The following is a 55,943-nucleotide window of genomic DNA, read 5'->3' on the forward strand; positions in this document are numbered from 1 at the left end:
GCCAGCGTTCGTCCTGAGCCAGGATCAAACTCTCCAACAAAATCTGTTGAAAAACTCATCCCGGCAACAAAAATGTTGCCAAAGGAATCTCCCACCCATCCCTGAAAGAGATAGGCCGGGGTATTGCCATAATTGGCACTGGCTTATCAAGCACCCTGTTGAGTTCTCAAAGAACAACCGCACACCTTAGTTCGTACCGCTTTCGCGGCCCGCCCTCCGGGGCACTCGCTCTACTTTACCCGCCGTTTCCGCTCTGTCAAATCCGCGTTTCGCAACCGAATTCAACAACCACAGAAACTGCACAGGCACCCCGAAACACACACGATGCTAGATCGTGTGATCTTGTGAGGGTTTCCGTCAGGACGGCCGGCCGGGCCCCAACTTCAGGTCCCGCTCGCTCGCCCGTCTCCCTGGCGGCTCGGTAAACATTACTCGCCCCTTCCAGCAACTCCAAATCGGGGTCAGGCGACGCCGATCACACCGAAAAATCCCCCTATTTCCTCAAGTCGAGCGACCCGGCAAACGACCCCGACCAGGCCAGCCGTCGCTGAGCATCCGAATAGCGTGCCGATAACCACCGCCAGCGACGGCTGGCGGTCCGGACCGGGACCGTCGACAACCCGGAACACACGCGGGCGGCCAACGCGCCGCCACGCGGCTGAACCCGTAGGCCCGCAGATGAGTCCCGACGGACGCGCAGCTGAGGCGGCTGGAGGCATGGGCGGACCTTGACCGCTGAGGATCGGACGGTCACCGACCGCACAATCGCGGGCCGGGCCGGGCCGGGCCGGGCCGGGCGGGCAGGCCGGGCGGGCAGGCCGGGCGGGCAGGCCGGGCGGGCAGGCCGGGCGGGCAGACGGGAGAGGACGGGAGAGGACGGTGGCTGGGTGGTGTGGGAGAGGGCGGTGGCTGGGTGGGGGATGTGGGGAGGAAAGGGGGCGCCCCGGATCGGGGATCCGGGGCGCTAGGTGGGTGGGTGGGTGGGGTGGTCAGGGGAGGAGTTCGACTCCGGCGAACGTGCGCTTGCCCCGGCGCAGGACCAGGAAACGACCGTGCAGCAGGGCGGACGCCGGGATCACGGCCTCCCCGTCGGTGATTCGCTCGTTGTTGAGGTAGGCGCCGCCCTCGGTGATCGTGCGCCGGGCCTCGTTGGCCGACGCCACGAGACCGGTGTCCTTGAGCAGGGCTCCCACGGACGGGAGCTCACCCCGTACCGAAAGAAGGCCGGCCTCGGACAACGCGGCGCGCAACGTGTCCGCGGACAGCTCGTCGAGCGAACCTCGCCCGAATAGGGCCTGGCTGGCGGCGATAGCCTGCCGGGCCTCCTCGGGACCGTGCACCAGGGCGGTGAGCTCCTCGGCGAGGGCTCGTTGCGCGAGCCGGGCCTGCGGCCGGTCGGCGGTTGCCTTCTCCAGCTCCTCCAGCTCCTCGCGGGACTTGAAGCTGAAGTAACGCAGGTACTGGTTGACGTCGCGGTCGTCGCTGTTGATCCAGAACTGGTAGAAGCTGTACGGCGTGGTCATCGCCGGGTCGAGCCAGACGGCGCCGCCCTCGGTCTTGCCGAACTTGGTGCCGTCGGACTTGAGCACGAGCGGGGTGACGAAGGCGCTGACCGGGCCGGCGCCGCGACGCCTGACGAAGTCGACGCCGGCGGTGATGTTGCCCCACTGGTCGGAGCCGCCGAACTGGAGCTCGCAGCCGTGCTGGACGTGCAGCTGGTAGAAGTCGTTGGACTGGAGCAGCTGGTAGCTGAACTCGGTGAAGCTGATGCCGCTCTCGAGCCGGTTGCGGACCACGTCGCGGGCCAGCATCTTGTTGACCGGGAAGTGTTTGCCAACGTCGCGCAGGAAGTCGACGACCGACATCGGGCCGGTCCAGTCGAGGTTGTTGACCAGCGTCGCGCCGTTCGCACCCTGGTAGGTGACGAACGGGCTGAGCTGCTCACGGATCCGCTGGACCCAGCCCTCGACCACTTCGGGCGGGTTGAGGCTGCGCTCGCTGGACTCGCGCGGGTCGCCGATCTGGCCGGTGGCGCCGCCGACGAGCAGCAGCGGGCGGTGGCCGGCGAGCTGGAGACGACGTGCGGTGCACACCTGCATCAGGTGGCCGACGTGCAGCGAGGCGGCGGTGGGGTCGAAGCCCACATAGAACGTGATCGAGCCGCCGTCGAGCTTCTTGCGGAGCTCGTCGGGGTCGGTCGAGTCCTGGATCAGTCCGCGCCACAGCAGGTCGTCTACGAAAGTCACACCCGGATTCTCTCGCACCGGCTGCTGCGGATCACAACTGGATTAGGGATGCTGGGCGGATGGGTCATCTGGGTAGCGCCACTCCCCCGTTCGAGATCTCCAAGAAGAAGGCCGAGGCGCGGCTGGAGGCGGCGCAGCAGCGGCTGTTGCGTCTGCGGCTGCTGCTGGGCGGTCAGATCGGGGAGAAGAAGATCGGGCCGCCGCTGTGCGTGGTCTTCGAGGGCTGGGACGCGTCGGGCAAGGGCGGTGCGATCAAGCGCCTGGTGGCGCCGCTGGACCCCCGGCATGTACGGGTGGCGCAGTTCGCCGCTCCGACCTATGACGAGAAGCGGCACCATTTCCTGCAGCGGTTCTGGACCGTGTTGCCGGGCTGGGGCGGGATGGCGGTGCTGGACCGGTCCTGGTACGGCCGGGTGCTGGTGGAGCGGGTCGAGGGTTTCGCGACCGGCGAGCAGTGGAAGCGGGCGTACGACGAGATCGTGGAGTTCGAGCGGACGCTGACCGCGGAGGGCATGATCCTGATCAAGTTCTGGATGCACGTGTCGGATGAGGAGCAGCTGAAGCGGTTCGAGAGCCGTCGTGTCGATCCGTTGCGGCAGTGGAAGCTGACCGACGAGGACTGGCGTAACCGGGAGAAGCGGGGGCCGTACGAGGCGGCGGTCGAGGAGATGATCGACAGGACCGACCGTCCGAAGGCGCGCTGGCACGTGATCGCGGGTGATGACAAGCCGTATGCCCGGCTAGCGGTGGTGGAGCAGGTGTGTCACGTGCTGGAGTCGAAACTGGCGAAGCGGGGCTACGATTTGACCGCGTTTTGATCGGTTGAAATGGTACATTGCGGATAAAGTGGCCACATGATCATCTCGCGCGGCGTGGCCGTGCTGCTGGGTCTCGCCACGATCACCGCGCATCCGTCCGCCGCCGGCGCCGCACGGGGCCACCAGGCCGTCGAGGTGTCGGTCCAGCGCACCCGCGGTGAGCAGAACCTGTCGATCTTCCAGGTGTCCGGCGGCATCCGGGAGGCGGGCGAGGTGCTGCGCATGGTCTCCAGCCCGGCCTTCCGCGGCCTGCGGTCACGCTACGTGCCGTCCGACAGGTCCGGCCGGTACCGGTACGAGGTGACCGTCACCTACCGCCACGGCGGGCACAAACGGATCGTCACCTACTCGCACACTCCCGGCGCGCCACGGCTGCTCTTCGAGGTGATCCGCCGGGTCGAGACGTTTCCGACGCCGGTGTTCCCGCCCGGTTTCCCGTTCGACTGACGACGAGGGCCTCCCCAGGGGAGGCCCTCTCTCACATCGCCAGCTTGCGGGCCTCGGACGCATCCGAGGCGGCCACGGCCGATTCGGCCAGACGACGACAATCAGCTTCGGTACGCCCGGCGAGCGCCGCCCGGACCGGACCGATCGCCCGTGGGGACATCGACAGGCTGGTCACCCCGAGCCCGACGAGCACCGGCGCGAGCAGTGGATCGGCGGCCGCCTCCCCGCACACGCCGACGGGTTTGCCGGCCGCCCGTCCGGCCTCCCCGCACACCCCGATGAGCTGCAGCAGCGCCGGCTGCCACGGGTCCAGCAGGTCGGCCAGCTCGCCGCACATCCGGTCGGCGGCGAACGTGTACTGGCTCAGGTCGTTCGTGCCGATGCTCAGGAAGTCGACCACCCGCAGCAGGTCGGCGGCCCGCAGGGCGGCGGCCGGCACCTCGATCATCACGCCGGCCTTGGGCAGGCCCGCGTCGCGGACGGCGGCGGCGAACCCGGTCGCCTCGGCCAGGGTGGACACCATCGGCGCCATCACCCACACGTCGGCGCCGGTCTGCGACCGGGCCTCGGCGATCGCGGCGAGCTGCGTGGTCAGCACGTCCGGGCGCTGCCGCGCCACGCGCAGGCCACGAACACCCAGCGCCGGATTGGGCTCACCGTCCTGGTTCAGGAACGGCAGCGGTTTGTCGGCGCCGGCATCGAGGGTACGGATGACGACCCGCCGCCCGGCCATCGCGGTGAACACGTCCCGGTACGCGACGACCTGCTCGTCGAACGTGGGCTCCTGGGCGCGGTCGAGGAAGAGCAGCTCGGTACGGAACAGGCCGATCCCCTCGGCGTGGGCCTCGTCGGCGGCCGGCACGTTCTTCGCTGAGCCGACGTTGGCGAGGAGCTTCACCCCGTACCCATCGGAGGTCTGGCCCGGACCGGTCAAGGTGGAAGCCGCGGCAGCCACCTGGGCCGCCTGTTCGGCCGCGGCCGTCGCCTCGTCCTCGGAGACACCCACCCGGACCTGCCCGGACGCGCCGTCGAGCAGCACGAACGTGCCGTCCGGCACGGCGAGCACGCCGGGGCAGGCGACCACCGCGGGCAGACCGAGCGCGCGGGCCAGGATCGCGGTGTGGCTGGTCGGGCCGCCGATCTCGGTGACCAGGCCGATCACCTGTTCCGGGTCGAGATCCGCGGTGTCCGCCGGCGCGAGGTCGCGGGCCGCGAGCACATAGGGGTGGCCGGGCGCCGGAACACCCGGCATCGGCAGGCCGAGCAGCACCGCGACCGCGCGGTCGCGGAGGTCGTCGAGGTCGGCGACCCGTTCGGCGAGATAGCCGCCGGCGGCGGCGAACGCCTCCCGGAACGTCGCGAACGCGCCGTCGATCGCATGCGGCGCGTCGTGGCCCTCGTCGATCAGCTCGCGTACGCCGTCGCGCAGTTCCTCGTCGTCGGCCATCAGCGCCTCGGCCCGCAGCACCTCGGCGACCGTGGCATCGGCCGTGCGGTCGGCGCGGCGGCCGAGTTCGGCGACCACCTCGGCCAGGGCGGCCTCCGCCCTGGTGTACTCCGCCCCGGCGTCGGTGACCGGGACGGGGGCGGGGAGCGCCGGGGCGGCCGCGATCCGCAACAGCGGACCGGCGGCGATCCCGGCGCACACCCCGATGCCGGTGAGCATCTCAGGCATCGGCGTCCAGATCCTTCGCCAGCAGCTCGGCCAGGCTGTCCAGGGCCTCGTCGGCGCCCTCGCCCTCGGCCTCCAGGATCACCTCGGTGCCCTGTTTGGCGCCGAGGGCGAGCACCGACAGCATGCTCTTGGCGGGTACCGGCTTACGGTCACCGGACCTGATCGTGACCTTGACCGGGGCCTTCGCGGCCGCCTCGACGAAGATCTTCGCGGGGCGGGCGTGCAGGCCGCTGCTGGAACCGACGGTCACCGTGCGGGTGGGCATAGCAGCTCCTCAGGGTTCGATGGTGACCTTGATGGCCTCGCCGCGGGCGACGATGCCGAAGGCGTCGATCGCGCTCTCCAGCGGGAGGCGGTGAGTGATCAGGTCGGCGACCGGCACCGCGCCGGTGGCGACCAGGTTGAGGGCCTCGGCGTTGTGCGCCGGGCTGGAGCCGTTGGCGCCGACGATCATCAGCTCCCGGTAGTGGACCAGGTTGGAGTCGCAGGTGATGGTCGGGTTGTCCTTGGGCAGGCCGCCGAAGAAGCTGATCCGGCCCTGCCGGGCGGCCATCAGGATGGCCTGCTCCTGCGCTTTGCCGGAGGCGGCGGCGGTGATGATGACGTCGGCGCCGCGGCCGTCGGTCAGTTTGAGGATCTCCTCGACCGGGTCGACCTCTTCGGCGCAGATCGCGGCGTCCGGCTTGACCAGGTTGGCGGCCATCTCCAGGCGCTGGCGGCTGAGCTCGACCAGGAACACCCGGGCGGCGCCGCGGGCCCGGGCCAGCCGGACGTGCAGGCAGCCGATCGGGCCGGAGCCGATCACCACGACGTCGTCGCCGACGCCGACGCGGGCCAGGTTCTGCGCGTTGAGGGCGCAGGCCAGCGGCTCGGCGACGGACGCCTCGGCGAACGAGACGCCCTCCGGGATCCGGTTCAGGCCGTCCACCTTGAGGACCTCGCGGGGCACCACCATGTACTGGGCGAAGCCGCCCTCGAAGTGGTAGCCCATCGACACCTGGTTGGGGCAGATGGTCATCCGGCCGCGCTCGCACTCGGCGCACTCGCCGCACGGGATGGCGGCGATGACCTGCACCCGGTCGCCGGCCGACCAGCCGTCGACGCCCTCGCCGACCTGCACGATCTCACCGGCGATCTCGTGGCCCATCACCCGCGGCGGGTGGATGTGGTGGTGGCCGAACTTCGAGATCTTCACGTCGGTGCCGCAGGTGGAACAGTTCCGGACCCGGATCTTGACCTCTCCGGGGCCGGCCTCGGGCTCCGGCGCGTCCTCGAAACGGACGTCGCCGGGGGCGTGGAATCGTACGACCTTCATTGGTTTGCTTCCTCCTGGATACTCCCGAGGAGCCGGGTCACGGTCTCGGGTTCGGTGGCCTCGCGCAGTTCGCGGGCCTGGTCCTCGTCGAGCAGGATCTCGGCGAGAGCGGCGAGAAGTTCGACATGGCCGTTGCCCTGGGCGGCGATGGCCACGCAGAGGGTGACCGGTTCGCCGTCCCAGTCGACCGTCTCCGGAAAGCGGAGCACCGCGAGGGCGTCCCGCTTGACCAGGTCCTTGCCGGCGAGGGTGCCGTGCGGGATGGCGACCCCCTCGCCGACGTAGGTGGAGATCGACTGTTCGCGGGCCAGCATCGTGTCGATGTAGCCGGGTTCCGCGGCGCCGATCTCGACCAGGACCTCGCCGCAGAGACGGATCGCGTCGTCGCGGCTGGCGGCCGACTCCCCGAGCCGGATGGCCCGGGGGTCGAGCAACTGGTCAGACATTGAGATCGGTCCCCTGCTGGATGGCCTTGACCACGCGGGTCACGGCCGGGTCGCCGAGGAAGATCTGGAACGGCACGATCGGCTTGTCGGGTGCTACCGACCTGGCCCGGGCGGCCAGGCCGCTGTGGCAGACCACCACGTCGGCGTCGGCCGGGATCGAGTTCACCGGGGTGTGCTCGACCGTTACCCCACTCTTGCCGAGCTGCTTGCGCAGGGTGCTGGCCAGCATCACGCTGCTGCCCATTCCCGCGTCGCAGGCGACCACGAGCTTGTGGATGTCCTTGCCGTTGATGGTTGCCATGACTTCTCTCCTGGTGGTGGTTACGCGTTTTCCTTGCGGCTGGCCGCGTCGTCGGCGGTGGCGTCGGTGCCGTCGTCCTCCGGCTCCTGGTCGGACTTGAGCTTGCCGAACCCGAGCAGCAATGAGGCGACGCCGAAGGTGACCGCGGCGGCGATGATGACGCCGAGGATCATCCCGAAGTGGCTGCCCTTCGCGGTGACCGCGAAGAAGGCGAAGATGCTGCCCGGAGCCGGGGAGGCCACGGTGCCGGCGCCGGTGATCATGAAGGTCGCCACACCGGCCATACCACCGGCCATCATGGCCAGGATCAGGCGGGGCTTCATGAGAACGTACGGGAAGTAGATCTCGTGGATGCCGCCGAAGAAGTGGATGATCATCGCGGCCGGGGTGGTCGGGCGCAGCGACTTCGGGCCGAAGAAGAAGTAGGCCAGGAGCAGGCCGAGGCCGGGGCCGGGGTTCGACTCGATCATGAACAGGATCGACTTGCCGTGCTCGGCCACCTGCTGCACGCCGAGCGGGCTGAACACACCGTGGTTGATGGCGTTGTTGAGGAACAGCACCTTGGCCGGCTCGACCAGGATCGACACCAGCGGCATCAGGCTGTGGTCGAGGAGCCAGTCGACGCCGTTGCCGGCCGCCTCGGTCAGGGCGTTGACGACCGGGCCGATGCCCAGCTTGCCGAGGATCGCGAAGCCACCGCCGATGATGCCGGCCGAGAAGTTGTCGACGAGCATCTCGAAACCGGGGCGGATCTTGCCCTCGATCGCGTTGTCGAACAGCTTCAGCACGTAGGCGGTCAGCGGGGCGATGATCATCGCGCCGAGGAACATCGGGACGTCCGCGCCGACGATGACACCCATCGTGGCGGTGGCGCCGACGACCGCGCCGCGCTGTCCGTGGACCATCCGGCCGCCGGTGTAACCGATCAGGACCGGGAGGAGGTACGTGATCATCGGGCCGACCAGTTCGGCCAGGCTCTCGTTCGGCAGCCAGCCGACCGGGATGAACAGTGCCGTGATCAGACCCCAGGCGATGATCGCCCCGATGTTGGGCATCACCATCCCGGCGAGGTAGCCGCCGAGCTTCTGGACGCGGGCCCGTATTCCGGAACCGCTGACCTCGGGGGTGTACGAAGAGGCCATGAGAATCTCCAATTCGGTGTGGAGAGTGGGGGTGGTGTATTTGTCCGGCTGGTTCCGGCCGGGGTTCTGCGGTTGTGCTCCCGGCTGGCTGTCACCCCTGTCTCGAAGGGCCGGAGACAGCGGTGTGAGCCAGCCGGGGGTTCAGGTGTGGAGGGGGCGGGACGGGTCGGGGTCGGGGGTGACGCGTACGTGCGTACGGTCGAGGTCGGCCGGGGTCGGCATGCGGCTGCCGGGCAGCGAGACCGCGGCCGCGCCCCAGGCCAGCCCCTCGGTGAGCGCGGCGGCGCCGCTCGCGCCGGCCGCCAGGAATCCGGCGAGCAGCGCGTCGCCGGCGCCGACCGTGCTCCGCGGCACGCTGACCGGGGAGACGCCGGCCAGGACGCCGTCGCCGTCGACGAGGACCGCTCCGTCGGCGCCGAGACTGGCCAGGACCGCGCCGGCGCCCGCCGCCCGCAGCCGGCGGCAGGCCTCGACCACGTCGCCGAGGGTGGCCGGTTCCGCTCCGACGGCCTCGGCGAGTTCCTCGCGGTTGGGTTTGACCAGGGCGGCGCCGGCGGCGACACCGGCCAGCAGGGCCGGGCCGCTGCTGTCGACGGCCAGCCGGTAGCCCGCGCCGACCAGCCGGGAACACAGGTCGGTGAAGGCGTCGATGCTCGGGCCGGGCGGCAGGCTGCCGCAGATGACCACCCAGTCGGCGTGTGCCGCGGCGTCCAGGACGGCCTTGCTGACCTGGGCGAACTCGGCGTCGGACAGAACCGGGCCGGCCTCGTTGATCTTCGTGACCGTGCCGTCCGGCTCGGCCAGGGTGATGTTGGAACGGGTCCGGCCGGCGATCGGCACGGACAGCAGGTCGACACCCTCGGCGTTGAGCAGGTCGACGAGTTGTTCGCCCTCGGCGCCGCCGGTGGGCACGACGGCGGTGGAACGGACCCCGTTGGCGAGCAGCGCGCGGGAGACGTTGACGCCCTTGCCACCCGGGTCGATGTGGGAGTCGGCAGCCCGCAGCACCTCGCCGCGGACCAGCGCGTCGACCTCGAGGGCCCGGTCGACGCTGGGGTTGAGGGTGACCGTGAGAATCACGCCTTCACCACCCGGACGCCTGTCGCCTCGACCTCGGCGGCCAGGTCGTGGTCCAGCCCGTTGTCGGTGATCAGCAGGTCGAGGTCGGTGAGCGCGCCGAATTTGGCCAGGTAATCATTGCCGATCTTGGTGTGATCGGCGAGCAGCACCACCCGGCGGGCCGCGGCGATCATCGCCCGCTTGACCGCCGCCTCGGCCGGGTCGGGGGTGGTCATGCCACGATCGACGGTGCACCCGTTGGTGCCCATGAACGCGACGTCGACATACATGTCGGCGAGCGGCCGCAGCGCCCAGTCGTCCACGGTGGCCAGAGTCTTGCCCCGGACCCGGCCACCGAGCAGCAGGACGGTGAGGTTGGGCTTGACGCCGAGCGCGGCCGCCAGCACCGGCGAGTTCACCACCACGGTGAGCTCACGGTCGGCCGGCAGCAGCTGGGACAGGCGCGCCGTGGTGGTCCCGGCGTCCAGGATGATCGCCCCGTCCTCCGGGACCTCGGCGAGAGCGGCCTTGGCGATCCGCTCCTTCTCGCTTATCAGCACCGCGTCGCGGGCGGCCAGGGCCGGCTCGAACCCGAGCCGCTCAACCGGGATCGCGCCGCCGTGCACCCGGCGCAGAACGCCCGAGCGCTCCAGCACCGTCAGGTCGCGGCGGATCGTCTCGGCCGTCACCCCGAAGGTCTCGGCCAGCGCGACGACGTCGACCCGGCCCTCGGCCCGGGCCCGCCGCACTATCTCCTGCTGGCGTTCCTCCGCGTACATCCTTGCTCACCCGCCTGGTTCGTTTTGGCTTTGTCTTTGTTTACGCCCGGTTCTGCCCGAGCGCAATATGTCGAAGAGATTTCGGTCTCTTAAATTCGCAGGAGTTTTCCGCACAAAACCGGACCAAACAGGAGAGTCCGGTTGTGTTGGTTTACCTTCAGATGAGGTGGCGCTCGACCGCCACGACACGAGACGGGGTGCCGTGCAGAACGAGCAGACCGCCGGACGGGATGGTCGCGTCCACAACGGCCGGCGACAAGCGGCGGGACACCTCCCGCAGAGCGGCCGCCTCCGCGCACAGGGCGGCTGGCCGGCCGGTCGCGAAGGACTCCTCGGCGATTCGCAGCGCGCTCGCCGGATCGGCGTCCGCGCACGGCTCACCGGCGCCGTAGGCGGAGATCACCGGCCGGGCCGGCGCCGGCACGTCACGCATCAGGATCACGCTGCTCGTGCTGACCCGGGCACGGTTCTGCAACTCGCCGAGAATGCGCACGTCATCGGGCCGGCTCAACGCGTCGGCGGCCCGATGCGGCGGCAGCCACAGCATGTCGTCGACCTCGGCGGACGCCGGGAAAGCGCGGCTGACGGCCGGACCGGCCTCGGCCGCGAAATAGTCGACGTGCTCCGGCCAGCCCTGTTCCAGATAATCCGTCGCGCCCAGCCACGGACCGGGCCGGACGGACAGCCCGGCCCGTTCGGAAACCACCCGGACCGCGGCCGTCACGATGTGCTCGCCCGGCGCCACCCGCCCTTTCGGGAAACACCATTCGCCGCGCCGCAGATGCACCACGGCGACCTCACGCGCGGTTCCGGCGCCACGCCAGAGAACCACGCCGGCACCGGTGACGGGCGCGGAGAACGACGGACCGAGATGCACGGCATCACGGTAGGCCGCGCCCGTCTTGATCGGATTGCCCTATCCGGGGGAAGGAGACCTTATTCGGGGGAAGAGTCCTTCATGCCGGACAGCAGACCGACATTCTCGGCGAGCGCGCCGTCCTGGCCCAGCGACCGGAAGTCGGCCTCCACCTCGGCCCGCGACAGCACACCCGCCCGGACCGCGTAGTAGCGGACCAGCGACCACAGGAACACGTCCAGATGGTCGAAACGGGTGCCGCCCTCCAGCACCTCCTCCTCGTGGAACCAGACGGCGACCTGCCCGTTCGCCAGCACCGTCCACAGGTTGCCGCCACCGTCGGCGGCGATCGTGAAGACGTCGTCGTCGGTCACCTCGGTCTCGTAGTCCGAGTCCAGGATCGTGCAGTCGTTGGCGGCGAAGTCGAAGCCGTACGACCAGTCGGCGATGTCGAAGGGATCCGGGATCCGGCCCTCGCGCACCCGCCGATCGAAACCGGCCAGGGCGGCGGCCCCGGCCGGTGGCAGCCGGTCCAGCAGATGGTCGATGGAACGGGTCTCGGCCGGGATCTCGACCGGATCCCCGTCCGGGAACCAGCGAGCGATGTCAGCGTCGAGATCGCGCTCGACGTACCCGATCAGATCGTCTGGGGTGAGAGTCACCCCGCGGATGCTAGCCGCGGAAAGCGGGCAGGCCGAGGGTCTTTCGGATGGCCTGCTGTACCTCCTCGACCGGGGGACGGCCGTCCACGTCGTGCACGACCTCCTTGCGCCGGAACAGCTCCAGCACCGGCCGGGTCTTCTCGTGGTAGTCGGTGAGCCGGGACTCCAGCGCCTCCGGGGTGTCGTCCTCCCGGACGATCAGCCCGTGGCCGCAGATGTCGCAGCGGCCCTCCACCTCGGGGCGGTCGGCGATCAGGTTGTAGTCCATCCCGCAGTTCGGGCAGAGCCGGCGGCTGAGCACCCGGCGGCGCACCTCGTCGTCCGGCAGCTCCAGGTGGATGACGGCGTCGATGTCGTAGCTCTCCATGAAGAACTCGGCCTGCCGCCCGTTGCGCGGGAACCCGTCGATGATGAAACCGTAGTTCCAGTCGTGGATGCCCATCCGGCGGCGCACCACCTCCTCGACCAGTTCGTCGCTGACCAGGTCGCCGGCCGCCATGATCCGCTTGACCTGGGCGCCCATCTTGGTGTGCTGGCGCACATGCCAGCGGAAGATGTCACCGACGCTGATGTGCACCAGGTCAAGGTCGTCCTTGAGCATCTTGGCCTGGGTGCCCTTGCCGCTGCCCTGCACGCCCATGATCACGTACTTGCGCATTGAAATCCCCTCAGTCCGTCGCGCCGAGGCGCAGCGAGGCGCTTCTTCAGGCCTCTCTCAGTCCGTCGCGCCGAGGCGCAGCGGGCCGGGCGCGAGCCCGGACAACGTGGTCGGATCGATGCTCCAGGCGCCGGCCACCCGGAACACATCACGCTCGGCGACCAGCACCGACGTCTCGTCGTCGAACTCGCCGGGCAGCCCGGCGGCACGCTCGGCCGCGTCCGGCTCACCGAACCAGGACGTGACCTCACCGGTCTGCCCCACATACCCGAACGTGCGCAACAGGTCACCCGAATCGGCGCGCTGCCAGCGATGCAGCTCGGTGACCCGGTGGGTGGCGAAGAACTGCACCTCGACGCCGAGCTCCGCGGAGAGCGCCACCACATCCGGGCCCGGCGTCATCAGCGCGCGGCCGACGGCCAGCACCCAGTCGCCCCGGTTGCCGGGCAGCGGCGGGGTGACCGCCACCCGGTCGTCGGTCAGATGCGCCAGGTCGAGCCCGTCGCGCCACGGCACGGTCCCCAGGTCACGCAGGCCGAGCGCCTTGAGCACCGCGCCCGGATCGGCGCCGGCCACCGCCAGCCACGCCTGCTTGCCACCGAAACCGGTCATGCCTTCACTCATGACCCAACGCTATCCGGCCCTCACGGCCAGCCGTAGTTGCGGCGCAGGATCGCCGCGACCCGGTCGAACCGGGGCCGGTCCAGGATGGCGCCCTCGCGGCGGATGCCGTCCTCGTCGACCTCGATCACCCGGTCCAGGCGGACCCAGCTGGGGCGCGAGTCGCGGTCCCACTCGCCGGGGCCGAGCGCCAGCCAGTGCCGCTGGCCGTCGCGTTCGCCCTGGCTGGACAGCATCAGGCCGAGCAGCGTCCGGGCGTCCCGGCCGACCACCAGGACCGGCCGGTCCTTGCCCTGCGACGCGTCCTCCTCGTAGGGCACCCAGGTCCAGACGATCTCGCCCGGGTCGGCGTCACCGTCCAGATCGGGCGCGTAGGCGAGATGCCGGCCCTGCTTCGGCACGGCCCGCTTGACGACCGCGGGCCTCGCCGGGCTCGGCGACGCCCCGTTCGGCGCGGCGGGTCTCGGGGCCGCAGCCTTCGGCGCGGCGGGTTTCGGAGCGGCCGCCTTCGGCGCCGCTTTCGGCGCGGGTACGGCAGGCTTCGCAGCGGCGGGCTTCGGCGTCGGTGCGGCAGGCTTCGGACCAACCTTCTTCGGTACGGCCGGAGCGCTCGGCCTCGACGCGGGCGCGGCAGGACGTTCCGATTGTCCGAGAAGTCGCCGGAGGAAGGCTTTCAGCATTTCGAGCACCGGGCCACCTTACGGTCCCCTCTTCGATCTTGTGGACTTCGGCGGGACAGGTGTGTGCCGGAAGTCCACAAGATCGACGACGAAGGGGTGGCGGGACGGGCGGGTCAGCCCACGAAGTCCTGGGTCATCCAGGTGATGCCCTTGGAGTCACGGACGATGCTCAGGCCGATCCGGGTGAAGTCGGGGTTGAGCAGGTTCTTGCGGTGGCCGTCGTTCGGCGGCACCTCGGCCAGCATCGAGTCGGTGAGACCGTTGGCGGCCTGCACCTTCGCCGAGTCGCTGCTGCCGCTGGAGCCGTAGCCGATGTTCTCCCCGGCGGTCCGCCAGGACACGTCCTGCGCGCTGAACCGCTCGCCCAGCCCGGACTCGCCGGAACACTGGTGGGACAGCCCGCACCCGTCGATCATCAGCTGGGTGTGCAGGGCCGCGGCCTTGGACAGGTTGGTGTCGAGGGTGAGCGCCTTGAGCCCCTCGGCGACCCGGGCCGCGTTGATGTGCGCGAGCACCTGTTCGGTGACGCTGCCGGAGGTGACCGGCGCGGTGGTCTTCTTGCCGGAGGTGCCCGCGGTCGTCTCCTTGGTCGCCGGCGCCTTGGTCGTCTTCTTGACCGTGGCCTTGGGGCTGGGCGACTTGGGGGCGCCCGTGGCAGGGGTGACGCTCACCGCGGCTGATCCACCCGGGGCGGTGGCAGCCGGGTCGGTGAGCAGGTCACCGGTGCTCTCGCCGGGGGACGGCGCGGCGGCGAGCGGAGCGTCGACCGAGGTCGGGGTGGGGGTCCCGGCACTGCCCTGGGAGAGTCCCACCAGCACGAATCCGGCGCCGATGACGACGGCTGTCGACCCCGCTGCCAGGGTGTAACGGAATCGGGCAGCGGCGGAGAGCGACACGGATATTCACCTCGGTGAGCAGGGGCAGGACGACGCCCCATCACTATGAGCGAGGGCCCGGCTCCCGGCAGCGCCGGAAAGGATTCCTTAAGGAACGGCTCACAGACTTCTAAAGGTCGAACTCGCCGGCCCGCACTCCGGCCAGGAACGCGGACCACTCGTCGTCGGTGAAGACCAGGGTGGCGCCGCCCGGATCCTTGGTGTCGCGGATCGCCACGATGCCGGGGAGATTGGCGGCCACCTCGACGCAGTCGCCGCCGTTGCCGCCGCTGCGAGTGCTCTTGTGCCAGACGGCACCCGTCAGGTCACCCATCGCTCTCCTCGATGATCGTGCGAATGAGGTCGTCGGACTCGGCCTGGCTGAGCGCGACCGCTCCGAGTTCCCCCCAGATCGACTCGTACGTATCCACCTCCGCGAGCTTATCCAGGTAGAGCGCACCGGTGAGGTTCTCGCAGTAGATGGTGGTCGGTTCGGGTGACGCCGTCCCGACGGCCGGGAAGTCGGGGATGGTGAACTGCCCGGAGCCGGCCCCCTTGTGCGGCCCGGCCGCGAACGGGATCACCCGGACCCCGATGTTGTGCCGGGTCGACATGTTGACCAGGTGGGCCAGCTGTTTCTGCATGCCGAGGGTGTCCGGGATGGCCCGGCGCAACACGCCCTCGTCGGCGATCACGTCGAGCCGGGGCGCCTCCGGCAGACGGCGGCTGAGCAGCGACTGGCGTTCCAGCCGGACCGCCACGGCACTGCCGGCCGCGTCCGGGTCGGCGTGCCAGCTGCGGAACACCGCCTCCGCGTACTCCCTGGTCTGCAGCAGTCCGGGGATCACGCTGGGGGCGTAGGAACGCAGGCTGGCCGCGGCCTGCTCCATGCCCACGTAGAGCTCGAACCAGGCCGGGACGACGTCGCCGTACGCGTGCCACCAGCCTTTCGCCTTGGATTCGGCGGCCAGTCCGATGAGCACCTCGGTGATGTGGCCGGGCGCCGAGTAGACCCCGCACATGGCGATCACGTCGTGCTTGCGGACCGGGACCTCACCGTTCTCGATCCGGTACATCCGGGCGCGGGAGAACTCCAGCTCGGCGGCCGCGGCCATCAGGGAGATGCCGGCCTGCTCGCGCAACTGCCGGAGTAGACGGCCGACCTGCCGTTTCGGAACGGTGGAACCTGTCTCGTTCATGTGCTGCCGTCCCCCGCGATGTCGCCTCGACTGCCCGTCCGCCTGTCCGGTTGTCTCGAACGAGACGATGCGAACGCCCCGCGCGAGACAGCGGGAATCCATTTCTGGGATTCTCGCCGCACCGGCTTGAGAGCGAGCCTAAGGCACGGAAGGCTCCACTGTGTAGTCGACGAATCGCACATGGTGAGGGTGGCATGCTGGTTCCGCGGACCGAACACGTCGGCGAGCGCCCGTCCTGGGACTGCCGGGTCTGCGGCGAGCCGTGGCCGTGCGCCACCGCCAAGGTCGAGCTGGCCGAGCAGTATCAGAGCTTTCCGCACGGTCTGGCCGTCTACCTCGGCTCCTGCATGCTGGAGGCGATCGACGACTGGGCGGCCGGCAGCGGCGGGCCACCGGCCGACCTCTACGAACGGTTCCTCGGCTGGGCGGACACCGGGGCCCGCTGAGACCTCAGTCCTCGACGCGGGTGTGCAGCAGGTCGTACAGCTGCCGGTCCTTGACCGCGCTGTAGAGCGTGTCGCCGGCGCTGTTGAGGATCACGAACGGACACGCCCGGTCAGCGCCGGTCAGCGCCTTGTCGATCAGCTTGCGATGGCTGGCCACCTCGTAGACGGTCAGCCGGTACTTTCCCTCGACCAGCGGCAGCGTCTTCGAGTCCGATTTGCAGTCCCGCACCTTGCGCCCCGGGCCGGTCAGGTCCAGGCAGGCGACCAGCTGAGCCTTCGGCGGCTCCGGCGCCCACGCCCGGCGGTCCTCGGAACCACCGGAGAACGCCGCCTGATTCAGGGTGCGGGTGGTCCGGTACTCCACCTCGGGGCCGCCGTCCTCACTGATCAGAATCGGATGCGGGGCGCTGCTGCGGAGCCTCGGCGCCGACGGGTAGTACCAGTTCTGACACACCAGGTGCAGGTCGTCCTCCGTGCGTACTCCCTGGTTGATCGGCTGCGGGCCGGTCGGGAGCGCGGCAGAGGCGGCCGGGGCCGGCTTGCGGGGAGGAGGCGGCGCCGCCGACTGCGGGGAGGTGCCGCCGACGTTGACGAACAGGTAGGCGGCGGTGCCGAAGAAGGCCAGCACGGCCACCGCGACCCCGGCGCTGATCAGAAGGGTCCGATTCCTGGCCGGGGCGACGGGCTCCGGGGCCGGGGCGCCGCCGGGAGGACCGGACGGGACGGAGGTGAACTCCCCGAGTTCGAGGCCACCGAGCGCGACCAGCCGCGCCCCGAGCCCCGTGTCGTCCGGCTTTCCCGGCGTTTGCCCAGCCTGTTCCAATGTCAGCTCCCCACCCTGCCCCCAAGGCGACGAACTATATCGATGTCTGCGCCTTCCCAGAAGGGCCCGCTCAGAAGGCGTAGGGACCGAACCGGCCCCAGGCGACGATCGCGGAGAGCACGAACAGCACCGCGCTCGGCGCGATCGCCTGCGTCTCGCCGCGGCGGAGGTGCACCACGACCGCGCCGATCATGGTCAGCGCCAGGCCGGTGGCCGCGAGCGGGACCAGCACCGGGGCGATGTCCAGCAGCGCCGGGAGGATCAGGCCGATCGCGCCGAGCAGCTCCGCCGCGCCGATCGCCTTGACCGCGCCCGCGCTGAAGTCCTCGGTCCAGGCCATGCCGGAGGCGGCCAGCTTCTCCTTCGACTGGCTCAGCTTCATCCCGCCGGCGCCGAGGAAGGCGGCGGCGAGCAGGCCCGCAATGACCCACAGGACGATGTTCATGATCCCTCATTTTTGGAGTCGTCAGTTAAACGCTTGAGCGAACGGTAGGCCGATTGAGTTAAACATGCAAGTGATCCGAACGGGTAGGATGCGGTCGTGGAGACACCTGAGCCACGCTGGCTGACCAGTGAAGAGCGCGCGACCTGGATGACCCTGATGGGTGTCCTGATGCGCCTGCCCGCCGCCCTCGACGCGCAGCTGCTGCGCGACGAGGGGATCAGCCACTTCGAGTACGGGATCCTGGCCGGCCTCTCCGAGGCGCCTGACCGGACGCTGCGGATGAGCCGCCTCGCGATCCTCGCCGAAGGCTCGCTGGCCCGGCTGTCACAGGCCGTCGGCCGGCTGGAGAAACGCGGCTGGGTACGCCGCTCCCCCGACCCCACCGACGGCCGCTACACCCTCGCCACCCTCACCGAGGAGGGCTGGGGAAAAATCGTCGCCAGCGCGCCGGGCCACGTCGAGAACGTGCGGACCCTGGTCTTCGACACGCTCACCAAGGCCCAGGTCCGCCAGCTCCTCGAGATCGGCCGCCGCATCCTCGGCGCCACCGACCCGGGCGGGTCCTGTCCCACCCGATAACCCTATTGCCACCCCGCTGACCTGCGGAGATCATCTAGCCCATGTCGACGGAGACGGAAGCCGAACCGCTCGGTTGGTGTGTCGTTGCGAACGTCGCCTTCGAGACCGCCAACGGCCCGGGCGGCCTAGAGATCAGGACCGGCGTCCGGCATTTCCAGGGCGGCGCCAGGGTGTGGGTGCTGCCGCCGATGTGGGCCGGCGACAGCGACCGGCTGATGGCCGTCGGCCACCACCGCGGCCGTGGACACCGGCTCATCCGGGTTCCGGTTCTCTGGCGTCATCTGACCGGGTTCCGGGTCCGGATGATCTACAGCCCGGCCGTCATGCGGGCGATCCAGCGACCCGCGGGCGGCCGGCCCCAGCCGTGGTTGTGGGCGAGCCACGCCGAGGCCCAGGACTACGCCGAGCTGTGGCGTCACGGAAAGCCGGCCGCCGCCGTCCGAGGCGACATGACCCGATGAACTGGCTCGAACTGCCCGCGGCCCGCGTCGACGAGGCGGCCCGTCTCCTGCTCGGCTGGCAGCTGAGCGCCAACGGGGTGACCGTGCGGCTGACCGAGGTGGAGGCGTACAGCGGGCTCGGCGAGGACCCGGCCAGCCACGCCCACCGCGGGGTCACCGAACGCAACCGGGTGATGTTCGGGCCGGCCGGGCGGCTGTACGTCTACCAGATCTACGGGATGTACTTCTGCGCCAACGTCGTCTGTGGTGAGAGCGGGCGGGCCGCCGCCGTCCTGCTGCGGGCCGGGGCCGTCGTCGACGGGATCGAGCTCGCCCGCAAACGCCGGCCCGCGGCCCGCCGGGACACCGGCCTGGCCGCCGGGCCGGGCAAGCTCATGCAGGTGCTCGACCTGAACCGGGCCGCCAACGACACACCGCTGTTCGGCGACGGGCCGGCCGTGCTGGCTCCACCCGCGACGCCGGCCGGGCCGATCTCGGCGGGGCCGCGGGTCGGGGTGACCTCGGCCCACGACGTGCCGTGGCGCTTCTGGATCACCGGCGACCCGACGGTCAGCGCCTACCGCCGCCACACCCCGCGCCGCTGACCCTCACCGTTGTGTCGCGGGCTCCGAGACAGCGGTGGGAGCCGGCCGGATCACGGTCAGGTGCCGGGTGGCCCGGGTCAGGGCCACGTACAGGTCGTTGACTCCGCGTGGGGACTCCGCCCGGATCAGCTCCGGGTCGACCAGGATCACCGTGTCGAACTCCAGGCCCTTGCTCTGCGTGACGGTCAGCAGGACCGCGGGCTCGTCCAGGTCCGGCCCCAGGTCGGGCAGCGCGGCGGCGACCTCGGCGAGCCGGCCCGCCGGGACGATCACCGCGACACTCCCCCGCGCCTCCGCGACGATCCCGGCCAGGTCGGACACGTCGCCGGTCACCTCACGGGGCTCGGCGCCCGCGGAGCGGACCGGCTGCGGCAGGTCGATCGGCGGGTCGGCGTCGGCGAGGAGGCGTCCGGCGTACGCCATGATCTCGGCCGGGGTCCGGTAACTCACGGTGAGCGCGGCGAGACGCCAGCGATCGGCGACGTACGGCGAGAGCACTCCCGCCCAGGTGTCCGCGCCACCGCGCGCCCCGGTCTGGGCCAGGTCACCGACGATCGTCATGGACCGGCTGGGGCACCGCCGCATCAGCATCCGCCACGCCATCGGGCTCAGCTCCTGCGCCTCGTCGACGATCACGTGCCCGAACGCCCATCGCCTGTCCATCGCCGCCCGTTCGGCGGCCGACCTGGTGTCCCGGTCGGCATATCGCTCGGCGAGCACGGCGGCCTCCATCACGTCGGCCGCGTTCGGGATCTCGGCTTCGAAGTCGTCCTCCGCCTCGTACGACTTGGAGCCCGCCGAGATGTCCAGGACGCCCTGCGCGTAGTCAAGCCGCCGCCGCAGGTCACGGGCCTCCCGGGCACGCCGCGCCGTGTCGTCCTCACCCAGCAGCTCGGCCGCCTCGTCCAGCAGGGGCACGTCGGCCGCCGTCCAGCCGGCGCCCCGTTCCCGGCGCAGCCCGGCCCGGTCCGTGGTGGCCCACAGGTCACTGAGGAACCGTTGCGGCGTGAGCACCGGCCACCACTCGCCGAGCAGCGCCCGGACCGCGGGCAGCGCGGCGAGGTCGGCGCGGATGTCCGCCAGGTCGGCGTCGTCGAGCACGTTCGGGCTGGTCAGCGTGTCGTCTTCACCGAGCGGGTCGTCCCAGAACGGGTCCGAGCCGATCCGCTCGGCGATCTGCCGGGCCAGCACGTCCAGGACGCCGGCCACGAAGATCGGCCGGGCCAGGTTGTGCGGCAGCCCCGACTCGCGGGCCCGGCGGCGCACCGGCTCGCAGTCGTAGCGGTCCAGCCGCAGCAGATGCCGGTCCACCTCGATCTCGACCGGCGACTCCGGCACCCGCTGCCGGGCGGCCACCGCCTCGATCAGGAACTCCGCCATCTCGGCCCGGCCCTTCATCTCGGCGGTCTCCGGTGGCTCCGGCGCCGAGCCGGACACGCCCGGGAACAGGTCGCCGGGCGTCGCCAGCAGCACACCGGTCTCCGCCAGCGACGGGAGCACCTGCGAGATGTAGCGCAGGAACGTCGGGTTCGGGCCGACGATCAGCACGCCCCGGGCGCTCAGCTGCTCGCGATGGGTGTAGAGCAGGTAGGCCGCCCGGTGCAGGGCCACCGCGGTCTTGCCGGTCCCGGGTCCGCCCTGCACCACCAGCACGCCGCCGGCGGTCGAGCGGATCACCCGGTCCTGTTCGGCCTGGATCGTCGCCACGATGTCGCGCATCCGGCCGGTGCGGTGCGCGTCCAGAGCCGCGAGCAGCGCGGCCTCGCCGACCAGCGGCCCGCCTCCGGCGGCCGCGGCGACGTCCACGTCGAGGACCTCGTCGTCCAGATCGATGACGGTACGGTCGCGGGTGCGGATGTGGCGGCGGCGGGCGATGCCGTACGAGGTGATCGCGGTCGCCACATAGAACGGCCGGGCGGCCGGCGCCCGCCAGTCGACCAGCAGCGGCTCGTCGACGTCGTGGATGCCGATCCGCCCGATGTGCAGCGCGCCGCCGTCGCGCGGGTCGAGGCGCCCGAAGCACAGTCCCGGCTCCACCGCGTCGTATCGGGCCAGGCGGTCGGCGTACCCCCGCGCGGTCGCGTCCCGCTGCGACCGTGCCTGCGGGGTGCCGCCGGAGGATCGCCAGGCGCCGGTGAGGTGGTCGCGGGCCCGCTCCCGCATCTCGTCCAGCCGGGCGTAGAGCATCGAGACGTACTCCTGTTCCTCGGCGAACGCCGCCGCCGCGGAGGAATCCGTCCCGGAAACGCTTGACAGACTTGACACCTTGGCCCCCAAGCCGTATTCTGATCCTGGAACTTTCTGCCGCACGCGCAAAATGGACGTGCGAGGCTCCAGCGTACATGCTCGGAACGGTCTCAGGTCACAAACTCAGGTGAGCAGTGTCTTCAGGGCCGCCGCGTCGGTGCGCCAGCTCTCCTCGGTCAGCAGCGGCGCCTCATGCGCGGGCAGTGGGCCGTCGGCGCCGGCGTCGTCCGGATAACGGGCCGTCACGTGGGTGTGCAGGTGCGACTCCCGGTCGCCCAGGGTCAGGTAGTCGATCTTCGGCGGGCGGAAGCAGTCACGGATCGCGCGAGCCACGGTCAGGACCTCGCGGTGATACAGATCGGACTCGACCGGGCTCAGATCGATCGGCTCGGCCACGTGCCGGCCCCGCCAGACCACTATCGCGTAGCCCCGGACGAACGCCCGCCTGGCGAAGTACGCGTCGGTGACCCGCCCCGACCAGACGCGCAGGCCGAACTCGGTCTCGTCCCGGCGATCACCGCACCAGCGGCAGCCGCCCTGCTCCGTACCGTCCGCCCGCACCCCCGAACCATAAACGATCCTCGATCTGTGTCTACCAGGGATTCACCGATCGCCAGCGCTGGGTGACGTCGCCGGTGCAGGCCCGCAGGCGGACCTTGCCGATGCCCGCGGTGTCGATCGCGACCTCGGTCAGGCAGCGGCCGCGCTGGTCGCCGGCCTGGAGCGTGGTCGCGTACCACCAGTTCTGGTTCGCCTGGTAGGTGCAGCGGGTCACCACCGCACGGGTGCCCGCGCTGTTCGGCTGGACACAGTTCTCGCCCTGGGTGAAATGGCCCTCGCTGGTCTGGTAGAAGTCCTGGGCCTTGTTCGCCCGGTCGCAGGCGGTGGTGTGCAGGACGGTTCCGGCCGGGCCGCCGGTCAGGCAGCGGTTCGAGGACTGCTCGCTGACTATCCAGCCCTGATGCAGCGGCGGCGGGGCGGGCGCCGCGACGGCGGCCGGGGCAGCGAGAAACGGGGCCGCCGCGACGAGCGGGGTGAGGACTCGGCTGGTCAGCATCACCCGATGCTAGGGAGCCGGCCCCGGCCCCGCAGACGAAGTGCGGAAACCACCCCCGGAGTGGCGAGTGGGACATTAGCGTCGACAGTGATGTTCACACGTCGGGGCCTTCTGGGGTTGAGTCTGGTGTGCGGGGCCGGCGTGCTGTGGTCGGCCGCGCTCATCGTCGCGTACGCCTTCGAGGCGCGGCCGGTGATCACACCGATCGCGGTCGGCATGGCCGCCATCCTGACCGTGCCCGGATTCGCCGCCGGGATCCTCGCCAACCGGCGCGGCTACCAGACCCGCCGGCCCCGGCGACTGTGGAGCCTCGCGTCCTGGGTGCCGCCGCACGTGCCGATCTGGGCGGCGGCCGTCGCGGCGCTGGCGTTCTTCGGATTCTGGCTGGCCCTGGTGCTGGCGTTCACCGCGCTCGACGGCACCCCGCAACGGCGTGGCGACCAGTACCTGCTGGTCGACCACGACCGGGAGGTGGTCGTCGACCGGGCCGCCTACGACCGGCAGATCGACCACGAGACGCAGATCTCGCTCGGGGTGCTCGGCGCGTTCGCGGTGGGCGGCACGTTCCTGTGCGCGGCGCGGGCCACCGACCATGAGGAAGGCTGACCGTTCCGGGCCTACCCTGAGGCGATGGGCGACGAGTTCAGCGAGGTGCTGGCCCGGACGGCGCACATCGCCGCCGGCTGGCTCGGTTCCCTCGATCAGCGGCCGGTGGGCGAGACGGCGAGCCTCGCCGAGTTGCGCGGGCGCCTCGGCGGGCCGCTGCCGGACGGTTCGGCGGATCCGGTGGCCGTGGTCGAAGAGCTGGTACGGGCGGCCGAGCCCGGCATGGTGGCGATCCCGTCCGGCCGGTACTTCGGGTTCGTCATCGGCGGCGGGTTGCCGGCCGCGGTCGCCGCCGACTGGCTCACCACGGTCTGGGATCAGAACGCCGGCCTGTACGCGTGCGGCCCGGCCGCCTCAGTCGCCGAGGAGGTGGCCGGCGAATGGCTGCGCGACCTGTTCGGACTGCCGGCCGGCAGCTCGTACGCGTTCGTGCCCGGCTGCCAGGCAGCGCACCTGACCTGCCTGGCCGCGGCCCGCCACCACGTGCTGCGGCGGGCCGGCTGGAACGTCGAGGAGCAGGGGCTGGCCGGTGCGCCGCCGATGCGGATCGTGGTCGGCGCCCGCCGGCACGCCACCATCGACCGGGCGTTGCGCCTGCTCGGTTTCGGCACGGCGACGCTGACCGTGGTGCCCGCCGACGACCAGGGGCGGATGGACGTGGCCGCGCTGCGGGACGTGCTGCGCGACGGCCCGCCCGCGGTGGTGTGCGCGCAGGCGGGCGAGGTGAACACCGGGGCGTTCGACGACCTGGCGGCGATCGCCGACGTGACCGGGCCGGCCGGGGCGTGGCTGCACGTGGACGGGGCGTTCGGGCTGTGGGTGCTGGCCAGCCCGAAGTTGCGGCATCTGGCGGACGGGGCGGAACGGGCCGACTCGTGGGCGTTCGACGCGCACAAGTGGCTGAATGTGCCGTACGACAGTGGCATCGCGTTCTGCGCCCACCCGGAACCACACCGGGCCGCGGTCAGTGTGACCGCCGACTACCTGGTGCAGGGTGGCGCCGGCGACCCGCGGGACGCGATCGACTGGACGCCCGGGTTCTCCCGCCGGGCCCGGGGCTTCCCGGTCTGGGCGGCGCTGCGGCAGCTCGGCCGGCAGGGGGTCGCCGAGCTGGTGGAACGCTGCTGTGCGCACGCCCGCACGTTCGCCGACGGGCTGGCCCGGGTGCCGGGGTGCGAGGTGCTCGGCCCGGTGGTGATCAACCAGGTGCTGTTCCGGTTCGGCGACGACGCGACGACCGACCGGGTGCTGCGCCACGTCGTCGACAGTGGCGAGGCGTGGCTGAGCGGGACGATCGCGGGCGGGCGCCGGGCGATCCGGTTGTCCGTGTGCAACTGGCGCACCAGCGACGACGACATCCAGCGGACACTGGCAGCCTTCGCCGCAGCGGCCGGCTCGCACCGCTGATCCGGCCCACCCGAGACAACGGTGCGAACCAGCCACCCCAACCAGGCCGGCTCGCACCGCTGAGTCGGCCCACCCAAGACAACGGTGCGAACCAGCCACCCCAACCAGGCCTGCTCTCACCGCTGCCTCGGACCATCCGAGCCGGCGGTGACGACCAGCCGGACCTCAAAGCGGCTGGGTGCTGAAGAACTTCGAGATCACGGTGGTGGCGTCGAGGGCGGTGGACGGTGGGTCGAGGCCGAGCCGTGCGGTGGCGACCGGGTTGGCCGGGGTGGCGCCCGGCCACTGGTGACCGGCGCCGGCGATGCTGATCAGCTCGACCGTGCGGCCGCCCGGGCAGGTGGCGATCGACGTGGTCACCGGCCCGTCGACGGTCTCGGTGGGCGCGGCGCAGGAGGCCGTGGACCGCCAGGTGGCGATCATGTCGCGGATGGGTGGGCCGTCGATGCCGATCGGGATCCGCCCGGTTCCGCCGTTGGAGCGTTTCCCAGGGCCGCCCGCCCACGGCACACTCTCGTCGCCGGTGCCGTGGATGTGCAGGACCGGGACCGGCGCCGGGTGCGGGCAGTCGCCGATGATCATGCCGGCGACCGGGGCGATCGCGGTGAACACGGTGCTGTCGCAGGCCAGCCGGTACGCCATCATCGCCCCGTTGGACATGCCGGTCACCCGGACCCGGGCCGGGTCGATCGGCACGCCCCGGGACACGGCCGCCACCACGTCCTCGAGGAAGGCCACGTCGTCGACGCCGTCCCGGGTGGCCGCGCCGCAGCAGCCGGGCCCGGCGTTCCAGGAGCGGCCGGCGCCGTCCGGGTAGGCGACCACGAAACCGTCACGATCGGCGGCGGCGTCCCAGCCGTACGCCCGCTCGGCCTGCGCGCCGGAACCGGCCCCGCCGTGCAGCACCACCACCAGCGGAACCGCCCGCCCGTCGGGCAGCGACGCCGGGCGGTAGGTACGGAAGGTCCGTTCGCCCAGGGTGTGTTCGGTGCTGCCGGGCCCGATCGGATCGTCGTCGCGGGTGCACCCCGCGGGCAGCAGGAGCAGCAGGGCGAGCGCGAGAGGCAGCAGCCGGGGCATGTGCGCATCGTGCGCCGGGCGTGTACGGATCCGGTAAAGGCCGGGTTCGGCGCAGGGCAGAACCCGCCACCACCGGATACGGTCGGAGTCTCGCGCGTGCGGGTGGCCGCCGAGGGGGAGGCCACCCGCACGCACGATGATCAGGTGTGGATCCAGCCGAGCATCCGCTGGTGCGCGAGCAGCTGACCCGGCTCGCCACCGCCGCGCCGCACATCACCGTGCAGGTGGTGCTGTTCGAGGCGGCGGCCGGCCGGGCGCTGCCACCCGCCGAGTCGGCCGGCCTGATCCGGCGGGCAGCCGCCGAGCTGAGGTGAAGAGGTGAAGCCGAGCTGGCGACCGGGATCTACGGTGGGCCGGTGGAGATCCGCCTCTGGTCAGTCGTCGCCGAGGGCGCGGCGCTGTCCGTGGCCGGGCCGGGCGCCCGGGTGCACGAGACCGCCGAGGCCGTGTTCGCGGCCGGCCCGGACGGGACCGTGGTGATCGCCACCGGGCTGCGCAACGCCGAGGACCTGCGGGTCGACGGGCCGTTCCCACGGCTGGTCGAGGGCCGGCTGACCGGCGGTGACGGCCTGGCGCTGCACGCGTTCGCCAGGCTGCCGGACGGGTGCCTGACGCTCGGCACGGCCCGGGTCACCGACGCCGCCCGCCGCCGGGGTGTGCTGCGGCGGCTCGACCTGCGGCTGGACACGCCACTGCCGCAGCACCTGCTCAGCGTGGCCGGGACACCCGACCCGGCGGCCGGCGCGGACTGGCTGGACCTGCTGCCGGAGGACCCGGTCAAGGCGCTGGAGGCGTTCATCGCCGACTGGTACGGCGACGTCCCGGCCGGCGCGCCCCCGCCCGCGGACGGGCAGCCGGAGCCGCTGCGGGCCTTCCACCGGCTGGCCGCCGGACGGCCCGAGCTGTACGACGGTTCGTTGCAGGTTCATCAGCGGCCGGGTGACCCGCTGGTCTTCGGCGAGTCCGGGGACGGCACGTTCGAGCTGCTGATCGACGACGGCGACGACGACGATCCGCACGTCTTCTACCGGGGGCTCAGTGACCAGCCGCTGCGGGAGCGCGAGCGGCTTTCGGCGTACCTGATGCTGCTCGCCCTGACCCGGGTGGCGATGGACCGGCCGCCGGAAGGTCTCGCGCCGGGTGGGATGGCTTTCGCCGACCGGGCGCAGGCCCGGCGGATCGTCGCGCCGCTGCAACGGGTGCCGCTGCGGCCGCTGCGGTGGCCGTGCGCGCGGACCCGGATCTACGCCGGGCCGGACACGGTGGCGCTGGTCGGTGAGGACGACGCCGACTGGTTCGAGGTTTATGTCGGCGCCCGCGACCCGGCCGCGCTGCGCCGGCTGCGCAGGATCGGTCTGGACTGGGCGTCGTTCGAGAGCTGAACCGGTCAGGTGCGCCGGGAGCCGACCGATCAGGCCTCCATGACACGAGCACCGGCTTGGCTCCGCCGGATGGCACCGCCGCGGCAACTCGGCGCTCGCATCCGCTGGCTCTTCCTGATCTTCATCCTCTTCAACGTGATCACCACGGTGCCCCGCACGCTGGAGGGCGACATCGCGCCGCTGCCGTGGCAGCTCGCCGCGGTGGCCGCCGCGCTCGGCCTGGGCTGGTGGTGGCTGCGCGGTTACCGGGCCAACCGGTTCCCGGTGTGGGCGGCCCCGGTCGAGGGTCTGGCGCTCGGCGTGATCGGCTACGGCTCGCACAACTGGCTGATCACTCTCGCACTGCTGTTCTCCGCGGTCTCGTTCCGCGGCCTCTACGGGACGTGGCGGCACGCGCTGCTGATGACGGTGTCGCTGTTCGCCGCGTCGGCGGCCGCGATCGCCCTGACCGAGCCGCACCTGATGGGGGTCTTCCTCCAGCAGACGGCCGGGGTGCCGCCGCTGGCGCTGTTCACCGCGGCGGTCGCCGAGAGCACCCGCCGGCAGGAGCAGGCGGCGGCCCGGGAACGGGTCTTCGCCCGGCTCGGTTCGACCCTGGTCACCACGTCCGACGCGGAGGCGATCGGCAGGCACGCCGCCGAGGCTGCGGAGGAGCTGCTCGGCGGTCTGCCCGGCGGCTGGGCGGCGGTCACCCGCAACACCCCGGACGGCGAGGCGGTGAGCACGGTCGCCGGTCCGGTTCCGGCCGCGCTTCTGGACGGCGACATCTCCTCGGTACGGGTGACGCTCACCCTGCGCAGCGACAAGCAGCTCTACGGCACCCTGATGGCCGGCGGTGACGTGCCGATCCCGGCCGACGTGATGCCGAGCCTGGAGACGCTGGCCGCGCAGACGGTCCTCGGCCTGCGTAACGCCGAGCACGCGGCCGACCTGCGGCATCAGGCGTTCCACGACAACCTGACCGGGCTGGCGAACCGCTCGCTGCTGCGTGACCACCTGGAGCAGGCGGCGGCGCGGGCCCAGCGGGGCAGCCCGGTGGCGCTGCTGCTGATCGACCTGGACGGGTTCAAGGCGGTCAACGACACGTACGGCCACGCGGCGGGCGACCAGCTGCTGGTGGCGGTGGCGCAGCGGCTGCGCGACGGGATCCGGGGCGCGGACACCGCGGCCCGGCTCGGTGGCGACGAGTTCGCGGTGCTGCTCGACGGCATGGACTCGCACGACGACGCGGTGCTGGTGGCCGAGCGGCTGCTGATCTCGATCCAGGAGCCGCTGCTGGTGTCCGGGGTCGAGCTGGCGCCCCGGGGCAGTGTCGGCGTGGCGGTGTGGCGTGACCACGCCGACATCGACGCGCTGATGCACGACGCGGACACCGCGATGTACGCGGCGAAGACGGCGGGCAAGAGCCGCGTCGCGGTCTCCGCCTGACGCACGACGGAAGGCCCGCCCCGAACCTGCGGGGCGGGCCTTCCGTCGTGTGGTGCGCCCGGTTCAGCCGCGCGGGGCGAACGCCGTCAGGGTGCGGGCCTGGTTGAGCAGATGGTCGCGGGTGGTGCCCAGCTCCTCGATGGCGGCGCGCAGCGACTCGGTTCCGCGGACGTCACCGGCGATCGTCCGGGTCGCGGTGAGCACCTCCATGGTGGCGGCCATCGTGCCGGCCGCCTCCGACAGCTTCCGGGACATCTCTTCGCGCAGGAGCAGCAGCAGTGGATCCACCAGCGGTCACCTCCGGTCCGGGTGGCACAGCGCCACCGTTCGAACGGTCCTGTCGGCTGCCCGGCGATGTCTCTGAGCGGACCCCGGAGATTTCCTACACCCCGGCGGCGCGGATCCGATTGGTCCGGTCATGCAGGTCCCCCGCCGTCTCGACCCGCCGCTCGTCGCCGCCCTGACGCTGTTCACCTTCGTCCTGGGCTGGTTCGCCGTCGGGCTCCGGCACACCTGGGACCACCCGGTGGTCCCGTGGCTCGCGCTGCCGGTGATGTCGGTCCTGGCGACCTACGAGTGTTTCCGGACCGCCCGGGACACCACGCTCGACGTGCCCACCCGCCGGTTCTGGGGTTCGCTCGGCGTCGCCTGCGGCATCCTCGTCCCGGCCGTGTTCAGCGCCATGTACGACACCGTCGGCGGCCCTGCCCCGAGCCAGGTGCTCAGCATCCGTACCCAGGTCGCCTTCGGGATCGCCGTGCTGGTCGTGATGTGGGCGCTGCTGCGGCTGCCCACCTGGCAGCGCAGCAGCGGCGACTGGCTCCGGTTCGGCCTGGACACCGGCATCATCGTGCTCACCGTGGGGGTGCTGATCTGGCACTGGACGCTCAGCCGGATCGACTTCTCGTCGTCGCCGAACGCCACCCCACGCTCGATCCTGGCGATCATGGTGGTCTCCACGGTCTCGCTGATCACCTTCGTGAAGGTGGCGTTCGCCGGGGCCGGGCGGCTGGACCGGGGTGCCCTGCACATCCTGTCGGCGGGGGTCGGGCTGGCCGCGGCCACCGGGATGATCGCGCCGTTCATCGTCGACCGGCCGTATCTGAGCACCAGCCTGGTGGCGTTCCCGATGTCCCAGCTCACCGCGTTCCTGGCGGCCCGGCGGCAGCGGCGGCGCAGTGCCCTCCAGCCGACTGCCCGGCCCGCTCGGCGGCGGTTCAGCCTGGTCCCGTACATCTCGATCGGTCTTCTCTATGCCGCCGTGCTGGAGGTGGAGATCCCGCAGAGCGGCGAGGAGGCGTGGATGGCCATCGCCGCCACCGGGGTCACCGTGCTGGTGGTGCTGCGGCAGCTCACCACGCTGCGGGAGAACGCCCGGCTGCTGGACACCGTCGACGCCAGCCTCCAGCAGCTCGACCATCAGCTGACCCACGACGCGCTCACCGGGATCGGCAGCCGGTCGGCGTACACCGGGGAGCTGGCCGCCCGGCTGGAGGGCGGCGAGCCGTTCGTGGTGGCGCTGCTCGACCTCGACGACTTCAAGGAGGTCAACGACAGGTACGGCCACGCCACCGGTGACGCGCTGCTGCAGACGATCAGCCAGCGCCTGCGTGACCGGCTGCGCCCCGAGGACACCGTGGCCCGGCTCGGCGGTGACGAGTTCACCCTGCTGCTGCCCGGGATGACGGAGGCCGACGCCGACCTGCTGTTGCAGGAGCTGCTGCCGGTGGTGCAGGCGCCGGTGCTGGCCGGCGGCCTGGAGACGGCCCCGCGGATCAGTGTCGGCGTCACCGCGAGCCGGCCCGGCGACACGGCCGGGGAGCTGCTGCGCCGCGCCGACGTGGCGATGTACGCCGCCAAGACGGCCGGCGGCGGCCGGTGGACCTGGTTCGACCCGATCATGGACCAGCTCGCCGACGACGACGCCCGGCTCGCCGCCGACCTGCGGCAGGCCGTCGTCCGGGACGAGCTGTTCCTGGTCTACCAGCCGATCGTCGAGCTGCCGCACGGCCGGCTCACCGGGGTGGAGGCGCTGGTCCGCTGGCGGCACCCGGAGCACGGCCTGGTCTCGCCGGCCGTGTTCATCCCGCTGGCCGAGCGCGACGGGCAGATCGTCGAGGTCGGCCGCTGGGTCCTGGAGCAGGCGGTCCGGCAGACCGCGCGGTGGGAGCGCGAGCTCGGGCCGCACGCGCCGGCCAAGGTCAGCGTCAACGTGTCGGCCCGCCAGCTCGGTGAGCCCGGGTTCCCGGCGGAGGTGGCGGCGATGCTGTCGGCGGCCGGGGTCAGCCCGTCCCGGCTGACCGTGGAGGTCACCGAGACGGCGGTGCTCGGCGCCGGGGTGGCGCTGGAGGTGCTGCGGGCGCTGTCCGCCCAGGGGCTGAGCATCGCGCTGGACGATTTCGGCACCGGCCAGTCGTCACTGAGCCTGCTGGTGGACTGCCCGGTCGACTGGCTGAAGGTGGACAAGTCGTTCGTCGACGGGGTGACCAGCGACAGCCCGCAGGCGGTGATCGTGGACAGCCTGATCGGCATCACCGAGGGGCTGCGGATGCAGGCGGTCGCCGAGGGGGTGGAGACGACGGAGCAGGCCGAACGGCTGCACCGGGCCGGTTACCGATACGCGCAGGGCTTCCACTTCGCGCGGCCGTTGCCCGAGAGTGACATCGAGCTGCTGATCACCGCCCAAAAGGATTTTTCACCTTATCTCCGCATGTAAGGAGCCGATCTAGGGGAACGTCGGGGTCGGGGGTGAGCATGAACGTACGCCAGAAGCTGCTGGGCGGTTACCTGCTGGTAGCCCTGCTCGTCGCGGTGACCAGCGGCATCTCCTGGCACTCGGCCACCGCGGCGGCGGAGAAGGCGGCCACCGAGGAGGCCACCCGGATCGCTCAGGGCATGGCGCTGGACGTCACCCTCGGACTGCCCGTCGACACCGAGGACGAGATCGTCTCCCCGCTCTACTACAGCCCCCGGGCGCTGGACAACTACCTCCAGCGGATGCACGACGTGCAGAACCGTGACGCCGTGGTGGTGGACGCCGGCGAGTACATCCTCGGTGACGTGGTCAAGGAGAACGTCGGCACGACCTTCGACCACGACCTCGACGAGGAGGTCGGCAAGACGATCGCCGACGGCCGCTCCCGGGTCTTCGTGGAGCAGAGCGTGGACTACCCGGCCGGGATCAAGCAGGTCGTGGTGCCGATGAAGAACAAGGCCGGCAAGACGATCGGCGCGATCATCGTCGAGTACACGCCGATCTACGACCAGATGATGGCCGCCACCCGGCAGGCGCAGTACGTCACCCTGATCAGCTCCACCGTGGTGATCCTGCTGGTCCTCGCGCTCGGGTTCGGGTTCTCCGGCTCACTGGTCCGCCGGATCACCTCGCTCACCACGGCGGTGCGGACCATCCGGACCGGCGACTACACGCTGCGGGTGCCGCACGACGGCAGCGACGAGATCGGCCGCCTGGCCCGCGCCTTCAACTCGATGGCCGAACAGCTGGACCGCTCGGCCCGGGAGATCCTCGCCAAGGAGTACACCGACAGCATCCTGGCCGGCGCCGGTGAGGGCATCTGCGGAGTCGACCCGGCCGGGCGGATCGCGTTCGCCAACGAGGCGGCCGGCCGGATCACCGGGCTCGGTGTGGCCGGACTGCTCCAGCGGGAGGCCGGGGTGCTGCTGCCGGACGCGACCGAAGGCCTGGTCAACGGCACCCGCGAGGGCCGGCTGCAACGGCCGGACGGCACCTCGGTACGCGTCGAGTACACGGTCAGCGAACTGGAGAAGGAGGGCCGCCGGATCGGCGCGGTCATCCTGCTGCGCGACGTCACCAGGCAGCGCGACCTCGAATACGACCTGCGCCACCAGGCGCTGCACGACGGGCTGACCGGTCTGCCCAACCGCAAGCTGCTCCTCGACCGGCTGGACCACGCGCTCGCCCGGGCCCGCGCCTCGGACGAGCGGATCGCGCTGCTCTACCTGGATCTGGACGGCTTCAAACGGGTCAACGACAGTCTCGGGCACAACGCCGGGGACCTGCTGCTGCGTACCGCCGCCGAACGGCTCGCCGCGGTGCTGCGGCCGCAGGACACGGTGGCCCGGCTGGGCGGCGACGAGTTCGCGGTCCTGCTGGAGGGGGCCGGGACCGAGGCCGTGGAGGAGCTGGCCCGCGGCTGCCTGGAGGCGCTCGGCCGGCCGTTCGTGGTGCACGGACGGGAGGCGGTGGTCACGGTCAGCATCGGCGTGGTTCCGGACGCGGGCCGGTTCGCCGACGCCGACGAGGTGGTCCGCAACGCCGACGTGGCCATGTACGCGGCCAAGGATCTGGGCAAGAACCGGTTCATGCTGTTCGAGACCCGGATGCACGAGCAACTGCTCAGCCGCCTCGACCAGGAGAACCGGCTGCGCGAGGCGGTGCACCGCGGTGAGCTGCGCCTGCACCTCCAGCCGGTGGTCGCGCTGCCGGACGGGCAGGTGTCCGGGGCCGAGGCGCTGGTCCGCTGGCAGGACCCGCAACGCGGGCTCCAGCAGCCCGGCTCGTTCATCCCGCTCGCCGAGGAGACCGGGATGATCATCGAGATCGACAGGTGGATCCTGCTCGAAGCGTGCCGGACGATCCGCGCCTGGCAGGAGGAGAACCCGGCGACCGCGCCCGCCTGGGTCAGCGTCAACCTGTCCGCCGTCCACCTGGATCTGCCCGACCTCACCGACCACGTGGCGTACGCGCTGGCCACCACCGGGCTGTCCCCGCACTGCCTGGTGCTGGAGCTGACCGAGACGGTGATGATGCGCGACCTGGCGGTCACCTCGGCCCGCCTCGAGGAGCTGCGGGAACTCGGCGTCAAGATCGCGATCGACGACTTCGGCACCGGGTACTCGTCGCTCGGCTATCTGCGGGACATCCCGGTCGACGTGCTCAAGATCGACCGCTCGTTCATCAACGGGCTGGTCGGCAACTCCCGCCAGCAGGAGCTGGTCAGCGCGATCATGCAGCTCGGGCACACGCTCGGCCTCCGGGTGGTGGCCGAGGGCGTCGAGGACGCCGACCAGCTCACCCTGCTCACCGTGATGGGCTGCAAGTACGCGCAGGGCTACCACCTGGGCCGGCCACAGCCACCCCCCGAGCTGCGCGCCAGCCTCACCGTCCCGGCCCTGAACCACTGACCGGAACCCCGTCCGTCAGGCTGCCATGTCGACCCGCGTGCCGAGGCCGCGCCGGACCGCCTCGTCGATCAGCAGCCGGGCGGTGGCCAGGTCCTGGAGGCCGACCCCGACCGAGTTGAACAGGGTGACCTGCTCCGCCGACTGCCGGCCGGGCGCCCGGCCGGCCAGGACGGCGCCCAGTTCCAGCCGGAAATGATCATCGGTGACCGCGCCCTCGGCGATCGGCAGCAACGCCTCGCCCGACTCGTGCAGGGCCGTCGCCGCCGAGTCGACCACCACCCGCGACCGCGCCACCCCCTCGGTGTCGATCTCCCGGTGGTCCGGCCGCGGCGGTGCGCCGACCGCGTTGACGTGCAGTCCGGGCAGGAACCACGCGCCCCGCACCACGGGTTCCCGGGACGGCGTCAGAGTGCACAACACGTCCGACGCGAGCGTCACCTCACGCGGTCCGGCCAGGACGTTCACGGTCAGGCCGAGGTCCGCGGTGATCCGGGCGGCAAGATCAAGAGCGTTGGCTGGGGTACGGCCCCAGAGCGCCACCTCGTCGAAACGATGCACCGCGCTCAGGGCGTGCACATGCGCCTCGGCCAGCGGCCCGGACCCGATCAGTCCCAGCACCCGCGCGTCCGGGCGGGCCAGCGCACGGGTGGCGACAGCGGTGGCCGCCGCGGTCCGGAACCGGGTGAGGACCGCGCCGTCGATCAGCGCCGCACATGCGCCGCTCTCCGCCGACACCGCCAGCACTGTGGACCGCTGCCGGTTGCCGGGCAGGTCGGCGAGGAGTTTGACGGCGGCCAGCCCGGCCGGGGCGGACGCCGCGGTCATCGCCAGGAAGGTGGCGCCGCCGAGACTCGCGGCGGCCGGTGGCGGCAGCGCGGCCCGGTCGTACGCCAGATCGAGGTGCGCCTGCTCGACCGCGGCGATCACGTCCTCGAAGCGGAGCAGCGCCAGCACGTCGGAACGGGTCAGGATGAGCGTCATTTCTCTCCGTGGATCAGGTGGGGATCAGGCGGTCCGGGCGAACGGGATGGTCAGGGCGGACGGCGCGCGGCTGCGACCGGCCAGGCCACTGACCGCGAGCAGGGCGATCACGTACGGGAGGGTGACCAGCACCGGGGCCGGAAGGTGCAGCCCGGCCGCCGGCGCCGCGAACTGGAGCGCCTGCGCCACCCCGAAGAACAGGCAGGCCAGCAGGGTCGGCCAGGCCCGCCAGCGGCCCGCGATCACGGCGACCACGGCCAGATATCCGACCCCGCCGGTGATGTTGTCGCTGAACGCGTGCACCTCGGCCAGCGCCAGTTGTGCCCCGGCCAGCCCGGAGGCCGCGCCGGTGAGCAGCACGGCGGCGTACCTGATGGCCCGGACCGGCAGGCCGCACCGGTCGGCGGTGACCGCGTCCTCGCCCACCGCGTCGACCGCGAGCCCCCACGGGGTCCGGCGGCTCAGCCCGAGAGCCAGCACCGCCGCCACCGCGAACGCCAGATATCCGAGCGCCGACTGCTCGAACAGCGCCGGGCCGAGCAGCGGGATCTCCGACAGCACCGGAACCGGCAGCGGCTCGAACCCGGCCAGGGTCTGTCCCGAGTCGGCGAACAGCAGCCGGGCGCCGTACGTGGTGGCGCCCAGCGCGAGCGCGTTCGCGGTGATGCCGGTGACGATCTGGTCGGCCCGCAACGTGACACTGAGCAGCGCCTGCAACGCCGCCACCAGCAGACCGGCGACGACCGCACAGCCCACCCCGGCGACCGCGCTGCCGGTGGCGAGCGCGCCGGCCGCCCCGGCGAACGCGCCGGTCAGCATCATCGCCTCGACGCTCAGGTTGAGGAGGCCGGCCCGTTCACTGACCAGCTCTCCGGCCGACGCGAGCAGCAACGGCGCGGCCATCCGTACCCCGCCGGCGAGAATCTCCTCGACGATCGCACTCATCTCTTCCTCCCCAGGCTCGCCGCGACCAGGACGACCAGCAGGCTCTGCACGATCTGGACGGTCGCGGCCGGCACCCCGACGGCCAGCTGCAGGTTGATGCCGCCGTTGGTGAGCAGGCCGAACAGCAGCGCCACCGCCAGGACGGCGGTCAGCGAACCGCGGGCGAGCAGGCCCACCACCAGCCCGGTGAAGCCGTAGCCGGAGGAGAAGTGCTCGGCCAGCACGTACGGGGCGGTCGCCACCAGGCACGCGCCGGCCGTCCCGGCGAGTCCACCCGCGACCGCGAGGCCACCCGCTTCGAGCCGTCCGACCGGCAACCCGAGCCGCGCCGACGCAGCGGGCGAGAACCCGGCCGAGGTCAGCCGCAACCCGGTCGCGGTGTGCCGCAGCACCACCGCGGTGACGATCGCGGCGGCCACCGCGAGCACCACGATCAGGGTCGCCGGGGACTCGGCGGAACCGATCAGCGGCAGCCGCGCACCCGCCGGCAGCGGCGCCGACTGGGGCAGCGTCTCGGCCGAGGTGACCGGCTGCCGCAGGAACACCTCCTCGTGCACGGCCAGCCCGAGGACCCCGAGACCGACGAAGTTCAGCAGCAGCGTGGTGATCACCTCGCTGGTGCCGCGCCGCGCCTTGAGCAGCCCGGCGATCGACGCCCAGGCCGCGCCACCGGCGAACCCGGCGATCAGCAGCACCGGCACACCGGCCACCGCCGGGATCGACTCCGGCAGCGCCAGGCCCGCCGCGGCGCCCGCCACCCCACCGACGGCGAGCTGTCCCTCGCCGCCGACGTTCACCAGTCCGGCGCGGTGCGCCACGGTGAAACCCACCGCGATCAGCGCGAGGACCGCGGCGGAGTTCAACGAGCCACCGATCGCGTACGGGGTACCGGCCATCCCCTCGACCAGGGCGTTCACGGCGTCCCCGGGCGCGGTCCCGGCCACCGCCGCGAGCAGCAGCCCGGCCAGCGCGGCGACGACTGCGGCGTACCCGCTGACGACGATCGGATGACGGGCGACGGCGGTCATGCGGCGGTCCCCAGCATCAGATGCGCGATCCGGTCGTGGGCGTCCGGATCGGAGGTGTCGACCGGGGCCGACAGTGTGCCCCGGTAGGCGACGACGATCCGGTCGCACAGCGCCAGCAGCTCCCCCAGCTCACTGGAGACGACCAGCACCGCCGTGCCGTTCGCGGCCGCCTCCCGGATCCGGGTGAGCACCGCGTCAACGGCGCCGACGTCGAGCCCCCGGGTCGGCTGGGCGGCGGCCAGGCAGACCAGCGGGTCGAGGGCGAGTTCCCGGGCCAGGACCACCTTCTGCTGGTTGCCGCCGGACAGCGCCGACATCGGGGCGGCCGGTCCCGGCGCGCTGATGTCGTGCTTCTCGATCACGGCGGTCGCGGCGGCCCGCATCGCCCTCCTGTCGAGCAGCGTCCGCCACCGCCGGAACTCGCCGAGCCGCCCCAGGTACAGGTTGGTGGCGACGTCCAGCTCCGGGACGCAGCCCTCGTGGTGCCGGTCCTCGGGCACCACCCCCAGCCCGGCCGCGGTCCGCCGGGCCGGGGTGGCCCGGGTCAGATCCACACCGTCCAGTTCGACGGCGCCCGCGTCGGGTATCCGGGCCCCGCTGAGCACGTGGATCAGCTCGGTCTGCCCGTTCCCCTCGACCCCGGCCACCCCGACGATCTCCCCGGCCCTGATCTCCAGGGTGGCCCCGTCCAGGAGGAGGCCACCTCCGGCCCGCTTGACGGCCACGTCCCGAATCCGCAGCACGGCCGCCCGCCCGTCGTCGCCGGCCGGGCTTCCCGCACCGCCACCGACCCGGCTTCCCGCACCGCCACCGACCGGGCTTTCCGTACCGTCGCCGGGTTGGCTTTTTGATCCGCTTCCCGAAGCGGACGTCTCCGTCACGCTCTCGCCAATGACTGATTTTCCGGATTTTTCGGTTGTGGTCATGCCGAGAGTTCCGGCCAGGACCGGGGCCAGCTGGGTGGCCGGGCGGCCGATCATCAGCGGGACCAGCAGGTCCGGGGTCAGGTCGGTGAGCCCGGCCCCGGCGACCCGGCCGCCGCGCAGCACCGTGGCGGCGTCCGCGACCCGGGCGACCTCGCCGAGCTTGTGCGTCACCAGGATCACCGCCCCGCCGTCGTCGGCGATCCGGCGGCAGGTGGCGAGCAGTGCGTCCACCTCGCCGGGCCCGAGCACCCCGGTCGGCTCGTCCAGGACGAGCAGGCGCGGCTCGCGGAGCAGCGCCTTCACGATCTCGACGCGCTGCCGTACACCGAGCGGGAGATCGCCGACCGTCTCGTCCAACGGCACGCTCAGCCCGAACCGGTCCGCCAGCCGGGACAGGCCGCCGGGCAGGTCACGGACCCGCAGCAGCCGCAGGTTCTCCCGGACGGTGAGCGTCGGGACGAGGCTGAAGTGCTGGTGCACCATGGCCACACCGGCGGAGAGGGCGTCCTTCGGACGGCGCGGCGCGTACGGCGACCCGTACAACCGCATCGTCCCGGCGCCGGGCGTGAGCGAACCGCCTATCGCATGGCACAGCGTCGACTTGCCGGCGCCGTTCTCGCCGAGGACACAGTGCACCGAGCCGGCGTCGACAGTCAGGTCCACACCGTCCAGCGCGCGGGTCGGGCCATACGCCTTGACCAGGCCGGCGATCTCCAGGGCGATCACCGGGTGCTGATCTTCCCGGACGCGATGTCGGCCTTGATGGTGTCCAGCGCGGCCTGCACCGCCGGGTCGGCGTCACAGAGCACGATGTCGTTCTGCGGCTTCGTGGCGGTGAGCCCGAACTTGACGTTCTCCGGCTTCCACGTGCCGGCGAGGACGTGCTCGACGGCGTACTCGATCTCGGCCCCGACGTCGGTCTTCACGAATCCGGCGTAGACCGGGTCGGTGGCGCAGTCGTGCGGGATCGGCCCGCCGATCAGTTTCGTGTTCGACTGGGCGGCGCCCTGGGCCAGGCCCTTCTTGCCGAGGTTGAGGATCTGCCCGAGCACGTCGGCGCCCGCGCTGTAGTCGGCGAGCGCGGACTGCTTGGCCTTGGCCACGTCGTTGAAGTCGCCGACGTACTGCGGCGTGAGCACCTGCACACCGGGCTTGGCGAGGGCGGCGCCGTTCGCGTACTCGGTGGCGGCGTTGACGATCGCCGGCAGTTCGGCCCCGCCCACGAAGCCGACCTTGTTCGACCTGGTCAGCAGCGCGGACGCGGCGCCGGACAGGAACGCGGCCTGCGCCTGCTGCGGGTCGTAGAGGGCGAGGTTCGCCAGCGGCTTGCCGTCGGCCGGGCCGCCGATCTCCACGAACTTGACCTTCGGGAACCGCGGGGCGACCAGCCGGACCGCCGCGTCGGTCTGCCCGCCGAGCGAGACGACCAGGTCGGACTGCCCGGCGAACCGGACCAGCGCGGCCTCGAAGTCGGCTGTGGCGACCTGTTCCACCTTGCTGAACGTGACCTTGCCCGCCTGCGCCTGTTCGGCCCGCTGGTAGCCGAGATAGGCCGACTCCATGAAGCCGTCGTCGGAGAGCGAGCCGGGGAAGAGCACACCGACGCGGACCGCGCCGGCCGCCGCCGGTTCCGGGTCACCGCCGCAGCCGGTGAGCAGCCCACCGGCGAGCACAGCGGTGACGGCCAGGGACAGAAGAGGAACGGTACGCGCCATCAGAACGCCTCCGAGAGTTAGTGGTATACCGTTACGGCAGCCAGTTTCGGGGCGCTCTGTTTCACGCTCGTCACAAGGCGGTTAGCAACACGGCCGCCGCTAAGGTGGGTGCGCAGACACGTACACAAGGGGGCTCACCGGTGGCCGAGAAGGCGCCCGGCGCGCTGCGCGACCACGCCTACGAGGAGTTGCGCCGCCGCATCGTCAACACCGAACTGGCCCCCGGCCAGCGCCTGGTCGAGCGTGACCTGGCCGCCGATCTACAGGTCTCCCGGATCCCGCTGCGCGAGGCGCTGCGCCTGCTGGAGTCCGACGGCCTGGTCCTGCTCGTCCCCGGCAAGGGCGCGCTGGTGGCGCCCTTCACCCCGGCCGACGTGCGGGACCTGTTCGACGTCCGCGAGTCCCTGGAGGCCCTGGCCGCCCGCCTGACCGCCGAGCGCCGGGACGAGCCCGGCCTGGCCCGCCTGAAGAACCGCCTGACCGCGGCCCGGGCGGCCACCGTGGCCGGCGACGAGAACGGCGTGGCGGCAGCCAACGCGGGCTTCCACGCCGACCTGATCGAACTGTCCGCGAACCCGCTGCTCAGCTCCCTGATGCGCCCGCTGGCCGCCCGCACCCACTGGCTGTTCCGCCTGACCGCCCAGCGGGACGCGGCCCAGCAGTGCGCCGAACACGAGGAGCTCTACCAGGCGATCGAGCAGGGCGCTGCCGACCTGGCGGCCGCCCTGGCCCACGCCCACGTGGCAAGCGGCCGGCAGCAGAGCCTGTCCCTGGCCGCAACGTGGTCCCTGCCGGCCGAGGACCCGGCCACGATCGCCTCCCGCCGCCGCCGTCGCCCCCAGCCGTCGCCCACCGCGGAAAAGCACCCCGCATAACCGCCGTACACGACGGCCGACGACCTCAGCCGTCGCTCACCGCGGGAAAAGCACCCCCAAAACCGCCGTACACGACGGCCGGCGGGCCCAGCCGTCGCTCACCGCGGGAAAGGCAACCCCAAAACCGCCGTAGGCGACGGCTGGCGGTCTTGGCGCGACCAGGCATGCAACGCAAAACCGACCCACCGACCACCCGGGACCGAAAAACGGCCACCGCCCACCCGAGGCTGGCCGGGTAGGCGGTGGCCGAGATCAGGAGGACCCGGGCCGGCGCGGGAGGTGGAAGGGGCCCCACGCCGGCCCGGGAGACTCAGCTCTGCACGAAGACCGAGACGGTTCGTGCGGGGACGGTCAGCGTTCCGGTGGAGGCCGTGAATGATGCGGTACGGGTCACCGGGTCGGCCGAAGCCTGCTGGACCGGGTGGAGCGCGACCTTCTTACCGGCGAGCCCCGGCACCTTCTGGCTGGCGGCGGCGGTGCCGGCGTTGAAGACCACCGTGATCGACTTCCAGCGGCTGTCGATCCCCCGGGCGTCGATGGTCATCGTGATGACGCCGGGGGTCTCGTTCACGCCGGAGAGCGGGAACGCGACTCGCTGCTGCACCTGAGAGCCGGTGGCGAGCCCGAAGGCCGGAGTGGATTTCCGGATCTTCAGGAGCTCCTGGTAGGTGCTGTTCGCCAGGTTGACCGCGGCACAGTCCGGGACCAGCGCCGGGTCGGCGAGCAGCGGTTTGGCGTACGCGTACTTCGACTCGTTGTCCGCCTTGGGCGGCAGGCCGCGGCCGAAGCCGTTGCCCTGCGAGCAGTCCCAGATGATCTGGTTGAACCAGTCACCGGAGTTGAACGAGTTCCGGTCCAGGGACTTGGAGCGGAGCAGTTCGCTGCCGGCCGTGACGAACCCGGCGCCCTGGCCGAGCACGGTGGTGGCGAGCGCCACCGACTGGGCCCGGGCCCGCTGGGCGGCCGTGGTCGGCTGCGGCAGCTTGTAGGCGAACGCGTCGTACAGGATCTCGTTGTCGTGCGCGTCCACGTAGGTGATCGACTCACCGGGGTTCTTCGTGTACCCGGCCTGCGCCCCGTTGTAGTCGACCTGCGAGCCCTTGACGGTCGTGCCGGCCGACGAGGTGAACGTGTAGTCGGCCAGGTTGCCGGTCAGCCCGACCTTGATCAGGTCCTGGTAGTGCAGCAACCGGGCCTGCTGTTCGGCCGCGGTGCCGTTGACCGGATCGCCGTTGGGCGCGCCGGCCAGCCCGGACGCGAAGCCCTGGATGCGCGGGTTGCCGTCGAACGGGCCGCCACCACGGACCGCGTCCCGGAGCCGGTCGTTGAACGTGCCGATCCCGGTGCCGCCGAGCTCGGTCTGGGACGCCTGGACGAAGCGCGCGTTGTTCGCCACCTCACCGAAGTTCCAGCCTTCGCCGTACACATAGATGCTCTTGCCGTCGACGCCGTCCTTCGCGACCGTGAGCTTGTCGAGGGCCTTGCGCACCGCCAGGATGTTCTCCTTCGGGTGGTGGCCCATCAGGTCGAAGCGGAAGCCGTCGACCTTGTACTGCTTGGCCCACGTGACGACGGAGTCGACCACGAGCCGGCCCATCATCGCGTTCTCCGGCGCGGTGTTGGCGCAGCAGGTGGAGTTGGCGATCGTGCCGTCCTCGAGGAGGCGGTGGTAGTAGCCGGGCACGATCTGGTCGAGCACCGATTTGGCGTCGGTCCCGGCGGCCGAGGTGTGGTTGTAGACGACGTCCATCACCACACGCAGGCCGGCCTGGTTGACCCCGGCGACCATCGACCGGAATTCCTTGGTACGCGAGGAGGGGTCCACGGCGTATCCGCCCTCGGGAACCGTGTAGTGCAGCGGGTCGTAGCCCCAGTTGTAACCGTCGGTCGCGGCGACCGCGGCGATGCAGGCCTGCTGCTCCTCCGAGTCGGCCGGCAGCGACGCCAGGTCACAGGCGGGCTGCTGCTGGTCGGCGCGCTTCTCCGGGATGGTGGCGAAGTCGAACGCCGGGAGCAGGTGCAGGTGGGTGACGCCGGCCTTGGCGAGGTCCCGGAGGTGCGACATGCCCGTGGAGTTGCCGGTGAAGGCGCTGAACGTGCCGCGGGCGGAGGCCGGAACCGTGCTGTCGGCGATGGAGAAGTCCCGCACCGACAGCTCCGAGATCTGGATCTTCGCGGGGGCGACGGCGGCCGGCTTCCGCAGGTTGCTCCAGCCGGCCGGCGCGAGGGCCGGGTCGGACAGGCTGACGAACCGGCTGCGGGTGGAGTCGGCGGTGAGCGCGACCGAGTACGGGTCGGTCACCGACGCCGTGACGACCTTCTGCGTGGCCGGCTGCCACGCGGTCACCCGGAACTTGTAGAACTTCCCGGCCCAGTCGCCGCGGCCGGACCAGACGCCGGTGCGGTTGTCCCGGGTCAGCTCGATCAGCGCCGGGGAGACCTGGCCGGCGGTGTCGTAGACCTCGAGTTCGACGCTGCGGGCGGTCGGCGCCCAGACGGCGATGCTCGCCTGCTTGCCCCGGACCTGCGGGCCGAGGGTGGCGTCGGTTTCATACAGATCGTCCAGGACACCCGCCAGCTGTACGCCGGTGGCCGAGAGCAGCTTGCCGGTGGCGTCGCGTTCGGTGACGACGACCTGTCCCCGCAAAATATCCGAGATGTCAGCGTTCTTGATGCGGTAGGCCCCGTACTGCCACAGGTGCGGGAACTTCTCGCGCTGCGCCTCGGTGAGACCACTTCTGACGGCGGCGAGGTTGACTGTCCGATATGTTCCGGTGAGTTCGCCATCCGCGACCCCGATCCCACCGGAGGCCGAGTACACCAGGTCGTAGACCTTGCCGTCGGTGCCGGCCCCGACCGGTTCCAGGGTGCTTCCGGTCCCGGTCTTCCAGGCGATCGTCCCCCGGTCCAGCCAGACCGCCGCCGACTTGGCGACGTCCACGACGCCACCGCCCGCGCTGGTCTTGACCAGCGGCAGCAGACGGGTCTCCTGGCCGGCCAGCAGCCAGACCTCACGGCTCGCCTTGGCGAAGTCGAGGGACTGGTCGGCGGGCAGGTCCTTCTCGTCACCGCGGTGGATGATGTAGCTCAGCGAGGTCGCCCCGGCCGCGAGCGGCACCTCGAAGACCGCGCCGTAGCTGTCGATCCGGGCCGGGAGCAGCGGGCTCGACCAGTCGGTCGGGCTGGCCGCGCCGGACCAGACGTGCAGGCCCCAGCCGTCGTAGTTGCCGTCGGCCCGCTTCCAGTGGATGACCGCCTTGGTCTGGTCCTGCGCCGGGTCGGGCTGGCCGGTGGCCGCCTGCCGGGTCGGGTAGACGGTGGCGTCGCCCTGCTTGATCCAGATCTCCGGGTTGGCGCCGATGTTGATGGTCCGGTCGGCGTCGACGTCCTTGTTGCCGTTGTCGTCGACGACGATGAATCCGACGCTCTTGGCGCCCGGCTTGAGCTTCACGTAGGCGAACCGGCCATAGGAGTCGGAACCGGTGAACTGCTGCCCGTTCGGCCAGGTGGTGGACATCGACGGGTCGATGTCACCCCACACGTAGAGGTTCTGGTCGTCGTACTGCCCGTCCGGCCGGTTGTAGTGCACGACCGCGTAGCCCGCGGTCGACTCGGCCACCGGGGTGCCGACGGTGATGTTCGAGGTCGCCGAGGCGAGCCGCCCCTTGCTGTCGCGCACCACTGCCTTGTACCGCACCGGCGTCTTCCCGGCCAGGCCGGTCAGGTCGTGGTAGATCCGGTAGGGCGCGCGGTCGGCGGTGCCGAGCAGCTTCCATTCGCCGTCGCCGGCCTGGGCCGCGAAGGTCACCGTGGACAGCGGGTCACCGACGACGTCGGCGACGATCTCGGTGCGGGTGGCGACCGATGCGTCCGCCTTCGGGCTGCTGAGGGTCACCGTCGGAGCATTCTTCGGTACGGCCACCGCGTTCGTTGTCGTGAGGACGACCGAGGACAGCGCCGGAACGGTGATGGTGATCCGCCCGTCGGCGTCCGAGTTCGCCGGAGCCGCGCCACCGTAGATCCCGGTGAAAACACTGTTCGGCGTGGCCGTGGCGAAGGAGACGGTCTGCGCCGTGGTGGCGTTGTTGACCGCGACCACGTACTCCTTGCGGCTGTTGTCCCGGGCGATCCGGGAGGCCGCGAAGACACCCTGGCCCTCGGCCGCGTAGCGGGTCTGCTGGATGCCGGTGACCAGGGCCGGGTTCGCCTTGCGGAGCTTCGCGAGCGCGGCGATCGTCCGGTAGACCGGGTGCGACGTGTCGTAGTTGTCGACCGCGTGGGTGCGGTCGGTGCCGATCAGGTCGTCGTCCAGGTAGTCCGCGCTCTTGCTGGCGAACAGGTCCTGGCGGGCGTCCTTGTCGCCGCCCGGCCCGGTGAAGCCCTGCTCGTCACCGGAGTAGACGACCGGCTGGCCACGGGTCAGGAACATCAGCTCGTGGGCGAGCTGGTCGCGCTTGAGCTGGGAGTCCGCGGTCGCGGCGGCGGCGATGAACGAGCCGATCCGGCCCATGTCGTGGTTGCCGAGGAAGGTCGGCAGCCGGTCCGCGCCGGTGTTGCGGGCGGTGTAGAGGTCGTCCTTGGCGTACAGGCTGGACAGCGCGTCGGCGCCGCTGTTGCCGGTGACGAAGCCGCGCGCGGTCTCCTGGAACGAGAAGTCCAGGGTGGCGGGCAGGCCCCCGGTGCGGACGTAGGTCGACTCGATCTCCTGGTCGGCGCTGTACACCTCACCGAACGTGAAGAAGTCCTTCTTGCCGGCCTGCTTGGCGGCCTTCTCGACGGCCGGCTGCCACTGCTGCCAGAACTCCAGGTTGGAGTGCTTGACCGTGTCGAGGCGGTAGCCGTCGATGCCGGTGTCCTTCACCCAGTCGCCGTAGATCTTCGACATGCCCTCGACCACCTCGGGACGCTCGGTGAAGAGGTCGTCGAGGCCGTAGAAGTCGCCGTACTCGCTGTTCTCACCGGCGAAGGTGGAGTCACCGCGGTTGTGGTACATGTTCACGTCGTTCAGCCACGACGGCTTCTTCACCGTCGAGTCCGCTTTCGATCCGAAGACCGGGGTGTACGGGTACGACGTGGCGTCGGTCTTCGGGAACTCGTCCGAGGTCGCGTAGTTGCGGTCCTCGAAGGGCTGCCCGTCGGTGTCGGTGTACGGCGAGTCCGCCTTGTCGACGTACGTGTAGGTGTTCTCCGCGTACTTGATGACGTCCGCGGTGTGGTTGACGATGATGTCCAGGTAGATCTTGAGACCGCGCTGGTGGGCCAGCTTGACCAGCTTCTTCAGGTCGGCGTTGGTGCCGAAGTGCGGGTCCACCTGGGTGAAGTCGGTGATCCAGTACCCGTGGTACCCGGCCGACACGTCCGTGCCGGTCCCCTGCACGGGACGGTTCTTGAAGACCGGTGCGAGCCAGATCGCGGTGGTGCCGAGCCCCTGGATGTAGTCCAGCCGGTCGATCACGCCCTTGAGGTCGCCGCCGTGGTAGAAGCCCTTGTCGGCGGGGTCGTACCCGGTGGAGAGACGGTCACCGGAGAGCCCGCCCTTGTCGTTCTTCGTGTCCCCGTTGGCGAACCGGTCCGGCAGCACGAAGTAGAACTGCTCGCCGCTGGTGGGGTTGTCGGAGCCCCACTTCGCGATGACGGAGTCGCTGGGAACCGGTGCCGCCGCGGCGGCTGTGGAAGCCGGCACGGCGAGGAGTGGGAGGACGAGGCTGAGCAGCGCGGCGCCCAGCTTCAGACGGCGAGGTAAAGGTCTGTTGAGTGCCACTGCGCACCCTTCCGATTCAGTGGTATCGGATTGACAGTTATATGTTTCTTCACGCCACCCCGGCGCGGAAGCCGCTGGACACCCTCGGAGTAGAGTGCTCCACGACAGGCTCGACGACGCGCCGCGGCGACAAACCCGAAAAAGCCGTTCAGGGCGCGTTCCATCGACCGATCGGCCTGTATCGCTCCTGTTGCCGGGACGTTAGCAAGGTCTTGCATGGAATGGAAGACCTTTCAGGACCATGCCGAGCAGACAACAGACGACTAGAGTGAGACCATGCGTGCGCGAATGGCCGATATCGCCAAACAGGCTCAGGTCAGTGAGGCGACGGTGTCGCGTGTCATTAACGACCGCCCCGGTGTCTCTGCTGAAACCCGACAAGCGGTCCTGACGGCACTCGACGTCCTCGGTTACGAACGGCCGGAAAGATTGCGCAAGCGCAGTGCCGGTCTGGTCGGCCTGGTCGTCCCTGAGCTGGACAACCCGATCTTCCCCGCTTTCGCCCAGGTGATCGAGTCGACCCTGGCGCAGCACGGCTACACGCCGGTGCTGTGCACCCAGTCGCCCGGCGGAGTCACCGAGGACGAGTATGTGGAGATGCTCCTCGACCGGCAGGTCTCGGGCATCGTCTTCATCTCCTCGCTGTCCGCCGACACCACCTCCGACCGCTCCCGCTATCAGCGGCTGCTCGACCGGCCGCTGCCGATCGTGCTGGTCAACGGCTATGCCAAGGAGCTGGAGGCGCCGTTCGTCTCGTGTGACGACCGGGTCGCCGGCGATCTCGGGGTCACCCACCTGGTGGCCCTCGGGCACCGGCGGATCGGCATCATCTCCGGGCCCAACCGGTTCATCAACACCCAGCGCAAGCTGGAGGGCTACCGGGCGGCCATGAAGCGTGAGGTGGGCCTCACCGACGCCGAGGTGGACGACCTGGTGTCGCTGACGCTGTTCGGCGTCGAGGGCGGCGAGGTGGCCGCCGAGCGGCTGCTGGCCAAGGGCGTGACCGGCATCATCTGCGCGTCGGACATGATGGCGCTCGGCGCGATCCGGGCCGCCCGGCGCCGTGGCCTGCGGGTTCCCGAGGAGGTGTCGGTGATCGGCTTCGACGACTCGGCGCTGATCCCGTTCACCGACCCGCCGCTGACCACGCTGCGCCAGCCGGTGGCCTCGATGGCGGTGGCCGCGGTCCGGTCCCTGGTCGACGAGATCAACGGGCACGGCGCGCCGCACTCGGAATATCTCTTCCACCCCGAGCTGGTGGTGCGTAACTCGACCGCGATCGCACCGATGCGCTCGGAGATTCCGGTCGCCACTCCAGCCGCCTGACCGAAATCGTTCGGATGGTGGCGGTGCCACCATCCGTACGCTGTGAGAGCGTTCTCCGGGTTTCCGGAGGCACAAAAACGCGCGTGGTGATTTCCGGTGCGAATCGCACCAGAAATCACCACGCTGCGTTTGAATCAGCCCTTCGTGCCGCCGGCGGTAAGACCGGACACGAGATGCTTCTGCGCGAAGAGGAATACGATTCCGGCCGGGATCGTCACCAGCACGGCCGCCGCGGTGAGGTATTCCCACTGCGGATTGAACTGCGGGACGAACTGCTGTAGACCGTACGCCAGGGTGTATTTGTCGTCGGTCTGGATGAACGCCGAAGCGTAAGCGACCTCGCCCCAGGCGGTGAGGAAGGCGTAGAAACCGGTGACCGCGATGGCCGGCCGGGCCAGCGGCAGGATGACCCGCCAGAAGATCCGGAACGGGCCACAGCCGTCCAGCGACGCCGCCTCGTCGAGCGAGGTCGGGATCGAGTCGAAGTAGCCCTTCAGCATCCACGCGCAGAACGGCACGGCGATCGTCAGGTACGCGATGACCAGCGACGGGAGCGTGTTGATCAGGCCCAGGCTCGCCATGATCGCGTAGATCGGGACGATCAGGATCGACACCGGGAACATCTGGGTGACCAGGAAGACCATCATCAGCGAGCGACGGCCCGGGAAGTTGAAGCGGGACAGCGCGTACCCGGTGGTCGCCGAGAAGAAGATGCCGATGAACATGGTCAGGCCGGCCACGATCACCGAGTTCAGGAACCAGTACCGGAAGTTCGTCTCGAACAGCACGTACTCGTAGTTCGCGAACGTCGGGTCCTTGATCAGGGTGATCTCGGTGCTCTGCACGGCGTACCCGGGCTTGAACGAGGAGAGCACCACCCACAGGATCGGGCCGATCGCGATCAGCGAGGCCAGGATCAGCGTGGCGTGCAACGCGATCGACGCGCCGGTGCTGCGGCGGCCGCGGCGTGGCTTGTTGACCCGGGCCGGCGCGTCGCTTTGCGAAACTGCGATCGGTGGGGTCGTGGTCATCTGGGCCATGTCACCAAACCTCGCCTTGCTTGCGCAGCACCCGCCGGTAGAACACCGAGAAGATGAGCAGGATCGAGAGGATCAGCACGCCGTACGTGGAGGCGAGCGAGTAGTTCCGGATGCCCTCGAAGGCGGCCCGGAAGGCGCCGGTCACCAGGATCTCGGTCGATCCGGCCGGCTGGCCCTCGGTCACCAGGAAGATGATCGGGAACATGTTGAAGGTCCAGATCGTGCCGAGCAGGATCACCGTCATGCTGACCGGCCGCAGACCCGGCAGGGTGATGTTGCGGAACCGCTGCCACGGCGTCGCGCCGTCGATCTCGGCCGACTCGTAGAGCTCCTCCGGGATGCTCTGCAGCCCGCCCAGCAGGGCCACCATCATGAACGGCACACCCAGCCAGATGTTGGTGATCACCGCGACGAACAGTGACGTCCACTTGTCGGCGAACCAGGCGACCGAGTCGATGCCGACCGCGTTGAGCAGCGAGTTGACCAGGCCGAGCTGCTCGTTGAAGAGGAACTTCCAGGCGAAGGCGCTGATGAACCCGGGCACCGCCCACGGCAGGACCAGCATGACCCGGTAGAAGCCGCGGAACCGCATCTCCCGGTGGATCATGATGGCCAGGCCGAGGCCCAGACCGTAGTGGAAGACCACGCCCGCGGCGGTCCAGATCAGGGTGGTCCCGGTCCACTGCCAGAACTCGCCGATCTTGCCGGTCAGGACGTTGACGTAGTTGTCCAGACCCACGAACGACCAGGCGTTCGGGTTGTCCTTGCAGACCTCGCCACCGGTGATCGACTTGGTGCAGATCTCGGCGAGCTGGTTGGCCTCGGTCTGGTTGGTGAAGGTCAGCCAGATGCCGTTGACCAGGGGGTAGAAGATCAGAACCGCCAAGACGACCACGACCGGCACGACCATCGCCCAGGCCGCCCAGTGCTTGTCCCAGTTGTGCCGCAACGTGGTGCTCCTCGGCGCCGCGTCGGCAGTCACAGTGCTCATCAGCTGTGCTCCAGAGAGGAAGCGAAGCGGGCGCCGGCCCTCGCGGGCCGGCGCCTGCGTTCAGGACCGTCAGTTGGTGGCGTACGAGGGAACGACCTCGGCCTTGTACTTCTGGGCCACGGCGTCGAGCGAAGCCTTGGCGTCCTTGTTCTGGACCAGGACCTCGGTGGCGAGGGTGTCGAGCGGGCCGAAGAACTGGCCGCCCTCCGGGATCCACGGACGGTTCACGGCCGACTCGATGACCGGCTTGAAGGCGGAGATCACGGCGTTGCTCTTGACCGACGCGATGTCGTAGGCCGACTTGCGGGTCGGCAGCACGCCCAGCTTGTCGGCGAGGGTCGCCTGCGACTCAGCGGAGTTCATGAACTTGATGAACTCGACGGCGGCGGCCGCCTTCTCCTGCGGGACACCCGAGTAGACGACGTAGTTGTGGCCACCGATCGGGGCGCCGGCGCGGGCGGAACCGGCCGGGACCGGCGCGATGCCGAGGTTCTCCAGGCCACCGAAGGCCGGGGCGGCCTTCACGTTCGCGACCTCCCACGGGCCGTTGACGATGAAGGCGACCTTCTTCTCCTTGAAGAGGGTCATCATCGTGCCGTACGAGTCGGTCGCCGACGGCTTCACCGAGGCGCCGCTGTCGATCAGGTCCTTGGCGATGTTCAGGCCGGCGACGTTCTGCGCGGAGTTGACCACGATCTTCTTGTTCGCGGTGTCGACCAGGTCACCACCCTCGCCGTACAGGAACGGCAGGGTGAAGTAGCCGGCCGGGTTGACGTAGAGGCCCTCGACGCCGGTCTTCTTCTTGACGGTCTGGGCGGCGGTCTTCAGCTCGGCCCAGGTCTTCGGCACGGTGACGCCGGCCTTCTCGACGAGTTCCTTGTTGTAGAGCAGCGCGAGGCTGTCGGTGACCTGCGGGACGCCGTAGGTCTTGCCGTCGAACTTGTTCGAGGCCAGCGCGGTCTCGTTGTAGTCCGACGCGTCGGACAGCAGCTCCGAGTCGTCCAGCGAGTACAGGTAGCCCAGCGACGCGAACTCGGGGACCCAGGCCACCTCGGCGCGCAGGATGTCCGGGGCGCCGGTCTTGGCGGCGGCGGCCGTCTTGAACTTGTTCTGCGCGTCGGCGAACGGCACCGACTGGTAGTTGATCTTGATGTTCGGGTACTTCGCGTTGAACTGCTTGATCAGGTCCTGGAAGACCGGACCCTCGTTCTTGGCGTCCGACGTGTCCCACCACGTGAGCTCGGCGGACAGCGTTGCCGGGTCGGCCGCCTTGTTGTCGCTCGCGGCCGGCTCCTTGTCGCCGCTGCACGCGACGAGGGTGAAGGCGAGGGCCACGGAGGAGAGAGCGGCCAGTCCCTTGGTTATGCGACGCATGTTGCGCTCCTTGAAGACCTGCTTGGTGCCGTGAAGACCTGCTTGGTGACGACCGGACCGTAGCAAGAAGTTTCGGGGTTAGAAACCCCTTGCGAACCAACTTGCAACACGGCCGCCGCGAGAACCCTCACGATTCCGACATCACGGGCCGCTAGCTGCGGTTCTGTTACCTTCCAGGGCAGGTCAAGGAACCTGATGGACATGGAAGCGAGTTACAGCAACTTACCGGCTCGACGGCCTGTTGGGGAGCTCTGCGGCTCGCCCTCGATGCAACTTCTTGCACGAAGCGCTGAAAGCCCATGCACTGATCCGGCGGCCGCCCGGTGTTCGGCCGCCGGAAAGCGGCGGGCATGTAAAAAGACGGTGACGGGCGCCGACAAAAAACGGGAGCGGCCGAAGCCGCTCCCGTTTCGCTGTGACCCGGAATTACCTGGGCACGACCTTCTCGACCGCCCACTGACGCCAGTTGTCCAGCTTGTGCTGCACCGTCGCGAGCTGGTCGGCGACCGGGCCGGGACCGGTCGAGCCGGGCGTGGTCCGGGCGGCCAGCGCCGACGACACCGACAGCACCTCGCGCACCGACGGGTCGAGGTGCTCGCTGACCGTCTTCAGGTCGTCGTCGGTCAGGTCCTCCAGCTCGCACTCGCGGGCCGAGCAGAGCGCCACCAGCTTGCCGGTGATCTCGTGTGCGTCACGGAACGGCACACCCTTACGGACCAGCCAGTCGGCGACCTCGGTGGCCAGCGAGAAGCCCACCGGGGCGGCCGCGGCCAGCCGGTCCACCCGGACCGTCATCGTCGAGACCATCCCGGCCAGCGCGGGCAGCAGCAGCTCCAGGGTGTCGACCGCGTCGAAGGCCGGCTCCTTGTCCTCCTGCATGTCCCGGTCGTACGTCAGGGGCAGGCCCTTGAGCATGGTCAGTACCGCGACCAGACCGCCGACCAGACGGCCGCTCTTGCCCCGGGCCAGCTCGGCGATGTCCGCGTTCTTCTTCTGCGGCATGATCGACGAGCCGGTGGCGAAGGCGTCGTCCAGCTCGACCCAGCCGAACTCGGTCGACGTCCAGAGGACGACCTCCTCGCCGAGGCGGGACAGGTGCACGCCGATCAGCGCGGTCACGAACAGGAACTCGGCCACGAAGTCACGGTCGGCGACGGCGTCCATCGAGTTCTGCGCGGGGGCGGTGAAGCCCAGCTCCTTGGCGACCGCCGCCGGGTCCAGCGGGAGGGACGAACCGGCCAGCGCGCCCGAGCCGAGCGGGCTGATCGCGGTCCGCGCGTCCCAGTCCTTCAGCCGCTCCAGGTCACGCAGCAGCGGCTGCACGTGCGCCAGCAGCCAGTGGCCGAAGCTGACCGGCTGCGCGTGCTGCACGTGGGTCATGCCGGGGGCCGGGGTGTCGACGTTACGGGCCGCCTGCTCGGTAAGCGCGTCGGCCAGCTCGATCAGCGCCACGGCCACCCCGCGGGCGTGGTCACGCAGGTAGAGCCGCAGGTCGGTGGCGACCTGGTCGTTACGGGAACGGCCGGCCCGCAGCTTGCCGCCGAGCGCGCCGAGGCGCTCCAGCAGGCCCCGCTCCAGGGCGGTGTGCACGTCCTCGTCCTCGATCGTGGGCCGGAACTCGCCGGCCGCGCAGGCCGACGCCAGATCGTCCAGCGCCGCCAGGATCCTGCCCAGCTCGTCGGCGTCGAGCAGGCCCGCGTTGGCCAGCACCCGGGCGTGCGCGCGGGAGGCCAGCAGATCGTACGGCGCGAGCCGCCAGTCGAACTGGACGCTGACGCTCAGCCGCGCGAGCGCCTCCGCCGGACCACCGGCGAAACGGCCACCCCACAGCCTCGTCGGCTCGTCGCTCTCCGACACACCTTCTCCTCGTCCGCTCACGTTTCGTTACCTTCCTGACCCTATCGCTGAGCCCTGCGTGACGGGCCACGGCCCGGCGTCATCGCGCTGGGTGGGACGTGTACGCCGTCTCCACCGGACACAGCCCGGCGGCCGCGTTGCGGCCGTGCCCCTCGCCTGCGTCGCGTGGCAGCTCACGGTGCCCTTGCTGGCCGTACGTATAAAAATGCCGTTGATCTGATAAGTTTGCAACATGACCAGCCTCGATCTGACCGGTGATGTTGTCGATCTCACTCGGACCATCTGTGATATCCCGTCCGTAAGCGGCGACGAGAAGGCCCTGGCCGACGCCGTGGAGAGCGCGTTGCGCGCCTATCCGCACCTCGAGGTGCTGCGTGACGGTGACGCGGTGGTGGCGCGGACGTCGCTGGGCCGGCCGACCCGGGTGGTGATCGCCGGGCATCTCGACACCGTGCCGATCGCCGGCAACCTGCCGGTCGTCGTCGACGGCGACGTGCTGCGCGGGCGCGGCACCGTCGACATGAAGGCGGGTGTCGCGATGGCGTTGCACCTGGCCGCGACGCTGACCGAGCCGCGCTATGACGTGACCTACGTGTTCTACGACCATGAGGAGGTCGCGGCCCGGCTCAACGGGCTCGGCCGGCTGGTCCGTAATCACCCGGATTGGCTGGTCGGCGACTTCGCGATCCTCGGTGAGCCGTCCGACGGCACGGTCGAGGGCGGCTGCCAGGGCACCATGCGGGTGAAGATCACCGTGCCCGGCGTGGCGGCGCACTCGGCGCGCTCGTGGAAGGGCAGCAACGCCATCCACAGCGCGGGCGCCGTGCTCGACGTGCTGCGCGCCTACGTGCCGCGGCAGCCGATCGTCGACGGTCTGCAGTATCACGAGGGGCTCAACGCGGTGAAGATCGAGGGCGGCATCGCCGGCAACGTGATCCCCGACCTGTGCACGGTCCACGTCAACCACCGGTTCGCTCCGGACCGTGACGTGGCCGAGGCCGAGGCGCATCTGCGCGAGGTGTTCGCCGGGTTCGAGCTGGAGGTGACCGATGCCGCGCCGGGTTCGCGGCCGGGGCTGGACCGGCCGGCCGCCAAGGAGTTCGTCGAGCTCGTCGGCCGCACACCGCAGGCCAAGCTGGGCTGGACCGACGTGTCGCGGTTCGCCGCGCTGGGTGTCCCGGCGGTCAATTTCGGCCCCGGCGACCCGCTGCAGGCGCACACCGACGGTGAGCACGTGCTGGTGCCGGAGATCCGGCAGGCCCTGCACGTGCTCACCACCTGGCTCGACGCATAGTTTCTATTCGGCGGGGCGGGCGGCGGCACGCTGGATGGCGCCCGGCACCGAGTACATGTGGGCGAAGGCGCGGGCCTGCTCGCCGGTCCACAGCGACGAGCCGTGGCCGTAGACGACACCCGAGCGGGTCGCCGCGTCGAGCAGGCTGTGCGGGCTCCTGCTGCCGAGGAGCACGATGTTGCCCTTGTGCAGCAGGACCCGCACGGTGCCGGTGACCCGGGTCTGGCTGGAGTCCAGGAAGGCCCGGAAGTCGTCCATGATCGGGTCGAAGTAGACGGCTTCGTGCAGCAGGTCGCCGTAGGTGTTGCCGAGCGTCGCCTTGGTCGCCTGCTGACGGTTCGACAGGACCAGTTTCTCCAGCTCACGGTGCGCGGCGATGAGGATCAGCATGCCCGGCGCCTCGAAGCCGACCCGGGCCAGGTTCCCGACCATGGTGGAGCCCATGTGGATGCCCCGGCCGACACCGTGTGCCCCGCCGAGGACGTTCAGCGCTGACAGGATGTCGTAGCTGTTCTCGCTGGGCAGCGGCTCACCGTCGGCGGTCACCGCCGAGACGACCTCACCCTTCTCGAAGCTGATCAGCAGCTCGACGCCCTTCTCCGGGGCCTCGTCGATCGGCTTGGTGTAGGTCCAGGCCGACTCCGGCAGGTACTCCCAGGAGCCGTAGGTCTCCTCGCCGCCGATCGACGTGCCGATCAGGCCCTCGTTGATCGAGTAGAGCTTGACCTTCTCGCTGACCTCGTAACCCCGCGACCGCAGGAAGTCGGTCTCACCCTCCCGGGTGAGCCGCTCGTCCCGGATCGGGGTGACGATCTCCAGGTGCGGGGCCAGCGCCCGAATCACCGCGTCGTAGCGCACGTGGTCGGCGCCCGCGCCGGTCGAGCCGTGCGCCACCGCGTCCGCGCCGACCTCCAGCGCGACCTGGACGACCTTCTCCGCCTGGATCAGCCGCTCCGCGCCGACACACGATGGGTAGGCGCCGTTGCGCAGATAGTTCGCCTTGATCGCGTAGGTGATCACCCGGTCGTAGAGCTCCGCGCGGGCGTCCACGACGTGGTGCTCGACCGCGCCCAGCTCCTCGGCGCGCGCCCTGACCACATCGGCCTCACCGCTGTGCAGGCCGCCGGTGTCGATGTTGGCGGTCACCACGTCCCAGCCCTTCTCGCGGAAGTCCACGAGGGCGTACGAGGTGTCCAGACCACCGGAGAAAGCGAGGACGATCTTGCGCTTGGTCATCGGGACAGTTCCTTCTCAAGAATCGGCACATAGGTCTTACCGTCCCGGCGGACGTGACCCGGCGGCAGGACGTGGAACTCGCAGCGGCCCGCTTCGATGTCCTTCTGCATCGCCCGCTGGCGGCTGTAGTCGAACGGATCGAGCAGGAACGTCGGCTCGGGCAGCTCCACCCCGGCCGGCAGCGTCAGGTCGCTCTGGTAGACGAACGAACCCGGCGAGGTGTGGAACGGGACAGTCGCGACCAGGATCTTCAGCGCGCCGAACTCGGTGTGCACCTTGAGCGCGCTGTTGTCGTACTGGGTGACGCCGTCCAGCTTCTGCGCCCGGTACGCCGACAGCGCCAGCGCCTTCGCCGCCTTGCCCAGGCCGACCGCCGGCATCAGCGACCACAGCGACCAGCCCACCCAGCGGCCCGGCTCGGCCGACGGGGCGGCACAGTAGCCGCCGACCGGGACCGGGCCCCGGTAGCCGCTGTCCCGCATGTCCTGCTGAACCTTGCGCAGCAGCTGCTTCACGTCGGTGTCGAAACGGAACGTGGACCGCTCGACCATGTCGGCGAACTCGGCCTGCGGCAGGCCGGCGATCAGGGCCGCGGCCGGCATCAGGATCAGGTCGACCATCACCCACTGCGGCATCGGGATGCCCCGGTCACCGAAGGCGATGCCGTTGATGACGTTGAAGAAGTTCAGGAAGTCCCGGATCGACCAGTCCTTCTCCGCGGTGTCGGTGAAGTCGAGCCAGGTCAGCTTGTGGCCGTACGGCGTCTCGTTGAGGTGCGGCCGCAACGTGTCGTTGGAGGCGAGGAAGAACTCGACGCCGTGCCCGACCAGGCTGTCGGTGTGGTCGGCGAAGTCCGGGAAGCGGGCCTCCACCGCGGGTGTGAACGTCATGAGCGGCTCTCCTCGGATTCCGACCTGCTCCACAGGCTGAGTTTCAGGGCCAGCTCCGCGCCCGACGTCGGCCCGCCGTCACGGGCCACCACGAAGATGGTGTCGTCACCGGCGATCGTGCCGACCACATCGGCCAGCCCGGACCGGTCCAGAGCGCTGGCCAGGAACTGCGCCGCCCCCGGCGGGGTACGCAGAACCGCGATGTTGCCACTGT

At 70.6% G+C, this 55,943-nt stretch carries 52 protein-coding genes and 1 pseudogene (1 of these 53 running past the window's edge); 16 read left to right on the top strand and 37 right to left on the bottom strand.

Annotation, left to right across the window (positions count from 1 at the left end; all coding sequences use genetic code 11):
• Positions 1–989: 989 nt before the first annotated feature.
• Entirely contained in the window at positions 990–2,246 is a 1,257-nt protein-coding gene (tyrS, locus tag AB0E94_RS35385; RefSeq protein WP_360335544.1) for a tyrosine--tRNA ligase, read from the bottom strand.
• 59 nt (positions 2,247–2,305) lie between these two features.
• On the opposite strand from tyrS, the gene AB0E94_RS35390 reads away from it, so the two are divergent.
• A complete protein-coding gene (locus tag AB0E94_RS35390; protein WP_360335546.1) occupies positions 2,306–3,064 on the top strand; it encodes a UDP-galactose-lipid carrier transferase in 759 nt (252 codons plus the stop codon).
• A gap of 36 nt (positions 3,065–3,100) precedes the next feature.
• The gene (locus AB0E94_RS35395; RefSeq protein ID WP_360335548.1) at positions 3,101–3,511 is read left to right on the top strand and encodes a hypothetical protein; all 411 of its coding nucleotides are present in this window, start codon (positions 3,101–3,103) and stop codon (positions 3,509–3,511) included.
• A gap of 31 nt (positions 3,512–3,542) precedes the next feature.
• On the opposite strand, the gene ptsP is transcribed toward AB0E94_RS35395, so the two are convergent.
• The 16 genes and pseudogenes from ptsP to AB0E94_RS35475 all read right to left on the bottom strand — a co-directional run bounded on the left by ptsP (position 3,543) and on the right by AB0E94_RS35475 (position 15,779).
• Positions 3,543–5,186, bottom strand: coding sequence for a phosphoenolpyruvate--protein phosphotransferase (gene ptsP / locus AB0E94_RS35400; protein ID WP_360335550.1), 1,644 nt, complete (start codon positions 5,184–5,186; stop codon positions 3,543–3,545).
• A complete protein-coding gene (locus AB0E94_RS35405; protein ID WP_093621725.1) occupies positions 5,179–5,451 on the bottom strand; it encodes an HPr family phosphocarrier protein in 273 nt (90 codons plus the stop codon). Before AB0E94_RS35405 ends, ptsP begins: the two co-directional genes overlap by 8 nt.
• Positions 5,452–5,460: 9 nt before the next feature.
• Positions 5,461–6,501, bottom strand: coding sequence for a zinc-dependent dehydrogenase (locus AB0E94_RS35410; RefSeq protein WP_317791350.1), 1,041 nt, complete (start codon positions 6,499–6,501; stop codon positions 5,461–5,463).
• On the bottom strand, positions 6,498–6,947 hold the full coding sequence (locus tag AB0E94_RS35415; protein WP_360335553.1) for a PTS sugar transporter subunit IIA: 450 nt from the start codon (positions 6,945–6,947) through the stop codon (positions 6,498–6,500). The genes AB0E94_RS35410 and AB0E94_RS35415 overlap by 4 nt, the downstream gene beginning before the upstream one ends.
• Positions 6,940–7,248, bottom strand: a complete 309-nt coding sequence (locus AB0E94_RS35420; RefSeq protein ID WP_317791348.1) for a PTS lactose transporter subunit IIB — start codon at positions 7,246–7,248, stop codon at positions 6,940–6,942. Before AB0E94_RS35420 ends, AB0E94_RS35415 begins: the two co-directional genes overlap by 8 nt.
• A gap of 20 nt (positions 7,249–7,268) precedes the next feature.
• Complete coding sequence (mtlA, locus tag AB0E94_RS35425; protein WP_360335555.1) at positions 7,269–8,390, bottom strand: mannitol-specific PTS transporter subunit IIC; 1,122 nt, start codon at positions 8,388–8,390, stop codon at positions 7,269–7,271.
• Between the two features lie 141 nt (positions 8,391–8,531).
• Positions 8,532–9,470, bottom strand: a complete 939-nt coding sequence (pfkB, locus tag AB0E94_RS35430) for a 1-phosphofructokinase (RefSeq protein ID WP_360335557.1) — start codon at positions 9,468–9,470, stop codon at positions 8,532–8,534.
• Positions 9,467–10,228 carry a DeoR/GlpR family DNA-binding transcription regulator gene (locus AB0E94_RS35435; RefSeq protein WP_360335559.1) on the bottom strand — a complete coding sequence of 254 codons (762 nt, stop codon included), beginning with the start codon at positions 10,226–10,228 and terminating at the stop codon, positions 9,467–9,469. The genes pfkB and AB0E94_RS35435 overlap by 4 nt, the downstream gene beginning before the upstream one ends.
• Before the next feature lie 157 nt (positions 10,229–10,385).
• Positions 10,386–11,105, bottom strand: a complete 720-nt coding sequence (locus AB0E94_RS35440; RefSeq protein ID WP_360335561.1) for an NUDIX domain-containing protein — start codon at positions 11,103–11,105, stop codon at positions 10,386–10,388.
• A 59-nt stretch (positions 11,106–11,164) separates the two neighbouring features.
• The gene (locus tag AB0E94_RS35445; protein WP_360335563.1) at positions 11,165–11,746 is read right to left on the bottom strand and encodes a hypothetical protein; all 582 of its coding nucleotides are present in this window, start codon (positions 11,744–11,746) and stop codon (positions 11,165–11,167) included.
• A gap of 10 nt (positions 11,747–11,756) precedes the next feature.
• On the bottom strand, positions 11,757–12,404 hold the full coding sequence (locus AB0E94_RS35450; protein WP_360335565.1) for a nucleoside monophosphate kinase: 648 nt from the start codon (positions 12,402–12,404) through the stop codon (positions 11,757–11,759).
• A 57-nt stretch (positions 12,405–12,461) separates the two neighbouring features.
• Complete coding sequence (locus tag AB0E94_RS35455; protein WP_360335567.1) at positions 12,462–13,028, bottom strand: hypothetical protein; 567 nt, start codon at positions 13,026–13,028, stop codon at positions 12,462–12,464.
• A 20-nt stretch (positions 13,029–13,048) separates the two neighbouring features.
• Positions 13,049–13,417: pseudogene (locus AB0E94_RS35460) on the bottom strand (type II toxin-antitoxin system PemK/MazF family toxin); the annotation flags it as partial.
• A 401-nt stretch (positions 13,418–13,818) separates the two neighbouring features.
• Positions 13,819–14,601 carry a CAP domain-containing protein gene (locus AB0E94_RS35465; RefSeq protein ID WP_360335569.1) on the bottom strand — a complete coding sequence of 261 codons (783 nt, stop codon included), beginning with the start codon at positions 14,599–14,601 and terminating at the stop codon, positions 13,819–13,821.
• Positions 14,602–14,710: 109 nt separating this feature from the next.
• Positions 14,711–14,914: a DUF397 domain-containing protein gene (locus AB0E94_RS35470; RefSeq protein ID WP_360335571.1), complete on the bottom strand. Its 204-nt coding sequence runs from the start codon at positions 14,912–14,914 to the stop codon at positions 14,711–14,713.
• Positions 14,907–15,779: a helix-turn-helix transcriptional regulator gene (locus AB0E94_RS35475; RefSeq protein WP_360335573.1), complete on the bottom strand. Its 873-nt coding sequence runs from the start codon at positions 15,777–15,779 to the stop codon at positions 14,907–14,909. Before AB0E94_RS35475 ends, AB0E94_RS35470 begins: the two co-directional genes overlap by 8 nt.
• A gap of 194 nt (positions 15,780–15,973) precedes the next feature.
• On the opposite strand from AB0E94_RS35475, the gene AB0E94_RS35480 reads away from it, so the two are divergent.
• Positions 15,974–16,225 carry a hypothetical protein gene (locus AB0E94_RS35480; RefSeq protein ID WP_360335574.1) on the top strand — a complete coding sequence of 84 codons (252 nt, stop codon included), beginning with the start codon at positions 15,974–15,976 and terminating at the stop codon, positions 16,223–16,225.
• 4 nt (positions 16,226–16,229) lie between these two features.
• Here AB0E94_RS35480 and AB0E94_RS35485 read toward each other — a convergent pair whose 3' ends face one another.
• Positions 16,230–17,048 carry a hypothetical protein gene (locus AB0E94_RS35485; RefSeq protein ID WP_360335576.1) on the bottom strand — a complete coding sequence of 273 codons (819 nt, stop codon included), beginning with the start codon at positions 17,046–17,048 and terminating at the stop codon, positions 16,230–16,232.
• 70 nt (positions 17,049–17,118) lie between these two features.
• Positions 17,119–17,493: a DoxX family protein gene (locus AB0E94_RS35490; RefSeq protein WP_360335578.1), complete on the bottom strand. Its 375-nt coding sequence runs from the start codon at positions 17,491–17,493 to the stop codon at positions 17,119–17,121.
• Between the two features lie 147 nt (positions 17,494–17,640).
• Here AB0E94_RS35490 and AB0E94_RS35495 point away from each other — a divergent pair, with 147 nt between their 5' ends.
• The 3 genes from AB0E94_RS35495 to AB0E94_RS35505 are packed head-to-tail and all read left to right on the top strand — an operon-like array spanning position 17,641 to position 19,117.
• Positions 17,641–18,072 carry a MarR family transcriptional regulator gene (locus AB0E94_RS35495; protein WP_360335672.1) on the top strand — a complete coding sequence of 144 codons (432 nt, stop codon included), beginning with the start codon at positions 17,641–17,643 and terminating at the stop codon, positions 18,070–18,072.
• Between the two features lie 41 nt (positions 18,073–18,113).
• The gene (locus AB0E94_RS35500) at positions 18,114–18,533 is read left to right on the top strand and encodes a hypothetical protein (protein ID WP_360335580.1); all 420 of its coding nucleotides are present in this window, start codon (positions 18,114–18,116) and stop codon (positions 18,531–18,533) included.
• A complete protein-coding gene (locus tag AB0E94_RS35505; protein WP_360335582.1) occupies positions 18,530–19,117 on the top strand; it encodes a DNA-3-methyladenine glycosylase in 588 nt (195 codons plus the stop codon). The genes AB0E94_RS35500 and AB0E94_RS35505 overlap by 4 nt, the downstream gene beginning before the upstream one ends.
• A 3-nt stretch (positions 19,118–19,120) precedes the next feature.
• On the opposite strand, the gene AB0E94_RS35510 is transcribed toward AB0E94_RS35505, so the two are convergent.
• The 3 genes from AB0E94_RS35510 to AB0E94_RS35520 form a co-directional block, all read right to left on the bottom strand.
• Positions 19,121–21,304 carry an ATP-binding domain-containing protein gene (locus AB0E94_RS35510; RefSeq protein WP_360335674.1) on the bottom strand — a complete coding sequence of 728 codons (2,184 nt, stop codon included), beginning with the start codon at positions 21,302–21,304 and terminating at the stop codon, positions 19,121–19,123.
• A 183-nt stretch (positions 21,305–21,487) separates the two neighbouring features.
• Positions 21,488–21,925 carry a hypothetical protein gene (locus tag AB0E94_RS35515; protein ID WP_360335584.1) on the bottom strand — a complete coding sequence of 146 codons (438 nt, stop codon included), beginning with the start codon at positions 21,923–21,925 and terminating at the stop codon, positions 21,488–21,490.
• A 31-nt stretch (positions 21,926–21,956) separates the two neighbouring features.
• Positions 21,957–22,421 (bottom strand): RICIN domain-containing protein, encoded by a 465-nt coding sequence (locus AB0E94_RS35520; RefSeq protein WP_360335586.1) that lies wholly within the window; start codon positions 22,419–22,421, stop codon positions 21,957–21,959.
• A 90-nt stretch (positions 22,422–22,511) separates the two neighbouring features.
• Between AB0E94_RS35520 and AB0E94_RS35525 the strand changes: the two genes are divergently transcribed.
• A complete protein-coding gene (locus tag AB0E94_RS35525) occupies positions 22,512–23,027 on the top strand; it encodes a hypothetical protein (protein ID WP_360335588.1) in 516 nt (171 codons plus the stop codon).
• Positions 23,028–23,051: 24 nt separating this feature from the next.
• Complete coding sequence (locus AB0E94_RS35530) at positions 23,052–24,434, top strand: aminotransferase class V-fold PLP-dependent enzyme (RefSeq protein ID WP_360335590.1); 1,383 nt, start codon at positions 23,052–23,054, stop codon at positions 24,432–24,434.
• Between the two features lie 165 nt (positions 24,435–24,599).
• Here the strand turns inward: AB0E94_RS35530 and AB0E94_RS35535 are convergent, their stop codons facing one another.
• Positions 24,600–25,514 carry a PHB depolymerase family esterase gene (locus AB0E94_RS35535; RefSeq protein WP_360335592.1) on the bottom strand — a complete coding sequence of 305 codons (915 nt, stop codon included), beginning with the start codon at positions 25,512–25,514 and terminating at the stop codon, positions 24,600–24,602.
• Positions 25,515–25,660: 146 nt separating this feature from the next.
• On the opposite strand from AB0E94_RS35535, the gene AB0E94_RS35540 reads away from it, so the two are divergent.
• From AB0E94_RS35540 to AB0E94_RS35550, 3 genes are all read left to right on the top strand, one after another.
• The gene (locus AB0E94_RS35540) at positions 25,661–25,828 is read left to right on the top strand and encodes a hypothetical protein (protein WP_360335594.1); all 168 of its coding nucleotides are present in this window, start codon (positions 25,661–25,663) and stop codon (positions 25,826–25,828) included.
• Positions 25,829–25,870: 42 nt separating this feature from the next.
• Positions 25,871–26,896 (top strand): hypothetical protein, encoded by a 1,026-nt coding sequence (locus AB0E94_RS35545; protein ID WP_360335596.1) that lies wholly within the window; start codon positions 25,871–25,873, stop codon positions 26,894–26,896.
• 69 nt (positions 26,897–26,965) lie between these two features.
• Entirely contained in the window at positions 26,966–28,324 is a 1,359-nt protein-coding gene (locus tag AB0E94_RS35550) for a GGDEF domain-containing protein (protein WP_360335598.1), read from the top strand.
• 63 nt (positions 28,325–28,387) lie between these two features.
• Here AB0E94_RS35550 and AB0E94_RS35555 read toward each other — a convergent pair whose 3' ends face one another.
• The gene (locus AB0E94_RS35555) at positions 28,388–28,612 is read right to left on the bottom strand and encodes a hypothetical protein (protein ID WP_360335600.1); all 225 of its coding nucleotides are present in this window, start codon (positions 28,610–28,612) and stop codon (positions 28,388–28,390) included.
• 130 nt (positions 28,613–28,742) lie between these two features.
• Between AB0E94_RS35555 and AB0E94_RS35560 the strand changes: the two genes are divergently transcribed.
• Both AB0E94_RS35560 and AB0E94_RS35565 read left to right on the top strand, forming a co-directional pair.
• A complete protein-coding gene (locus AB0E94_RS35560) occupies positions 28,743–31,040 on the top strand; it encodes a bifunctional diguanylate cyclase/phosphodiesterase (RefSeq protein ID WP_360335602.1) in 2,298 nt (765 codons plus the stop codon).
• A 38-nt stretch (positions 31,041–31,078) separates the two neighbouring features.
• Complete coding sequence (locus AB0E94_RS35565; protein ID WP_360335604.1) at positions 31,079–33,490, top strand: EAL domain-containing protein; 2,412 nt, start codon at positions 31,079–31,081, stop codon at positions 33,488–33,490.
• 15 nt (positions 33,491–33,505) lie between these two features.
• On the opposite strand, the gene AB0E94_RS35570 is transcribed toward AB0E94_RS35565, so the two are convergent.
• The 5 genes from AB0E94_RS35570 to AB0E94_RS35590 are packed head-to-tail and all read right to left on the bottom strand — an operon-like array spanning position 33,506 to position 39,085.
• Positions 33,506–34,471, bottom strand: a complete 966-nt coding sequence (locus tag AB0E94_RS35570) for an ornithine cyclodeaminase family protein (protein ID WP_360335606.1) — start codon at positions 34,469–34,471, stop codon at positions 33,506–33,508.
• A gap of 24 nt (positions 34,472–34,495) precedes the next feature.
• Positions 34,496–35,416, bottom strand: coding sequence for an ABC transporter permease (locus AB0E94_RS35575; RefSeq protein ID WP_360335608.1), 921 nt, complete (start codon positions 35,414–35,416; stop codon positions 34,496–34,498).
• On the bottom strand, positions 35,413–36,444 hold the full coding sequence (locus tag AB0E94_RS35580; RefSeq protein WP_360335610.1) for an ABC transporter permease: 1,032 nt from the start codon (positions 36,442–36,444) through the stop codon (positions 35,413–35,415). Before AB0E94_RS35580 ends, AB0E94_RS35575 begins: the two co-directional genes overlap by 4 nt.
• Positions 36,441–38,096, bottom strand: a complete 1,656-nt coding sequence (locus tag AB0E94_RS35585) for an ATP-binding cassette domain-containing protein (RefSeq protein WP_360335612.1) — start codon at positions 38,094–38,096, stop codon at positions 36,441–36,443. Before AB0E94_RS35585 ends, AB0E94_RS35580 begins: the two co-directional genes overlap by 4 nt.
• Positions 38,093–39,085 carry a BMP family protein gene (locus tag AB0E94_RS35590; protein ID WP_360335614.1) on the bottom strand — a complete coding sequence of 331 codons (993 nt, stop codon included), beginning with the start codon at positions 39,083–39,085 and terminating at the stop codon, positions 38,093–38,095. Before AB0E94_RS35590 ends, AB0E94_RS35585 begins: the two co-directional genes overlap by 4 nt.
• A gap of 140 nt (positions 39,086–39,225) precedes the next feature.
• Between AB0E94_RS35590 and AB0E94_RS35595 the strand changes: the two genes are divergently transcribed.
• Positions 39,226–39,960, top strand: coding sequence for a GntR family transcriptional regulator (locus AB0E94_RS35595; protein ID WP_360335616.1), 735 nt, complete (start codon positions 39,226–39,228; stop codon positions 39,958–39,960).
• A gap of 310 nt (positions 39,961–40,270) precedes the next feature.
• On the opposite strand, the gene pulA is transcribed toward AB0E94_RS35595, so the two are convergent.
• Positions 40,271–45,721: a pullulanase-type alpha-1,6-glucosidase gene (pulA, locus tag AB0E94_RS35600; RefSeq protein WP_360335618.1), complete on the bottom strand. Its 5,451-nt coding sequence runs from the start codon at positions 45,719–45,721 to the stop codon at positions 40,271–40,273.
• Positions 45,722–45,997: 276 nt separating this feature from the next.
• On the opposite strand from pulA, the gene AB0E94_RS35605 reads away from it, so the two are divergent.
• Complete coding sequence (locus AB0E94_RS35605; protein ID WP_360335620.1) at positions 45,998–47,047, top strand: LacI family DNA-binding transcriptional regulator; 1,050 nt, start codon at positions 45,998–46,000, stop codon at positions 47,045–47,047.
• A 134-nt stretch (positions 47,048–47,181) separates the two neighbouring features.
• Here AB0E94_RS35605 and AB0E94_RS35610 read toward each other — a convergent pair whose 3' ends face one another.
• The 4 genes from AB0E94_RS35610 to argH all read right to left on the bottom strand — a co-directional run bounded on the left by AB0E94_RS35610 (position 47,182) and on the right by argH (position 52,309).
• Positions 47,182–48,078, bottom strand: a complete 897-nt coding sequence (locus AB0E94_RS35610) for a sugar ABC transporter permease (protein WP_360335622.1) — start codon at positions 48,076–48,078, stop codon at positions 47,182–47,184.
• Positions 48,079–48,088: 10 nt separating this feature from the next.
• Entirely contained in the window at positions 48,089–48,997 is a 909-nt protein-coding gene (locus AB0E94_RS35615; RefSeq protein ID WP_360335676.1) for a sugar ABC transporter permease, read from the bottom strand.
• 150 nt (positions 48,998–49,147) lie between these two features.
• Positions 49,148–50,452 carry an extracellular solute-binding protein gene (locus tag AB0E94_RS35620; RefSeq protein ID WP_360335624.1) on the bottom strand — a complete coding sequence of 435 codons (1,305 nt, stop codon included), beginning with the start codon at positions 50,450–50,452 and terminating at the stop codon, positions 49,148–49,150.
• A 426-nt stretch (positions 50,453–50,878) separates the two neighbouring features.
• Complete coding sequence (gene argH, locus AB0E94_RS35625) at positions 50,879–52,309, bottom strand: argininosuccinate lyase (RefSeq protein WP_360335626.1); 1,431 nt, start codon at positions 52,307–52,309, stop codon at positions 50,879–50,881.
• Positions 52,310–52,541: 232 nt separating this feature from the next.
• Between argH and dapE the strand changes: the two genes are divergently transcribed.
• Positions 52,542–53,603: a succinyl-diaminopimelate desuccinylase gene (dapE, locus tag AB0E94_RS35630; protein ID WP_360335628.1), complete on the top strand. Its 1,062-nt coding sequence runs from the start codon at positions 52,542–52,544 to the stop codon at positions 53,601–53,603.
• A 3-nt stretch (positions 53,604–53,606) separates the two neighbouring features.
• Here dapE and argG read toward each other — a convergent pair whose 3' ends face one another.
• The 3 genes in view from argG to AB0E94_RS35645 are tightly spaced (each overlapping or abutting the next) and all read right to left on the bottom strand, a layout consistent with a single transcriptional unit that may run on beyond the window.
• On the bottom strand, positions 53,607–54,839 hold the full coding sequence (gene argG / locus AB0E94_RS35635; RefSeq protein ID WP_360335630.1) for an argininosuccinate synthase: 1,233 nt from the start codon (positions 54,837–54,839) through the stop codon (positions 53,607–53,609).
• Positions 54,836–55,729 carry a hypothetical protein gene (locus AB0E94_RS35640; protein ID WP_360335632.1) on the bottom strand — a complete coding sequence of 298 codons (894 nt, stop codon included), beginning with the start codon at positions 55,727–55,729 and terminating at the stop codon, positions 54,836–54,838. The genes argG and AB0E94_RS35640 overlap by 4 nt, the downstream gene beginning before the upstream one ends.
• A protein-coding gene (locus tag AB0E94_RS35645) for an arginine repressor (RefSeq protein ID WP_360335634.1) crosses the window boundary here: on the bottom strand, positions 55,726–55,943 show its 3' end. It continues 289 nt past the right edge of the window; 218 of the gene's 507 nt are visible here — the last part of the coding sequence; its start codon lies off the right edge, out of view — the gene reads right to left on this strand; it ends in the stop codon at positions 55,726–55,728. The genes AB0E94_RS35640 and AB0E94_RS35645 overlap by 4 nt, the downstream gene beginning before the upstream one ends.

It is taken from the genome of Actinoplanes sp. NPDC026670 (assembly GCF_040638175.1).
GTDB lineage: Bacteria > Actinomycetota > Actinomycetes > Mycobacteriales > Micromonosporaceae > Actinoplanes.

Excerpts from the sequence above, each read along its gene's own strand:
- AB0E94_RS35390 (WP_360335546.1), top strand. The coding sequence starts at position 2,306 with ATGGGTCATCTGGGTAGCGCCACTCCCCCGTTCGAGATCTCCAAGAAG.
- AB0E94_RS35395 (WP_360335548.1), top strand. The coding sequence starts at position 3,101 with ATGATCATCTCGCGCGGCGTGGCCGTGCTGCTGGGTCTCGCCACGATC.
- ptsP (WP_360335550.1), bottom strand. The coding sequence starts at position 5,186 with ATGCCTGAGATGCTCACCGGCATCGGGGTGTGCGCCGGGATCGCCGCC.
- AB0E94_RS35405 (WP_093621725.1), bottom strand. The coding sequence starts at position 5,451 with ATGCCCACCCGCACGGTGACCGTCGGTTCCAGCAGCGGCCTGCACGCC.
- AB0E94_RS35410 (WP_317791350.1), bottom strand. The coding sequence starts at position 6,501 with ATGAAGGTCGTACGATTCCACGCCCCCGGCGACGTCCGTTTCGAGGAC.
- AB0E94_RS35415 (WP_360335553.1), bottom strand. The coding sequence starts at position 6,947 with ATGTCTGACCAGTTGCTCGACCCCCGGGCCATCCGGCTCGGGGAGTCG.
- AB0E94_RS35420 (WP_317791348.1), bottom strand. The coding sequence starts at position 7,248 with ATGGCAACCATCAACGGCAAGGACATCCACAAGCTCGTGGTCGCCTGC.
- mtlA (WP_360335555.1), bottom strand. The coding sequence starts at position 8,390 with ATGGCCTCTTCGTACACCCCCGAGGTCAGCGGTTCCGGAATACGGGCC.
- AB0E94_RS35435 (WP_360335559.1), bottom strand. The coding sequence starts at position 10,228 with ATGTACGCGGAGGAACGCCAGCAGGAGATAGTGCGGCGGGCCCGGGCC.
- AB0E94_RS35450 (WP_360335565.1), bottom strand. The coding sequence starts at position 12,404 with ATGCGCAAGTACGTGATCATGGGCGTGCAGGGCAGCGGCAAGGGCACC.
- AB0E94_RS35455 (WP_360335567.1), bottom strand. The coding sequence starts at position 13,028 with ATGAGTGAAGGCATGACCGGTTTCGGTGGCAAGCAGGCGTGGCTGGCG.
- AB0E94_RS35470 (WP_360335571.1), bottom strand. The coding sequence starts at position 14,914 with ATGGGTGACCTGACGGGTGCCGTCTGGCACAAGAGCACTCGCAGCGGC.
- AB0E94_RS35475 (WP_360335573.1), bottom strand. The coding sequence starts at position 15,779 with ATGAACGAGACAGGTTCCACCGTTCCGAAACGGCAGGTCGGCCGTCTA.
- AB0E94_RS35480 (WP_360335574.1), top strand. The coding sequence starts at position 15,974 with ATGCTGGTTCCGCGGACCGAACACGTCGGCGAGCGCCCGTCCTGGGAC.
- AB0E94_RS35490 (WP_360335578.1), bottom strand. The coding sequence starts at position 17,493 with ATGAACATCGTCCTGTGGGTCATTGCGGGCCTGCTCGCCGCCGCCTTC.
- AB0E94_RS35495 (WP_360335672.1), top strand. The coding sequence starts at position 17,641 with ATGACCCTGATGGGTGTCCTGATGCGCCTGCCCGCCGCCCTCGACGCG.
- AB0E94_RS35500 (WP_360335580.1), top strand. The coding sequence starts at position 18,114 with ATGTCGACGGAGACGGAAGCCGAACCGCTCGGTTGGTGTGTCGTTGCG.
- AB0E94_RS35505 (WP_360335582.1), top strand. The coding sequence starts at position 18,530 with ATGAACTGGCTCGAACTGCCCGCGGCCCGCGTCGACGAGGCGGCCCGT.
- AB0E94_RS35510 (WP_360335674.1), bottom strand. The coding sequence starts at position 21,304 with ATGCTCTACGCCCGGCTGGACGAGATGCGGGAGCGGGCCCGCGACCAC.
- AB0E94_RS35520 (WP_360335586.1), bottom strand. The coding sequence starts at position 22,421 with ATGCTGACCAGCCGAGTCCTCACCCCGCTCGTCGCGGCGGCCCCGTTT.
- AB0E94_RS35525 (WP_360335588.1), top strand. The coding sequence starts at position 22,512 with ATGTTCACACGTCGGGGCCTTCTGGGGTTGAGTCTGGTGTGCGGGGCC.
- AB0E94_RS35530 (WP_360335590.1), top strand. The coding sequence starts at position 23,052 with ATGGGCGACGAGTTCAGCGAGGTGCTGGCCCGGACGGCGCACATCGCC.
- AB0E94_RS35535 (WP_360335592.1), bottom strand. The coding sequence starts at position 25,514 with ATGCCCCGGCTGCTGCCTCTCGCGCTCGCCCTGCTGCTCCTGCTGCCC.
- AB0E94_RS35550 (WP_360335598.1), top strand. The coding sequence starts at position 26,966 with ATGGCACCGCCGCGGCAACTCGGCGCTCGCATCCGCTGGCTCTTCCTG.
- AB0E94_RS35560 (WP_360335602.1), top strand. The coding sequence starts at position 28,743 with ATGCAGGTCCCCCGCCGTCTCGACCCGCCGCTCGTCGCCGCCCTGACG.
- AB0E94_RS35565 (WP_360335604.1), top strand. The coding sequence starts at position 31,079 with ATGAACGTACGCCAGAAGCTGCTGGGCGGTTACCTGCTGGTAGCCCTG.
- AB0E94_RS35570 (WP_360335606.1), bottom strand. The coding sequence starts at position 34,471 with ATGACGCTCATCCTGACCCGTTCCGACGTGCTGGCGCTGCTCCGCTTC.
- AB0E94_RS35575 (WP_360335608.1), bottom strand. The coding sequence starts at position 35,416 with ATGAGTGCGATCGTCGAGGAGATTCTCGCCGGCGGGGTACGGATGGCC.
- AB0E94_RS35580 (WP_360335610.1), bottom strand. The coding sequence starts at position 36,444 with ATGACCGCCGTCGCCCGTCATCCGATCGTCGTCAGCGGGTACGCCGCA.
- AB0E94_RS35590 (WP_360335614.1), bottom strand. The coding sequence starts at position 39,085 with ATGGCGCGTACCGTTCCTCTTCTGTCCCTGGCCGTCACCGCTGTGCTC.
- AB0E94_RS35605 (WP_360335620.1), top strand. The coding sequence starts at position 45,998 with ATGCGTGCGCGAATGGCCGATATCGCCAAACAGGCTCAGGTCAGTGAG.
- AB0E94_RS35610 (WP_360335622.1), bottom strand. The coding sequence starts at position 48,078 with ATGACCACGACCCCACCGATCGCAGTTTCGCAAAGCGACGCGCCGGCC.
- AB0E94_RS35615 (WP_360335676.1), bottom strand. The coding sequence starts at position 48,997 with ATGGTCGTGCCGGTCGTGGTCGTCTTGGCGGTTCTGATCTTCTACCCC.
- AB0E94_RS35620 (WP_360335624.1), bottom strand. The coding sequence starts at position 50,452 with ATGCGTCGCATAACCAAGGGACTGGCCGCTCTCTCCTCCGTGGCCCTC.
- dapE (WP_360335628.1), top strand. The coding sequence starts at position 52,542 with ATGACCAGCCTCGATCTGACCGGTGATGTTGTCGATCTCACTCGGACC.
- argG (WP_360335630.1), bottom strand. The coding sequence starts at position 54,839 with ATGACCAAGCGCAAGATCGTCCTCGCTTTCTCCGGTGGTCTGGACACC.
- AB0E94_RS35640 (WP_360335632.1), bottom strand. The coding sequence starts at position 55,729 with ATGACGTTCACACCCGCGGTGGAGGCCCGCTTCCCGGACTTCGCCGAC.